Genomic DNA, 57,515 nt, shown 5'->3' on the forward strand with positions numbered 1-57,515 from the left:
CATCGTCAGGAGAACGTCGGGATTATCGTTCGCCTTGACGTCGTCGCGATGCAGGTGCACGCGGTCGCCTTCGACGGCACCAAGCATGCCACGGAACCGCTTCCGCCCCTCATGGGCGACCGCCATGTCGATCTTCACCAGATAGCCGGAATAGCGCTCGAAATCCGAGCGGCGCACCAGCGGACGGTCGATCCCCGGCGAGGAGATTTCCAGCCGATAAGCGCGGTCGATGGGGTCCGCGACGTCGAGCACGGGCGACAGCGCCCGCGAGATCGCTTCGCAATCCTCGAGCTGCATCGAGCCGTCCGGCCGCTCGGCCATGATCTGCACGGTGCAGCCGGCCTCGCCGGAGATGCGGATCCGCACCAGGCGGTAGCCCATGCCCTCGAGCACCGGACCTGCGACCGCAGACACACGTGCCGCCACGCCCGGCTCGACCACGAGCCTCGGCTCGGCCAGCAACTCGGCATCCGTGGAACCAGTGTTCGGTTCGGTCATATCAGGGGTCAAGGCGCTCGATGGTTAAGGCTTGGTTAAGGACTTGAACAGGTTAGGATCTGCAGAGCCTGTTTCGGAACTCTTTATCCCGGCAGCTCGCCGGGCCGCATATCTTCAACCAAGCCGCGTTCAGGTAATAAAAAAGAGCGGGTCCTTTCGGGCCCACTCTCACTACGCGGATCGTATGAGAAGATGAATTGGCGCTGATATAGCCCTTTCCGTCCTCCCGGACAAGGCCCATCGCGGGAAAGACGAGGCTTTTTGCGCCCGGCCTGTGGCCCCCCCCGCGCAACGCTTCCTTCATCTAGCAGGCCTAAATTCCCTGATTGTGGGGCGGCTTGGACCAAGGGCGCACCCGCGGCGTGCCCTGTACGAGTTGCGTTTTCATGACCGCTGCCACGTCGCTCATTCCCGGACTGGACGAGATCGTCAAACGCGGCGACCCCCGGCGTCGCGGTGAGATCGCGCGCGCCATCGCCCAACTGTTCTTCCAGGACGCCGAGAAGCTCCGTCCCGATCTCGTCGATCTCTTCGACAATCTGCTGATCGATCTCGTTCCGCATGCCGAGCTTGCCTCGCGCGTCGACCTCGCCGAGCGCTTCTCGCGCCTGAACAATGCGCCGCCGCATCTGGTGAGCCAGCTCGCGCGCGAAAACGAGATCATGGTGGCGGGCCCTGTGCTGCGCCGCTCGCCGGTGCTCGACGACGCCGCTCTCGTCGAGATCGCGCGGCTGAAGGGTCAGGGCCATCTGCTGGCGATGACCGAGCGCCCCGCACTGTCGGCCGCCATCACCGACGTGCTGGTCGAGCGCGGCGATCGCGACGTGGTGCGTCGCGCCGCGGGCAATGCCGGCGCGGAGTTCTCGCAAGGCAGCTATTCCGAGCTGATCAAGCGTGCGTCGCAGGACGGCGTGCTGACGCTCAAGATCGGCCAGCGCAACGATCTCTCGGGCGAGCACCTGAAACAGCTGCTCGACGGCACGCTCGACGTCATCCGCCGCCGCCTCTCGAGCGTGGTCAATCCCGTGCGCCAGGTCGAGATCAAGCGCGCCATGGCGGCGATCGAGGAGGCCGCGCTGCCGCCGGGGCCGCGCCGCGATTTCTCGGCGGCACAGCGCACGGTGCTGACCTTGCATCGCGAGGGTCATCTCGGCGAGAGCGCGCTGCTCGGCTTCGCCAAGGCGCTCAAATATGAGGAATCGATCGCCTCGCTCGCGGCGATGTCCGGTGTCCGCCTCTCGATCCTCGATCGCCTGGTCGCGGGCGACCGCTACGATCCGATTCTGATTCTGGGGCGCGTGCTCAATCTCGGCTGGCCCACGGTGCGCGCGCTGATCCTGATGTGGTACGGCCCGCATCGCACGCCGGCTGATGCCGATCTCGAGCAGGCGCGCGTGAACTTCACGCGCCTGATGCCGTCAACGGCCGAGCGCGTCGTGAAATTCTGGCGCAACCGCCAGACGATCTAATCAAAGTACGGATCTTCGTCGTCATGGCCGGGCTTGTCCCGGCCATCCACGTTCTTGCTGCCCACAGGAGGAAAGTACGTGGATGCCCGGGACAAGCCCGGGCATGACGATTATCGATGGATCGCGCGAAGAATCTATGCGCGCCTGAACCGCAGATATGTGGTCTTGCGCCCTTCGCGCGTGGCCTTCCGGCCGTAGCGCGTCATGGTGTAGCCGTCCCATGGCCGACGGAAATCGTCGGCGCATTGGGCGAGCCACTGAAAATCCGTCGACCGCGACAGATGCATCAGCGTCCACGCGCAGTAATCGTCGATATCGCAGACGAAACGGAATTCGCCGCCCGCCTTCAGCACGCGTGCCATCGCGGCGATGGTGCGGTCCTGGACGAAGCGCCGCTTCCAGTGCCGCCGCTTCGGCCAGGGATCGGGATGGATCAGGTCGATCCGCGACAGCGATGCCTGCGGCAGCCAGGCCAGGAGCTCGGCGGCATCGCCCGCGAACAGGCGGATGTTGCCGATGTTGGCGGCCTCGATCTGCGCGAGGATCTTTGCCATGCCGTTGACATAGGGCTCGCAGCCGATGAAGCCGGTCGTGGCGAAGTTCTGGGCCTCGGCCGCAAGATGCTCGCCGCCGCCGAAGCCGATCTCGAGCCGGACATCGTCGGCCGCGGGATCGAAGATCTCGTTGGCATTCGCCGGCTTCTCGCCCTCGATGTCGAGTGAAAGATGCGGCAGTAGATGATCGATCAGCTCGGCCTGGTGCTGCCTGAGCTTGTGGCCCTTGCGGCGCCCAAAGAAGGCGCGTTCGCTGTCATCGCGATCGGGATCTGATTTTCGTTCGCTCATCGCAGCGTCTGGTACAGGCGATGGAGCAGCCGCGCGCGGGGTTCGAGCGACGAGAGGTAGATCTGCTCATAATGGGTGTGTGCGCCCTTGCCGTCGACGCCGAGTCCATCGAGCGTTGCGGTGTGGGCGGCGGTGAAATTGCCATCCGAGCCGCCGCCGGTGTGGGTGTCGATCAGCTCGAAGCCGATCTCGGTGGCAAGCGACTTCGCATGCTCGTACAGCGAGGCGCCTGCATTGCTCTTCTCGTAGGGCGGACGGTTGAGTCCGCCCGTGACCTTGACCGTGACGCCATCCGTCTTCGACGTCAGCCCGAGGATCTTGCCGACGAACTCCTCCGCGTCGGCAAAGCTCGGCACGCGCAGGTCGACTTCGGCATAGGCCTCCTCCGGCGTGACGTTGGGACGCGTGCCGCCGCGTGCCACGCCGACATTCACCGTGACGCCGCGTGCCAGATCGTTCATCGCTTCCAGCGCCAGGATGACGTTGGCAAGCTCGCGGATCGCGCTGCGGCCATCCTGGGGCCGCGTGCCGGCATGTGCGGGCACACCCTTGATGAATACTTCGAATCGTCCGACGCCCTTGCGCCCGGTGACGATCTTGCCGCCGTCGCGCGCGGGCTCCGTCACCAGCACGTATTTGGCCTTGCGCCCTTCCGCCTCGATCAGCGCGCGCGAGGTCGGGCTGCCGATCTCCTCGTCGGAGGTGAACAAATGGGTGATGCCGAGCGGCGAGCGATCGCCGGCGGCGCAGAGCGCGCGAAAGGCGTGATGGGCGATATAGGCGCCGCCCTTCATGTCGTAGATGCCGGGACCGAACGCGCTGTCGCCCTCGACCTTGAACGGCAGGCGCTCGATGAATCCCATGGGATGAACGGTATCGAGGTGGCTCAGCACCAAAATGCCCGGCCGGTCCTGGCCCCAGGTCGAGCGTGCAGCGAGATGATCGCCGCAGCCATCGACGCCGGCGACGCGCTCGAGCGTAACCGGCAGATCGCGGTATTGCTCCGCGACCACGGAGATCAGCTTGTTGACCTGTTCAGGTGTGTCCGTCGGCGTCTCGATCTCCACCCAGCGGCGGATGCCATCGAGAATAGTTTGTGAATCGAACCAATTGGACTTGGTCATGAACGCATCTGTGCCTTTGAACCGCATCATCGAAGAGGGCGCGCACCAAAAACGCGCCCGCAAATGACGACATAGGCCAGATTTGACGCAGTCTCAAATCGGATTGAGCCGTCGCGTCAGCGTTTGTCGGGACCTTCGCGGGCGGCGATCTGCTCGACGAGATCGACGATCGAGCGGCGCATCTTCGAATCAGTGATTCGGGTGAACGCCTTGGTCAGAGCGAGACCTTCGGAGGTCGCGAGGAAGTCCGACACATACGACGGCGAGGCGCCTTCGGCGAAGCCGTCCGGGCCAGCTACGCCGCTCGGTCCGCCCTCGAACAGGAACGACACCGGCACCTGCAGAATCTCGGCGATCTGCTGGATGCGGCTTGCGCCGACGCGATTCGTGCCCTTCTCGTACTTCTGGATCTGCTGGAAAGTCAGGCCCAAAGCTTCACCGAGCTTTTCCTGGCTCATGCCCAACATGATGCGGCGCATACGCACGCGGCTGCCGACATATTTGTCAACAGGGTTGGGCGCTTTCGACATTTCCTCAGCCTCCAAACATCACCTTCGGCGCAATCACAAGAATGCCTCCGGTGCCAGCAGCGTCAAAATCAAACCCTGTTATTGGGAAACATTGCGGAGAAATTTAGCAACGCCCACTGTCTTTTGCAGCCGGTGCAGAATGAGGAGGGCGCGTGCAGTCTGTCAACCGTGGGACTACGGTTGTCAAAGGATTCCGGTCGCGGCGGCCGCGAGGCGTGATCAGGGGTGCCGTTTGGCAACACGTCGGCGGACCGCCAGAAACACGGCCAGCGCAACGAGCATGGCTGCGGGCACGTCGCCCACCCGCGCATAGACGGTCGGCGGAATTGCGGCGGGCAGGTTTGCATCCAAAATGCCTTCGACGCCGAGGCCGAGGCTGGCAACGGTTCGTCCCACCGGATCGATCACCGCTGACACGCCGGTATTGGCGGACCGGACCAGCGGCAATCCGAGCTCGATCGCACGCATCCGGGCCTGCTCGAGATGCTGATAGGGACCGGTCGATATGCCGAACCAGCCGTCATTGGTGAGGTTCACGATCCAGCCCGGACGCTCATTGCGGCCGGCGACCTCGCCTGGAAAAATTGCTTCGTAACAGATCAGCGGCAGCGCGGGCGGCGCGCCGGGCACCGATAGCGCATGTCGCACGCTGCCCGGAATGAATCCGCCGCGCACGCGCGTGAGTTGCTCAAAGCCGAGCTTCTCCATCAAGTCCTGGTAGGGCAGGAATTCGCCGAACGGCACGAGGTGCAGCTTGTCATAGACCGAAAGCACGCTGCCGTCGTGATCGATCACGTAGATCGAGTTGTAGGCGCGCGTGATCGGCGTGCCCCGCGGCAGGTCGGGGGCGCGAACCGAGCCCGTGATCAGCACCGTACCCTTCGGCAGCAGCTCGGCGATCTGCGCCATCGCGTCGGCTTCGCGGGTCAGGAAGAACGGAAAGGCGGATTCCGGCCAGATCAGGATGGTGGCATCGCGCACGCCGGTCGATTGCGGCCCCGAGGCGCGGTCCGACAGCGCCAGGTATTTCTTCATCACCTCCGCCTTGGCGGCGTAGTTGAATTTCGCGTCCTGCTGGAGGTCCGGCTGCATCAGGCGCAGCTTCGCGCCCGCGACCATCGTGGTCGGATGCAGCGACAGGCGGATCGCGCCGAAGATGCTCATGACAATCAGAAGGGCAATCGCAGCAGCCGGCGCGCGCCATGCCGGGCGGCGATCGGGCGTACGGTCGATCAGCGCCGCCGGGCTTGCGAAGATCGCAACGCTAAGGAACGTCATGCCCCACAGGCCGATCAGCGACGCTGTCTGCGCCAGCGGCAGCGGCTCTGACAGGGCATAGCCGAACGCGTTCCAGGGGAAACCGGTCAATGCGTGACCACGCAGCCATTCGGCGATGGTGAGACTTGCGGCGAGCGCGAGGATGCGCGTGGCATCCTTGGTCCAGAGCAGGCGGGCCAGCGCGAATCCGATCGCGGTGAAGATGGAGAGATAGGCCGGCAGGCCAAGCACGGCGAACGGCGTCAGCCACGCGAACACGTCGGCGTCGACGAAGAAGGCGTAGCCGATCCAGTAGAGGCCGGGGACGAAATAGCCGAGCCCGAACCAATAGCCCGTCAGTGCCGCGGCAGGGACGCCGCGATATCGTCCGGCGCCCGCGCCGTCGATCAGCCAGACCAGCACCGGGAAGGTGATGAACAGCACCGGAAAGACATTGAATGGCGCCAGCGCCAGCACCGACAGCGCACCGCATCCCATCGCGATGAGCGCACGCTTCCATCCCCAGGTGAGGATGATGGCAAGCGCAATCTGCCGAAACCGCTGGAACGGGCTCACTGCGAACCGGTCCCGTCGCTTGGCGGCGGGACGGGCGTGTCGCTGGAAGGCGGTTGACCGCTCTCCGGCGTGGCTTCGCGGCGGCGGCTCTCGCGCTGGGTACGCGGCGCAGGGCGCTCCTTCCGTGTCGAGATGCGCAGCCGCTTGACGCGGCGCGGATCGGCATCGAGCACCTCGATCTCGTAATGGCCGGGGCCGGAGATCACCTCGCCGCGCACCGGCAGGCGCCCGACGAAGCTGACGAGATAGCCGCCGAGCGTCTCGACTTCCTCACCCGCCTCGCCGGTGACGAAATCCTCTCCGATCACCGTGCGGACGTCGTCGAGGCTGGCGCGGGCGTCTGCAATGAAGGCGTTGTCGGGCAGCCGCACGATCGAGGGCGGCTCGTCGCTGTCATGCTCGTCGTCGATCTCGCCGACGATCTGCTCGACGATGTCCTCGAGCGAAACCAGTCCGTCGCTGCCGCCATATTCGTCGACCACCAGCGCCAGATGAATGCGCGTCGCCTGCATCTGCGCCAGCAGGTCGATCGCCCGCATCGACGGCGGCACGTAGAGCAGCTTGCGGATGATGCGCGCATCCTGCAGCGGTAGCGCCAGGTCGACCGTACGCAGGTCGAGGCCGGCCGGCAGCGGTTTCTTGCGCTTGGTTTTCGTGGCCTCGGACACCCGTGCGCGCGCGGTCATGAAAGCGAGCAGATCGCGGATGTGGACGATGCCGACGGGGTCGTCCAGCGTCTCGTTGTAGACGACGAGACGCGAATGGCCGGCGCTCTCGAAGCGGTCCATCAATTCGCCGAGCGGGATGTCGCGCTTCACCGCGATGATGTCGGCACGATGCACCATGACGTCGGCGATGCGGCGCTCGTGCAGACCGAGGATGTTGCGCAACATGGTGCGCTCGACGGTCGAGAAGCCGGTGTCGTCAGGCGTCGTGGCATCGAGCACGACCTGGAGATCGTCGCGCACCGATCCCGCCTTCCAGCCGAACAGGGTGCGAATGGCACGCAGCAGCCAGCCTTCCGCGGTCGGCCGCATCACCTCGCCTGATGTCACCACGACCGGCAAATTGGCGGTATTGCGCGGATTGTCGTGAATAGGGTCGGAATCGGGCATCTCAATGCGTCCCCGGGCGGTCTGCATAGGGATCGGGTATGCCGAGATGAGACAGGATCTCTCGTTCGAGCGCTTCCATCTCCTCCGCGTCGCCATCGTTCTCGTGATCGTAGCCGACCAGGTGCAGGAAACCATGCACGGCGAGATGGCTCAAATGATGATCGAACGGCTTCTGTTCCTCGTCCGCCTCGCGCCGCATGGTCTCGTAGGCGATCGCGATGTCGCCGAGCATGCGCGGCGCATCGCCTTCCTTCCACTCGCCCTCCGGCTGGAGCGCGGGAAACGACAGCACGTTGGTCGGCTTGTCGATGCCGCGCCAGTTGCTGTTGAGCGTACGGATACCGGCATCATCGGTCAGCATCACGGCCACTTCGGCGTCGGCAACGTCCTCGTCGACACTCTCGGCGGCGGCCGCCACCGCACGCTGGATCACCGCTTCGGAATCGGGTTCGCGCTGCCAGCAATCGGCAACGACGAGGACCTCGGTCATGGGAAGGTTTGGATGTGACATCTTGTCTGTTCGGAACCAAAGGACGCCCTGTCCGCGCCCGTATGGTCCGGTTGTTGTCTCGTCAGGATTTACCGGCGGCCGGCCGCTGCGGCTGCCCCTCATAGGCAGAGACGATTCGTGCCACGAGCTCGTGGCGGATCACGTCCTCGGCTTTGAAATGAACTTGTGCAATACCTTCGACGCCGCCCAGCAGGCGCGTCGCTTCCGCAAGGCCCGAAGTCTGGCCGTTCGGCAGGTCGATCTGCGAGGGATCGCCGGTCACGATCATGCGGCTGTTCTCGCCGAGACGGGTCAAGAACATCTTCATCTGCATAGACGTGGTGTTCTGCGCCTCGTCCAGGATGATCGCGGCGTTGGTCAGCGTGCGGCCGCGCATGAAGGCGAGCGGCGCGATCTCGATCTCGCCGGTCTGGAGCGCCCGCTCGACGATGCGCGCGTCCATGAGATCGTAAAGCGCGTCGTAGATCGGACGGAGATACGGATCGACCTTCTCGCGGAGATCGCCGGGCAAAAAGCCGAGCCGCTCGCCGGCCTCGACCGCCGGACGCGACAGGATGATCTTGTCGACTTCCTTGCGCTCGAACAGCTGCGCGGCATGCGCGACCGCGAGCCAGGTCTTGCCGGTGCCGGCGGGGCCGATGCCGAACACCAGCTCGTGGCGCTTCAGCGCGCGGATGTAGGAATCCTGCGCGGCAGTGCGTGCGCGCACCGGGCGCTTGCGCAAATTGATGCTGTCGAAGGTGGATTTGGCCGATTTGGCGTCGAATTCGAACAGCGAGCCCTGTGCGATCACGGCGCGGATCGCGCCTTCGACTTCGCCCTGGTCGAGATCCTGCCCCTTCACGGCCTGCGCGTAGAGTGTCTCCAGCACGCGGCGCGCGGCGTCGCAGCCGTCGCGCGTGCCGCCGATGGTGATGTGGTTGCCCTTGGAGTCGACCACGACGCCGAGCCGCCGCTCGATCTGGGCGAGATGCTGGCCGTAGGGGCCGACCAACGCGGATGCGGCGCGGTTGTCGTCGAAGTCGATGACGACCTGGGTCTCGGGCGGAACTTGCATGTCGCGGTCAAATTTGCGGCTGGGAGCGAACGAAGACGAATCCGATGCGCTTTTTGGCAAGGGTTCAGGCTCCAATGGCTTGCGATAAAGCGGGCTCGCGCGCGTTACGCGGCGTCACGAGCTCACCGAGGAAACTATAGCGTTCGAGGCTGTCGATCCGGACCGGCAGGATTTGTCCGATGATGTCGGGCGAGGCCATCACATGCGCAGGCTGGAGGAAGGCAGTGCGGCCGACGATCTGGCCCTCCTTGCGGGCCGGACGCTCGAACAGCACATCGACCGTTGAGCCAATCGCGGCCTTGTTGAAGGCCGATTGCTGGCTGTCGATCAGTTCCTGGAGCCGCTCCAATCGCTGGTCCATCTCGGCGGGGGACACCGTCTCCTGCATATCCGCGGCCGGCGTTCCCGGCCGGGCGGAGTATTTGAACGAATATGCGGCAGCGTAGCCGATTTGCGTGACAAGCGCGAGGGTGGCGAGAAAATCTTGCTCGCTTTCACCGGGGAAGCCCACGATAAAATCTGATGAAAAAGCAATGTCTTGGCGCGCGGACCGGAAACGGTCGATGACACGCCGATAATCATCGGCGGTATGTTTCCGGTTCATGGCGGCAAGAATCCGGTCCGAACCCGACTGCACCGGCAGGTGCACGAACGGCATCAGCTCGCCGAGATCGCGATGGGCTGCAATCAAACTGTCATCGACATCGCGGGGATGGCTGGTCGAATAGCGCAGCCGCGCGATGCCGGGAATCTTCGCCAGATGTTCGAGCAATCGGCCGAGCGGCCAGCTTGTCCCGTCCGGTCCCTCGCCATGATAGGCGTTGACGTTCTGCCCGATCAGCGTGAGCTCCCGGACGCCGTTGTCAGTCAGCCGCTTCACGTCATCGACGATCTTCGCCACGGGACGCGAGACTTCGGCGCCGCGCGTATAGGGCACCACGCAGAAGGTGCAGAATTTGTCGCAGCCCTCCTGCACCGTGACGAAAGCGGAAATGCCGCGCGCGCGGATTGCATCGGGTTTTGGCTGGGCCAGGAAGCCGAACTTGTCAGCCGCGGGAAATTCGGTCTCGATCGCGCGGCCTTCGTCGCGCGCTCGCTTCAACAACTCCGGAAGGTGATGATAGCTCTGCGGGCCGACCACGACGTCCACCACCGGCGCGCGGCGCGTGATCTCAGCACCCTCGGCCTGCGCCACGCAGCCCGCCACCGCGATCTGCATCGCCCGGCCCCCGCGCGCGGCCTCGTCCTTGGCAACCCGCAGCCGGCCAAGCTCGGAATAGACCTTTTCGGAGGCCTTCTCGCGGATATGGCAGGTGTTGAGGATGACGAGGTCGGCATCCTCCGCGTTGGCCGTCTCCACGAATCCTTCCGGAGCCAGCGTGTCCACCATGCGCTGGGCATCGTAGACGTTCATCTGGCAGCCATATGATTTGATGTGCAGCTTGCGCGGCGGCGTCATGGAACCCGGAATTGAGGTGGAGGACGCCCCTCAGATATAGGCTGGAGGGGCGAAAATCCAGCGAATGGAGCCCTCAACGGGATTCCGGGCGCTCCCAAAGGGGAGACAGGTCCCAAAACCCCTCGAATCGGGCCCGCCTGGCGTGGATCCAGCACTACACGCGAGGGGCGGCGAGCCATTCCGGAAAAAACTCTTCCTGCGCGTCGACCGAGGCCGGGGTCACATCAGGCCCGGTGTCGAAGATTTCGACGAGGTCGGCCATGCGCGCATGGACACCTTTCTTCATCCGGTATGCCTTCAGCCCGGCTCCCATGTCCCTCGCCATTGCGGACGGATACACATTGAGGCTGGCGCCGTAGCAGAATGGGATAAGCCCTTCACGCTCGAGCTGACGGCGGATCAAGCACAGGGCCTCGAAGAAATCGGGGGCTTCAGCTTCGATCATCTTTCCGCGATAGGTGCAGGTCAGCTTGCAGACGACAGGATCAATTTCGTACTCGGTGATTACTGCCCTTTCGTCGTTACTGCCGCCGATCAGAGCGATGTTGTGTTGCTCGTCCATGGTCCCGACACGCTCTTTACGACCGAAGCTCGGCCATACCGACGTTTCGCTGGACCAACTCCGGCAACTGATGCATGTCGGCAAAGGTCAGGTCGGCCCCGGCCTTGCGCAGGGTCTCGGCATGGCCGTCCCCGCAATGGCTGCCCCCATGGAAGCCGAACACGGTCATGCCGGCCGCTCGCGCCCCGGCGATGCCGGCCAGGCTGTCCTCGATCACGACGCAGCGCTCGGGCGCCACGCCCATTTCCTTGGCCGCGAACAGGAACAGGTCCGGTGCCGGCTTGCCGTTCTTGACCTGCGAGGCCGAGAAGATGTTCGGCGCGAGGCGCTCATAGAGGCCCGTGCTTCCCAGGCTCACCTGCATGCGCTGATGCGAGCCGCTCGAGGCGACGCAGACGGCCTGCGTGACGACATCGAGCACATCGTGGATGCCGCGGATCGCTTCGAGGTCGGCTTCGAACGAGCGGAACAGCTCGTCCTGCAGATCGCTGTGATAGGCCTCGGGCAATTTGCGACCGAGCTCGGTCTCGATCTCCAGATTGGCCTGCCGCGTCGAGCGACCGAGGAAGCGCGCGAATACCTGCTCCGAGGTGATGGAATAGCCGTGCCGCGTGAGTACATCGGCATGGGCGCGACAGGAGATCACCTCGCTGTCCACGAGCACGCCGTCGCAATCGAAGATGATGAGATCTATAGGCACGAGGGCATGATCCGGAAAAGTGTGAAGCGGTTTTCCGACAAGATCATGCCACTTAAGACGTCGGCTTGTCGTCGTCGAGCGGGACGCAATAGAGCTCGAGCCGATGGTCGACCAGCTTGTAGCCGAGCTTGCGGGCGATCTCCGCCTGCAGCTTCTCGATCTCCTCGGAGGTGAACTCGATCACCTTGCCGTCGCGCAGATTGATGAGGTGGTCGTGATGGCTGTCGCGCATCGTCTCGTAGCGCGCGCGGCCCTCGCGGAAATCATGGCGCTCGATGATGCCGGCATCCTCGAACAGCTTGACGGTGCGATACACGGTCGAGATCGAGATCTTGTCGTCGACGGCGACGCAGCGCCGGTACAGTTCCTCGACGTCGGGGTGGTCGACCGATTCCGCCAGCACGCGGGCGATGACACGGCGCTGCTCGGTCATGCGCATGCCGGTGGCGGCGCAGCGAGCCTCGATGCCGGTCGCCTTGGAGGCGGAGGAAGGTTTAAGTCCAGTCATAGTGTGTCTGCCTGACGGGGGCGCTTTCTGCCATCAATGTTACGACAAGTCACGTCGCATCAGAAGTGCGTTCAATTGTTCCCCGTTGGGCTGCTTATAGTAGCGTTCGCGGCGCCCGACCACCATGAATCCGGCCCGATCGTAGAGCCGCCGCGCCGGCTGGTTATTTTCCTCGACTTCGAGAAATATTGTGCGCACGCCGCGCCCTGCGAGGTGGCCGAGATGCGTCATCAGCAGCGTGCCGGACAGCCCGCGGCCGCGGTGAGCCTGGTCGACCGCGATGGAGAGGATTTCCGCTTCGTCCGCGCCGATCCGCGACACCGCGAATCCGATGGTCTTGCGGCCGAGCCGCAACCGGTGCACGAGCGTGTTGCGCTCGCCGATCATGCCTTCGAACTCGCCTTCGCCCCAGCCGCGGGCAAAGGATTGTCCGTGCAGCTGCGCCAGCCGCGCGGCGTCGCGCGTGGAGGCCGGCTCGACGGCGGCCGTGCCGCCGCGCCACCATTCCGAAAGCCATCTCATCATGAGGTTGCGGCTTGTGCTGCGAACGGTGGCTGTGCGGCCGGCTTTGCGTCGGGTGCCTTCAGATAGAACGGCCGCGCCGGCGTGGTTTCGGGATTGGCCGCGGCGCCGAGCCAGGCGACCCAGCCGATGTCGGGCGCGGGCTGGGCGTCGACCGCAACGGGTTGCGGACCGTCCTTCGGCCAGCGATCGGCGAGGATCTTTGCGGCATTGCCGACCAGATGCGGCGCACCGAATTGCGAGGCCGCGATCGCCGCGTCAATTGGCACGACGCTCGGCCGCACCAGCGGGCTACCGTCGCCGGCTACGATCTGGAAGTAGACGTGATCGTGCCGCGCATCGATCGCCGAGATCACCGGCGCCGTTCCGCTCTGGCCGACGACGGTGGCGGCATAGGCCGAAAGCGTCGTCAGCCCGACCGCGGGCCGCTTCGCCGCAAGCGCAAGGCCGCGCGCCGCCGAAATGCCGACCCTCAGGCCCGTGAAGCTTCCGGGACCGACGGTGACGGCGATGCGGTCGAGCGAGGTGAAGGCAAGATCGGCCGATTGCATCACACGCGCGATCATCGGCATCAGCGCTTCGGCGTGGCCGCGCTTCATCAGAAGCGATTCCTCCGCAAGCAGCTGGACGGCGTCGGTGTCGAGAACGGCAGCCGCGCACGCTTCCAGCGCGGTATCGATGGCAAGGATCAGCATCGAATCAGCTTAGTCGGTCGAGCCGCGGTCGAACCAGTCCAAGTTTGATTTCTCGACAGGCGCACGATCGGCCCCGTAATTCTACGTGGACGCGAAGGCGACAAAATTTTCGCTCCCCATTTTCGATGCGGATGCATCAATTTGCAACCTTAGAGATAGCTAAGTGATTGAAATGTTGGCATTTTAAGTAATCATTAGCAAACCAATGACACCGTCAACGGGCGGGAGAGTGAGTCAACGACGACTCAGACGGGGCGCTTTGGCAGATCAAGCCGCGCCTGTTCGGTCATTTGGAAGGGTTCATTTATGTCTTTTTGGCGAAGCGGTTCTTCGGCTAGGGAGGCTTTGGCTCAGGTCATTGCACTCGGCAAGTCGCAGGCGGTCATCGAATTTAATCTCGACGGCACCATTATCACGGCCAACCAGAATTTCCTGGACGCGATGGGCTACCGGCTCGACGAGATCGCCGGCAAGCACCACAGCATGTTCGTGATGCCGGAGGAGCGGGGCAGCGCGGCCTATCGCGAGTTTTGGGCGCAGCTCGGCCGCGGCGCATATCAATCAGCCGAATACAAGCGGCTCGGCAAGGGCGGCCGCGAGATCTGGATCCAGGCGTCCTACAATCCGATCATCGACGAGGCCGGCAAGCCGGTGAAGGTCGTCAAGTTCGCGACCGACATCACCGCGCGCAAGATCCGCAGCCTCGAAGATGCCGGCAAGATTTCCGCGATCGGCCGCGCCCAGGCGGTGATCGAGTTTAATCTCGACGGCACCATCATCACCGCCAACGAGAATTTCCTGAGCACGGTGGGGTATCGGCTCGACGAGATCCAGGGGCAGCATCACAGCATATTCGTGGGGGCAGGTGAGCGCGATAGCGCAGCCTATCGCGAATTCTGGGCCAAGCTCGGCCGCGGCGAATTCCAGTCCGGCGAATACAAGCGCTTCGGCAAGGGCGGCAAGGAGGTCTGGATTCTCGCTTCCTACAATCCGATCCTCGATGAGACCGGCAAGCCGTTCAAGGTGGTGAAGTTCGCGACCGACGTCAGTGCGCAGAAGCTGTCGAATGCGAATTTTGCCGGGCAGATCGAGGCGATCGGCAAGTCGCAGGCCGTGATCGAGTTCAGCATGGACGGTAAGGTTTTGACAGCCAACGAAAACTTCCTCGGCGCGCTCGGCTATACGCTGTCCGAGATCGTCGGCAAGCATCACAGCATGTTCGTGGGCACTGACGAGCGCGACAGCGAAGCCTATCGGGCCTTCTGGGCCAGGCTGAACGCCGGTGAATTCCAGTCCGGCGAATATCAGCGCGTCGGCAAGGGTGGCCGGCAGGTCTGGATCCAGGCCTCCTACAACCCGATCCGCGACCTCAACGGCAATCCGTTCAAGGTCGTGAAATACGCCTCCGACACCACCGCCCAGGTGATCGCGCGCAAGCGCAGCGAGAAGGTGCGCGATATGATGGAATCGGTCGCCGCTGGCGCCGAGGAGCTCAACGCCTCGGTGCGCGAGATTGCCGAGGCAATGACGCGCTCGCGCGAGACCGCATCGACCGCGGTCGATCGGGTCGAGGCGGCGGACCATCAGGCGCAGCGGCTGACGCAGGCGGCGGAGTCGATGAGCATGATCGTGCAGCTGATCGGCAGCATCACCGGTCAGATCAATCTGCTGGCGCTGAACGCCACCATCGAATCCGCGCGCGCCGGCGAGGCCGGTCGCGGCTTTGCCGTGGTGGCATCTGAAGTGAAGAACCTCGCCAATCAGGCCAAGCAGGCCGCCGACCGGATCGAGCAGGAGATCGGCAATCTGAACGGCATCTCGGTCGACGTGGTCGCCGCGCTGGGGGCGATCCGGGGCGCGATCGAGGGCGTCAGCGAATATGTGTCGTCAACGGCCGCCGCCGTCGAGGAGCAGAGCACCGTCACCAGCGAAATGTCGGCGAGCATGCGCAAGGCCGCGGAAGAGGCGGCGAGCATCGGCCAAGCGGCGTAGGAGAGATCTCGTAGGGTGGGCAAAGCGAAGCGTGCCCACCTCTTCTTTTCGCGATGATTGCATGGTGGGCACGGCGCAAGCGCGCCTTTGCCCACCCTACGGCACTTCGCCTACATCGGCCGAACTTCGACCACGTCGGGCACGAAATGCTTCAGCAAATTCTGAATGCCGTGCTGGAGCGTCGCGGTCGACGACGGGCAGCCGGCGCATGAGCCCTTCATGTTGAGATAGACGATCCCGTCCTTGAAGCCGCGGAAGGTGATGTCGCCGCCGTCATTGGCGACCGCGGGCCGCACGCGGGTCTCGATCAGATCCTTGATCATGTCGACCGTCTCGGCATCGGACTCGTCGAAGAACTCATCCTCGTCGTCGAGATCGGCATCGCTTGGAGCCGCGCCATCGGCGAGCAACGGCGCGCCGGACATGTAGTGCTCCATGATGGCGCCGAGGATCGCGGGCTTGAGCTGCTGCCATTCACCGTTCGCCTTGGTCACGGTGATGAAATCCGATCCATAGAACACGCCGGTGACGCCGGGCACGTCGAACAGCTTTTCGGCCAGCGGCGAGCGCGTGGCCGATTCGCGGCTCGAAAATTCCATCGGGCCGCCGTCGACGACGACGCGGCCGGGAATGAACTTCAGCGTGGCGGGATTGGGGGTGGCTTCGGTTTGAATGAACATGGTTTTCTCCAGACGTCGCCGGTTCAAGGCCGGCGCGCAAGCTATCCAGTAGCAGATGGCGACGGGGAACGCACGGTCAAGGGGTGGGTAGGACGTTTCGTTGCGATATCAGCGGGTTAGGACACTTTAATATTCCCGCGCCGTCATGGCCGGGCTTGACCCGGCCATCCACGCCTTGCTTCGTGGCGCCAAGAACGTGGATGCCCGGGCCTTCGCCGCGCCGAAGCGGCTTCGGCCGCGCAGGCGGGACAAGCCCGGGCATGACGGATATCTGGTTGGCCGCAGTCCAGATAGGGACGCCTACGACAGCGAATCCACGCTTCCATCGCTCAGCGCGCCCGAGATGATCGTCACCGGCACCGGGAACGTGCCCAGTTCATGCGCCAGCAGCGAGACCAGCGGTCCCGGACCCTCCGCGCCGGGATTGGCGGCGAGCACCAGCATGGCGATGTCAGGGTCCTCGTCGATCACGGCGAGCAGTTGTTCCATTGCATCGCCTTCGCGGATCACCCGCTCCGGCGTGATCGCGGCGATGCCGTTGGCGCGGCCGGCGGCGCGGTCGAGCGCGGCTTCCGCCGCCTCCTGCGCCTCGGCGCGCATGATCTCGGCCACCCCGAGCCATTCCTGACTCTGCTGCTCGGGCTCGATGATGCGCAGCATGACCACACCGCCGCCGGCGCGGATCGCCCAGCGGCTGGCATAGTAGACCGCGCGATCCCATTCGGCGGTGTCATCGACGATCACGAGGCATTTGGGCTTGTGACCCGGCTCGAAGCAAAGTCGCTTGCTGGTCATGCATGTCCCGGAATGTGCACGGCCGGCATGCTGCCACACTCCCTCACGCTTGGGGAGAGGAGAAGCTGCCGGCGCAGTGGGCGCCGGCCGGGTCTCGCAAATGCGGGAAATCAGCGCCGGCGGATGAAGCCGACGATGTCCTTCGAGAGCTTCATGGTCTCGTCGGCGATCGCGCGGGCCCGGTCGGCGCCATCGTTCAGGATCGCGTCGATATGGCCGGGGTCGGCGACGAGGCGCTTCATCTCGCCGGCGATCGGCGAGAGTTTCGTGACGCACAGATCCACCAGCGCATTCTTGAAGCTGGAGAACTGGCCGCCGCCGAATTCGCGCAGCACGTCAGCCTTGGAGCGGCCGGAGAGCGCGGCGAAGATGCCGACGAGATTGTCGGCCTCGGGGCGCGCTTCCAAGCCCTTTTCCTCTGACGGCAGCGGCTCCGGATCGGTCTTCGCCTTGCGCACCTTCTGCGCGATGGTGTCGGCGTCGTCGGTCAGATTGATGCGCGAATTGTCGGACGCGTCCGACTTCGACATCTTCTTGGTGCCGTCGCGCAGGCTCATCACGCGCGTCGCGGGGCCCGTGATCAGCGGCTCCGGCAGCGGGAAGAACAGGCCGTCATTGGCGCCGAGGTTGCGGATCGAGTCGCCAAAGTCGTTGTTGAACTTCTGCGCGATGTCGCGAGAGAGCTCGAGATGCTGCTTCTGGTCCTCGCCGACCGGAACGTGGGTGGCGCGGTACAGCAGAATGTCGGCGGCCATCAGCACGGGATAGTCGAACAGACCCACGGAAGCGTTCTCGCGGTCCTTGCCGGCCTTCTCCTTGAACTGGGTCATGCGGCCCAGCCAACCCATGCGCGCGACGCAGTTGAAGATCCAGGCGAGCTCGGCGTGGCCGGAGACCTGGCTCTGGTTGAACACGATGTGCTTCTTCGGATCGATGCCGCTCGCGATGAACGCCGCGGTCACCTCGCGGGTGTTGCGCGCGAGCTCGACCGGTCCGCCCCAGACGTCCACGCCTTGCGTGATTGCGTGCATGTCGACGACGCAATAGATGCAGTTGTGGGTTTCCTGCATCTTCGCGAAGTTGACGATCGCGCCGAGGTAATTGCCGAGATGCAGATTGCCCGTCGGCTGGACGCCCGAAAAGACCCGTTCAACGAATGCCATGGTAAGTCTTCCTGGAAGGTATTCGGCCGTCGTTTCCAACAGCGGCGCTGCCCCGTCAAGGGTAATTCGATGGCGTCAAGCCTCGGACTCGGTCCGGGCCGGGCGCTTCAGCGCGTTAGCCGCCTCGCGCCACGAGGCCGCGCCGAGGACCTGCAGGAGCACGCCATAGACGGCGATTCCGGCTGCGATCTGCACGCCCAGGACGATGAAGCGGATCAGCCCATGCGCCTCGGCGGGCGTCAGACCGGTCGTGAGCCAAAGCAGGGCGCCCATGGCAGCCGCGGCGAGCATGATCCGCGGCAGCCGGTTGCGGGCGGCCGCATCGACCGAGAAGCCGAACTCGCTGGTGCCTTTCCGCAGCAGCGAGATCGCGCTGCTCCAGGCGCCGGCCGCGATGCTGGCAGCGATTCCGCTCGCGCCAAGGACGTGTCCGAGCACGACAGCGAGGGCGATCGCGACCACAAAGCCCTTGGCGGTCGCCAGCAGCGGCGTCATCGTGTCGCTGCGGGCAAAGTAGGCCGGCGACAGCGCCTTGATCAGCACATGCGCCGGCAGGCCCAGCGCCAGCCACATCAGCGCATGTGCGGTGGCCGTGCTGTCGTCCGCGCCGAATGCGCCATGCTCGAACAACAGTCGCACGATCGGTTCGGCCAGAACGATCAGGCCGAGCGTCGCGGGCAGCGCCAGCCCGGTCGCCAGTTCCAGCGCGCGCGATTCCGCATGCGCCACGGCGTCACGGTCGCCGCTACGCACCGCGCGCGTCAGCTCCGGCACCAGCACCGTGCCCATCGCGACGCCGACGATACCGAGCGGCAGCTCGATCAGGCGGTTGGCGAAATAGAGCCAGGACACGGCGGAGGGCGTTGCAGAGGCGATGATCGCGCCCGCGACCATCAGCCATTGCGGGCCCGAGCTTGCGATCATGCCGGGGATTGCCTTGGCGAAAAAGCCGCGCATCTCCTGGTCGAAGCTGATCCGCAGCGGCGTCGCCAGTCGCGCGCTTCGCTGCGACAGCAGCATCAGCAATTGCAGCAGTCCGGCCACGCCGACGGTCGCCGCCAGCATCCATGCTGCGAAGCCGGCGTCGGCATGCCAGACGAGCAGCATCGCAATGGCCGCAATCAGCGCGATGTTGAACAGCAGCGGCGAGAATGCTGTGAGTGCAAAGCGCCCCTGCGCATTGAGCAGCCCCATCAGCACGGTGACAGGTCCGGCGAAGGCGAGATAGGGCAGCATCAGCCGCGCGTTCGCGACGGCAAGATCGAGCGTGCCGCTGCCGAGAAAACCCGGCGCGATGATCGTGATGATCAATGGCATCAACAGCGCAATCACGATCGAGATCGCGATCAGCGCCGCGCTGACCGTGCCGAGCACGCGTCCGGCGAAGGCGGAAGCGGCCGCTTCGCCGTCGCGGTCACGGACGCGTAGCCAGGCCGGGATCAGGGCAGCGTTCAGCGCCCCCTCGCTGAGCAGTCGCCGAACCACATTGACGAGCTGAAACGCGGCCAGAAACGCATCGGCCACCGCGCCCGTGCCCAACAGTGCAGCAATCATCGAATCGCGTGCAAAACCAAGCAGCCGCGAGGCCAGTGTTCCCGTTGAAACTGTCAGGAAAGAGCGGATCATTGCGCCGACATAATACCGTTGCTTGCCCGCTTGGGGCCGGTCGTGATAGGCCGCGAGCCAGATTTCAGACCGACAGGAAGCGGATTTCCGCGGGTATCGCAATCCGCCAAACAGGATCAAGGTGAATGGCTGACGTGAAATATGACGTTCTCGGCATCGGCAACGCGCTGTTCGACGTGCTGGTCCGGACTGACGAGGCTTTTCTGGCCAAACACGCCATGACCAAGGGCAGCATGTCCCTGATCGACGAGGCGCGGGCCGCCGCCATCTACAAGGACATGGGCCCGGCGACCGAAGTCTCGGGCGGCTCGGCCGCCAACACCATCGTCGGCATCGGCAGCCTCGGGGCACGCGCGGCCTATGTCGGCAAGGTCAAGGACGACCAGATCGGCAAGCTCTATGTCCACGACATCCGCGCCGCCGGCGTCGCCTTCAACACGCCCGCCGCGAAAGACGGCCCTGCGACCGGCTGTTCCTACATCCTGGTCACTGATGACGGCGAGCGCACCATGAACACCTATCTCGGTGCCGCACAGGACCTGTCGCCCGCCGACATCGATCCGGCCGAGATCGCGTCGGCCGGCATCGTCTATCTCGAAGGCTATCTCTGGGATCCGAAGAACGCCAAGGACGCCTTCGTCAAGGCGGCCCAGATCGCGCATGATGCCAAGCGCAAGGTGGCGCTGACGCTGTCGGATTCGTTCTGCGTCGACCGCTATCGCGACGAATTCCTCGGGCTGATGCGCAACGGTACCGTCGACATCGTGTTCGCCAACGAATCCGAGCTGCATTCGCTCTACACGACCTCGGACTTCGACACCGCGCTGAAGCAGCTGCGCAACGACGTCAAGCTCGGCGTGGTCACCCGCAGCGAGAAGGGCTGCGTGGTGGTGACGCCGACCGAGGCCGTCGCCGCGCCGGCCTCGCCGATCGCGAAGCTGGTGGACACCACCGGCGCCGGTGATCTCTTCGCCGCCGGCTTCCTGTACGGTCTCGCGCGTAACCTGGCGCACAAGCAGTGCGGCGAGCTCGGCGCGCTCGCGGCTGCCGAAGTGATCCAGCACATCGGCGCGCGGCCGCAGGTGTCGCTGAAGGAGCTGGCGCAGCAGCGCGGGTTGACCGTTTAAGGAAGTCGCGCCCCAACCGCGCTGTCGTCGCCCGGCTTGACCGGGCGATCCAGTATTCCAGAGGCGGTTGTGATTTAATCGAGACGCCGCGGCGTACTGGATTCCCCGTTTTCGCGGGGAATGACAGTTGCGGCTCGCGGCCTAAGCCGTCTTCGCCGCCTTCAATCCCAGCCGCTGCTCCACCGCATCGCGCATCACGAATTTCTGGATCTTGCCGGTCACGGTCATCGGAAACTCGTCGACGAACTCCACATAGCGCGGGATCTTGTTGTGCGCGATCTGGCCGTCGCAGAACGCGCGAACCTCTTCGGCCGTCAGCGTCTCGCCCGGCCTGACGCGGATCCAGGCGCAGAGCTCCTCGCCATAGCGGGTGTCGGCCACGCCAAAAATCTGCACGTCCTGAATCTTGGGGTGGCGATACAGGAATTCCTCGATCTCGCGCGGATAGAGGTTCTCGCCGCCGCGGATCACCAGATCCTTGATGCGGCCGACGATGTTGCAATAGCCCTCGTCGTCGATGGTGGCGAGATCGCCGGTGTGCATCCAGCCATTGGCATCAAGCACGTCCGCCGTCTTTTCCTTCTCCTCCCAATAGCCCAGCATGATGCTGTAGCCGCGGGTGCAGAGCTCGCCGCGTTCGCCGCGCTTGACGATCCTGCCCTCGAGATCGACGACCTTGACCTCGACATGCGGATGAATCCGCCCGACGGTAGAGACACGCCGTTCGAGCGGGTCGTCCGTCGCGCTCTGGAAGCTGACCGGACTGGTCTCGGTCATGCCGTAGGCGATGGTGACCTCGCGCATGTTCATCTCGGTGTTGACGCGCTTCATCACCTCGATCGGGCAGGGCGAGCCCGCCATGATGCCGGTGCGCAGCGATGTCAGGTCAAACTTTGGGAATTCGGGGTGATCGAGCTCCGCGATGAACATCGTCGGCACGCCGTACAGCGCCGTGCACTTTTCCTGCTCGACCGCGCGCAGCGTCGCGAGCGGATCGAAGCCCTCGCCGGGATATACCATCGTCGTGCCGAGCGTGACGGAGGCGAGGTTGCCCATCACCATGCCGAAGCAGTGATAGAGCGGCACCGGAATGCAGATGCGATCCTGCTCGGTCAGGTGCATCGCACGTCCCGTGAAATAGCCATTGTTGAGGATATTGTGGTGCGTCAGCGTCACGCCCTTGGGCGATCCCGTGGTGCCGCTGGTGAACTGGATGTTGACGGGATCGTCGAATTGCAAGGCAGCGCCGAGTGCAGTGAGCTGCTCGCGATGCTGCGCTCCGCCCATGCGCGCGACCTCTTCGAACGGGATCGTACCTGATGCCGCGGGGCCACCGATCTGGATCACCATCCGCAAGTCCGGCAGTCGCGCTGCGTTGAGTTGTCCGGGCTTGGCGCCGGCCAGTTCCGGCAGCAGCGTGTTGAGCATCTCAATGTAATGACTGGTCTTGAACACGGTCGCCGTGACGATCGCCTTGCAGCCGACCTTGCGCAGCGCGAACTCCAGCTCGCTCAAGCGGTAGGCGGGATTGATCGTCACCAGGATCAGGCCGGCCTTGGCGGCGGCGAACTGGGTCAGCGTCCATTCCGGCCGGTTCAGCGACCAGATGCCGATCCGCTGCCCTCGCTCGAGGCCGAGCGCGAGAAAGCCGGCGGCGAGCGCGTCGACCCGTTCGGCGAATTCGGTCCAGGTCCATCGCACGCCGTGGCTAGGCGAGACCAGCGCCTCGCGATGGCCCCAGCGCCGCACGGCGCGGTCAAGGCTGCGGCCGATGGTTTCGCCGAGCAGCGGCGTGTCCGAGATGCCGCAAACATAGCTGTCGGCTTTATCAGACAATTCGAAATCCTCTCGTCAAAGATAGTCAGTGCGATCTTTTTCGGTCGTCATGCCCGGGCTTGTCCCGCCTGCGCGGCCGAAGCCGCTTCGGCGCAGCGAAGGCCCGGGCATCCACGTTCTTCGTGCAGCAAGGTCAGGCGTGGATGGCCGGGACAAGCCCGGCCATGACGTGTGGGGAGAGCTCGGCTCTCCCTTAGGCCGCCTTCTTCCCGCTGCCCGCATCGAGCCCGGCATACACGCCACGCTCGAATCCCGTGAAGGCCTCGATGCACTTGGCGTCGACGAACGGCAACACCTGCATCAGGATCACGCCGGAAACATCGCGCGCCGGGTCGATCCAGAAATAGGTGTTGGCGAGACCGGCCCAGGCGAGGCTGCCGGCGCTGCGGCCCTCCGGCGTCTTGGCAGTATTGATCAGGAAGGACAGCCCCCACTTCTTCACGATGTCGGGGAAGAGATCGACATCGTTGGTGTACATGGGCGCAACCGTCGTCATCTTGCCAATGGTGAGATCGCCGATGTGGTTCTGGCCCATCAGCGCGACCGTCTCGGGCTTCAGCACCTGGTTGCCGTTGCCGCGGCCCTTGTTGAGGATCATCTGGGTGAACTTGATGTAGTCGCCGGCAGTGCCGTAAAGGCCGCCGCCGCCCATGCAAAATTCCGGATTCTGCTCGATCTCGAACGGGATCGGCGCCAGCGATCCATCCTCGCCGCGAGCATGGGTGGCGACCAGCCGCTGGCGCATGTTGTCGGTGATCTTGAAGCCGGTGTCGCTCATACCGAGCGGAGTGAAGAGATTGTCGCGCAGATAGGCATCGAGCCGCTTGCCGCTCACGGCTTCCACTGCCTTGCCGACGAAGTCGATGTTGATGCCGTATTCCCAGCGCGTACCGGGATCAGACATGATCGGCGTCTTCAGCGCGACGTCCTGGCAGGAGAAGATGTTCGGGGTTCCGGTCTTCTCCAGATAGACCGCGAGATCGCCGTTCCACACATTGTAAGCAAAACCAGCGGTGTGGGTCATGAGCTGGCGCAGCGTGATCGCGCCCTTCGCCGGCCGCAGTTTCGGTTCGCCCTTGGCATCAAAACCTTCGAGCACCTGCGGCTTGGCGAGGTCGGGCAGCACCGAACCGATCGGCGCATCCAGCGACAGCTTGCCCTGCTCGACCAGCTGCATCGCGCCTGCTGAAGTCACCGCCTTGGTCATCGAGGCGATCCAGAACACGCTGTCGTCAGTCATCGCATCGGGCTTGGACAGGTCGCGCTTGCCGAACGCGCTTTGATAGATCACGTCGTTGCCGCTGGCGGCGATCGCGACGACGCCGGGAATCTCCTTGGCGTCGCTCTTCTGGCGCAGGATCTCGTCGATCTGGGCTTTGCTTTGCATACGCGTTTCCTCCGGTTTGATTATTGTTGGAAGCGAATGATTGTCCTCCTGCACGGTCCGCGCGGCAAGCGCGTCCAGATGCCCGCGCCGGTCGCGATGTCGTGACTTGACGGTGCGTGGCGTGCGCAGGACGAGAGAGGGCTGAACTGCAACACTCCGTCACAATCTGCGGTGGATGGCCGCAACTCACCGTGACCGTGGATAGGCTCTGGCGATATGTTTCACGTGTTTGAAGCACTTGAAACATTTTGTGCGTTGCGGCGTTTCCGCACGCGGCCAATCGACGGCCAACGTTAAGACTTGATGCAAATATTGGCGGTCGTTCATGACCGCGAGGGGGACCTCAGATGATTTCGACTTGGAGCGAATGGAAGCGCTATCCCCGTCCCGGACGGGGCGACAATCTCGAGGCGCCGATTTCGCCCGGCATTTACGAGGTCCGGATCGCCGGCACCGGCGCGCTCTATTCGTTCGGCGCTGTCGATAATCTGGCGCAGGCGCTGGCGCTGCTGCCGGTGGGCTCGAAATCCTGGTTCGGGCGCCGTGACACCTCGGACGTTCCCGATCTCGAATACCGTACGTGCGCGACGTCCTCGAAGGCCGACGCCAAGGCGGCCGCCGAGCGCATGATCGGTCGGCGCGAGACGTATATGAGTGGCGCGGCATAACCGCGCCGTTGCCACTTTAACTCCCAGCAGATGTGCGTTGCGGGACGGTGCATTGCGCGCCGTCTGTCCCTATATTCGGGGCCGATCCGATCGCGCCCCGAGGAACAATGCCATGACCCCGACTGCCGCCGCACGCGCCCCGCAAGCCACGTCCAATCTGCGCGACCGGTTGAAGGATCCGTCGTTGCTGAAGGAGGCCTGCTACATCGACGGCGCCTGGGTCGGCTCGCCGGTCTTCGCGGTGAACAATCCTGCGACCGGCATCGAGCTCGCGAAGGTTCCGCAGCTTGGTGCGGACGATACGACCAAGGCGGTCGAAGCCGCCGAGCGCGCCTTTCCGGCCTGGGCCAAGCACACCGCCAAGCAGCGCTCCAACATCCTGCGTAAATGGTTCGAGCTGATCATCGCCAACCGCGAGGATCTCGCGCTGATCCTCACCTCCGAGCAGGGCAAGCCGCTCTCCGAGGCGCTCGGCGAGGTCGATATCGGTGCCGCCTATATCGAATTCTTCGCCGAGGAAGCCCGTCGCGTCTATGGCGAGACCATCCCGACGCAGCGGCCCGATGCGCGCCTGCTCGCGATCAAGCAGCCGATCGGCGTCTGCGGCGCGATCACGCCGTGGAATTTCCCGAACTCGATGATTACCCGCAAGGTTTCGCCGGCGCTGGCGGCCGGCTGCACCGTGGTGCTGAAGCCCGCCAACGAGACGCCGCTCTCGGCGCTGGCGCTGGCCGTGCTCGCCGAGAAGGCCGGCGTGCCCAAGGGCGTGCTCAACATCATCACCGGTGACGCGCCGCCGATCGGCAAGGTGCTGTGCGAGCACCCGGCGGTGCGCTTCGTCGGCTTCACCGGCTCGACCGCGGTCGGCAAGATCCTCTACCAGCAGGCCGCCGTCGGCGTGAAGCGGCTCGGCCTCGAGCTCGGCGGCAATGCGCCGTTCGTGGTGTTCGACGATGCCGATATCGATGCCGCGGTCGAAGGCGCGATCGTCTCGAAATACCGCAATATGGGTCAGACCTGCGTCTGCGCCAACCGCATCTACGCCCAGGACAAGATCTACGACGAGTTCGTGCAGAAGCTCTCGAAGAAGGTCGCGGCGATGAAGATCGGCGATGGCACCGAGAGCGGCGTCACGCAGGGCCCGCTGATCAATTTGAAAGCGGTCGACAAGGTCGAGCGCCACATCGCGGACGCCGTCAAGCGCGGCGCCAAGGTCGTCACCGGCGGCAAGCGCAGCGAGCTCGGCCGCTCCTTCTTCGAGCCGACGGTGCTTGCCGACGTCAAGTCGGACTCGCTGGTGGCGCAGGAAGAAACGTTTGGCCCGCTCGCGCCGGTGATCCGCTTCAAGGACGAAGCCGATGTGATCGCGATGTGCAACGCCTCGCCGTTTGGCTTGGCTTCGTACTTCTACTCCCGCGATCTCGGCCGCGTCTGGCGCGTCGCCGAAGCGCTGGAATCCGGCATGGTCGGCGTCAACACCGGCCTGATCACGACCGAAGTCGCGCCCTTCGGCGGCGTCAAGGAAAGCGGCCTGGGCCGCGAAGGCTCGCGTCACGGCATGGAAGAATATGTCGAGATCAAATACGTGATGATGGCGGGGGTTTAAGACCGTCGCCGATCAGTCCTTGCTTCGACGCAGTTCGCTCGGACTGCGTCCGAGCTCGCGTCGCATCCATTTGGCCAGATGAGACTGATGGGCAAAGCCCGCTTCGAGGGCAACATCGCTTAGCTTGCGATCGCCTTGAAGGAGGAGCTGGCGCGCGTGCTCCACTCTCCTTCTCAGGATGTAGCGATGAATCGTGACATCCATGGCCGCCTTGAACCATGTACGCAGATGTGAGCTGCTGACGCCGGCCTCGCGGCTGAGAATGTCGATTGTGAGCGGCTGGTCGAGATTTGCATCGATATAGGCGAGGACTCTCTGGAGCTGCGCGTTCGAGAGGCGGATGGCCTCTCCCGGCGGATCATTCGCCAGGTTGATCAATTCGACCGCCAGGGCCATTCCCACGTTTTCGGCAAACAACGGGCCGCTCGGCGAGCCCGCTTTCACGTCGCTTTCGAGAGCCTGTCCAAGCAGAACGATGCGGTCATTCCGCAGCATATGATGATGCGTGAGCCGGGCGGCTGCCAATTGTCGACTCCTTGATGCTGCATGGTCCAGCATGCCTGGTGCGAGCCGGATCTGAAGCGACTGGTAGGGCGTCTCAGCCACGAAGCCGCCGATGGCGCCGGACGGAACCACATCGATATCGCCGGCCTGACGTAGAAACTGCTCCCCGGTCTCGAGACAGAATGAGCGCGTCGCCCGGCTGAGGTGGATGATGATGCGGTGATCGCCGATCGGCTCCAGCGCAACGGCGTCAGGCTCGGTTCGCCTGGCCGCAGCGGTGGCGCCGGCCGATGTTGACGCCGAACTCGGTCTCGCACGCATGGGCCAGGCTCCAGATCTTGGCGGAACGTGTTCGATATTTGGCGGATCGTGCGCGATTTTCAACGGCGCGGGCGTCAAAGAACTCATCTGTCGTTTCCCGACAAATGAGGATGCCAAGTGAGTCACTACGTGATTGTGGGAGCCGGCCCGGTCGGGCGCGAAACCGCGCGCCTTCTGGCGGAAGAAGGACACAGTGTCATCCTGACCAGCAGGAATGCCGGATCGCTCAATGCCGGCGATGTGCGTACGGTTTCGTCAGATGCCACCGATGCTGCACAGCTGGCGGTACTCAGCAAGGGCGCGGATGCGATCTTCATGTGCGCGATGGCGGCCTATCATCGTTGGCCGACCGACTTCTTTCCGATCATGGACGGAACGGTCAAGGCGGCCGAGCAGGTTGGTGCCAGGCTGCTCGTGGTCGGGAATGTCTATGGCTATGGCGCGGGATCTGCGAGCCCTCTCACGCCGGACCTGGAGCCGGACCCGACCACCCGAAAGGGCACGACCCGGCACATCATGTGGCAGCGTGCGTTGCGATCGAGCGTTCCCGCCCTTGAAGTGCGGGCGAGCGATTATCTCGGCGAGGGCGCAGTCGCCTATTTTTCCCTGCTGGCGTTGCCGTCGCTGCTTAGGAACGAGCCGGTTGCCTTCCTCGGCGATCCGGATGCCGCGCATGCCTGGTCTTTCACCAAGGACACGGCGACGACGCTGGTTGCAGCGTCGCGCTTCACTGGAGAATGGGGCCGCGCCTTTCACGTGCCGTCGCAGTCGGCGTCGGTGCGCGAACTGGTACGGAGATTCGCAGCCGCGCTGAAGATCGACGCTCCTGGCCTGTCGCGACTCGCCCCGGCTGAGCTGGAAGGCATCGGCTTCAGCGAAGGGATCGAGATGGCCTATTTGTTCGAAAAGCCGCTTTTGCTCGATGCCGGCGATACAGAGAAACTGCTGGGCGTCACCGCGAGCAGTCTGGACACCATGGTTCGCGACACACTTTCGCAAGTAGCAGACATGGTTGCGACAGGGAAGGAAGCAAAATGAGTGAACAGGTGACCAATCTCGTCCAGAACTACATCGCGGTCTGGAACGAGAGAGATGCCGGGAAGCGCCGGTTGCTGATCGACAGAGTCTTCAGCGACGCGTGCGTCTATATCGATCCGAATGACTCGGTGGCTGGAAAGGATGCGATCGAGCGCCTGGTGCAAGCCTTGCAGGCGAGACTTCCGGATCTCCGCTTCACGCTCGCCGGTCACGTGAATGCGCATCACGATCAGATCCTGTTCGGCTGGACGCTGGCTGCGCCCGGAGCCGCAACACCTGCCGCCACAGGCGTCGACATGGCGGTGTTGGACGGTGACCGCATTCGGCAGCTTCATGGATTTGTAAATCCGCGGGACCAATAGCGTGTAGCCCGGATTGCGCTCCGCTCGATCCGGGCTACAGGTCCGTCACCGCCGCAACACCGCAATCGTCCGGTTCGCGAACGTCAGCCGCTCGGCCATGACCGACACGAAATAGGTCAGCAGCTTGTGGCTGAGCGTGGGGTCCTCGTCCCTGATCGCGTCGAACTGGAGCGTGTTGAGCACGTAGAGCACGCTGGCGACCTCGGCCTGGATCGTCGCGCTGCGCGGCGTGTTCGACACCAGTCCCATCTCGCCGATCGTGGTGTAGCGCCCCAGGCTGCGCACGCGCGTGGTGCGGTCGTCGTCGGCGGGGACCATGATGCCGACGCGGCCGTCGAGGATGAAATGCATGGAATCGGCGGGGTCGCCGGCCTGCACGATGATGTCGCCGGCCTCGACCTCGAGGCGCTGGCAGCGGTGGATCAGCGCGTCGGCGTCGGCCTCGCTGTCGAGTATCCCCGTGAACCAGTCGCGCAGGCTGGCTTCTTCCTGCTCCCGCCCCTGATGCTGCGAGATGATCTCGTTCTCGCACCATTCCAGCGCATGATCGAGCTCGCCGATGATGGTGACGCCCTCACCGACGAAGTCGCTGGAGCGCAGCACCTTCTCGGCCGCCGCCGACAGATGCACCAGGATCAGCTCGACGCCGAGGTCATGCGCGCTGCGCTTGATCTGGGCGAAGCTGTAGGCGGCCGAGGAGTCGACGCCGGTGACGAGCTTGAAGTCGAACAGCAGATAACGGCACTCCGGGCGCTCCTGGAGCAGCTGTTTGACGTGCTGGTAGAGCCGGTTGGCGGAGCCGAAGAACAGATAGCTCTGCAGGTTGAGGCCCTGGATGTTGCCGCCATGGGCCAGCAGCACGTCCTGGTCGTCGCGCGAGCGGTCGAGCGAGGAACGATATTCCGAGCCGTCGAAACTGTACTTGATCGACTCCACCCGTGCGGCGCTGAACGCAAACGTCGCGCAGCCGATGATCACGCCGATCAGGATGCCCGGCACGAAGCCCCAGGCGACGATGATCGCGATGATGGCGATCAGCGAGAGATATTCGAGCTTCGAGAGCCGCTTGCGCGACTCGATGATCCATTTGTGGAGCTGGTCGGCGCCGAGATAGAGCAGAAGGCCACCGATGACGAATTTCGGGATGAAGCCGAGCAGATCGGGCGCGACGGCAAGCATCAAAAGGGACAACGCCGCGACCGTAAGGCCGGACAAGCGTCCGCGGCCGCCGCTGGAGAAATTGAGGATCGTGCGGCTGATCGAGCTGCAGCCGGCATAGCCACCCAGCATGCCGGTCAGGATATTGGCGGCGCCGGTGACGTTCAGCTCGCGCTCCAGATTGGCCTCGCGATGCACGGCAACCTCGATGCCGGTGGTGTTGAACAGCGTGCTGGAGGCCGTGACGAAGATGACGGCAACCACGTTGCCGAGCAGGTCCGGCACGGCAAACCAGGGATAGCGGGCGAGATCGTCGGTGTGCCAGGGCAGCATGAAGACCGCCTGCGGCGGCGGCTGAAACGTCCAGCCCAGGGCGCGAGCGTGATCGAATGAAACGCCGGTGATCCAGAACGCCAGATGCGCCGTGAGCACGCCACCGACCAGGATGATCGGCAGTCCGAACGGGCTGCGCGAGCGATGCCAGGTCAGGTACAGCACCAGCGCCATCGCGCAGGCGGCGCCCAGCTCCAGCAATGTGGTGCCGTTGGCGAAGTGCGTCAGCGTCGTGAACTGGAGCGGGTGGTTGGTGATCACCCGCACCGCGCCCAGGGCGATGAGAAGCCCGGTGGCGCCGAGGAAGCCGCCGACGACGGGATAGGGCACGTAGCGGATGGCGCGGCCAAGCCGCGTCAGGCCCAATCCGCACAGCACCAATCCCGTCAGCACCGTCGACAGGCCGAGCGTGATCAGAACCGGCGAGAGCAGCGGCGTCGACAGGTTCGCCGTCTCGAGGCGTTCGACCACCGAGGCCGCCAGAATTCCTGTCACCGCCGCGGTCGAGCTGTCGGGGGCACCAATTGCGAAGGGCAGGGAGCTGCCGAGCCCGATGACGACCGCAAGCACCGCGGAACTGACGAACGTCGCCGTGATTCCGTAGGACAGGTAAGGCGAGAGCGGCCCGGCGAAGATCAGCAGCGAATAGGACAGCCCGAAGGTGACGGTCAGGACGCTGGCCGCCGTTCCGCCCAATATATCATTCAACGCACGCTTGAGGGCCGGATTGAATCGCGAAGCCGGGCTGAAAATAATTGCTGGATCGGTCACGCCGTTGCGCTCGCCCCTGAAAAGTCCCGTCCCGAGACGTAGACGAGTACGGGCTTAGCGCAACTGGATTCTTGTAACTGTGAAACATCCGACAGTTTTGCGGCGGTTTGGCGTGTGAACGGCCAATCACACGCGGCGGGCCATCCACGTCATTGCGAGCGCAGCGAAGCAATCCAGTCTGTGTGTTCCTCATCCTGAGGAGCGCGGAACGCGCGTCTCGAAGGATGAAGGCCCCGCTGGTGGCCTCGCCCTTCGAGACGCGCGTAAAGGGCGCGCTCCTCAGGGTGAGGAGCAGCAGCTCTGGATTGCTTCGCTTCGCTCGCAATGACGGAGCGAGACGAAACAGCCGGGCTTAGATCTTCAGCTCTTTCCCCGTCACGCGCCTGTAAGCTTCGAGATAGCGCTTGCTGGTTGCATCCACGACGCTGGCGGGCAGCGGGGGCGGCGGCGCGTCGCCGTTCCAACGGCCGGCGTGGCGCTCGACGTCGAGATAGTCGCGCAAAGGCTGCTTGTCGAAGCTCGCCTGCGGCTGGCCGGGCTTGTAGGCATCGACCGCCCAGAAGCGTGAGCTGTCTGGCGTCATGACTTCGTCGATCAGGATGATGCGGCCGTCCTTGTCGCGGCCGAACTCGAACTTGGTGTCGGCGATGATGATGCCCTGCTCGCGGGCGAGCTCCTCGCCGAGCGTATACACCGCGCGCGTCATGCTCTCGAGCGTGTAGGCGACCTCGTCGCCGACGACTTCTCGCATCTTGGCGATGGTGATGTTCTCGTCATGGCCAGTCTCGGCCTTGGTCGCCGGGCTGAAGATCGAAGGCTCCAGCTTCTCGCTCTCGACGAGGCCCTCCTTCAGCTTCTCGCCGGCCAGCGTGCCGCTGGCGGCATATTCCTTCCAGGCCGATCCCGAGAGATAGCCGCGGATCACGCATTCGATCGGGAAGACGGTGGTGCGGCGCGACAGCATGGCGCGGCCGAGGATCTCGGCGCGATGCGGCTTCAAGGCCGGCACGGCGGCAATGATCTCGTCGGCGTCGGCGCTGATCATGTGATGCGGCACCACGCCTTCGAGCTCGTTGAACCAGAATGCGCTGATCTGGGTCAGCACCGCGCCCTTCATCGGGATGGTCTCGCCCATCACGACGTCGAAGGCGCTGATGCGGTCGGTGGTGACGAGCAGCAGGCGGTCGTCGTCGACGGCGTAGATATCGCGCACCTTGCCGCGTCCGATCTTGGGTAGGGGCAGGTCACTGGAGAGCATGGCGGTCATCGGCAGGGCCTTCGCAGACAAGTCCTTCGGACAGGGGATTCAGGCCGCACTGGATGGTACGGCCTAAATCGGGATAGCCTATTCCGGCAGCGGAATGAACTCATGTTCCTGCGGAACCCCGGCGAAGCGGCCGGTTTTCCAGTCCTCCTTGGCCTGCTCGATCCGCTCCTTGCTGGAGGAGACGAAATTCCACCAGGTGTGGCGCGGGCCTTCCAATGCATCGCCACCGAGAAACATCATGCGCGTTGCCTTCAGCGCCTTCACGGTGATGCGGTCGCCGGGCCGGAAGATCAGGAGCCGCGGCCCCTCGTACCGCTCGTTCGCGATCTCGACCTCGCCGTCGACGACGTAGATGGCGCGCTCCTCGTGGTCGGGGTCGAGCGGCACGCTGGCGCCCGCGACCGCCGTGACCTCGGTGTAGAACCAGGGCGACACCATCGTAACCGGCGAGGTGATGCCGAACGCGGAGCCCGCGATCACCCGCGCGGTGAAATCGCGCTCGGAAATCATCGGCAGATCGCCCGCGCCGTAATGCTGGAACGACGGCGCGATCTCTTCGGATCCGGCCGGTAGCGCGATCCAGCTTTGCAGGCCCAGCATCTGCTGCCCCGAGGCGCGCTGTGCGTCCGGGGTGCGCTCGGAATGGGCGATGCCGCGGCCGGCGGTCATCAGATTCATTGCGCCGGGCGCGATCTCCTGGACGTTGCCCTCGCTGTCGCGATGCATGATCGAGCCGTCGAACAGATAGGTGACGGTGGCAAGCCCGATATGCGGATGCGGCCGCACGTCCATGCCCTTGCCGGAGACGAACTGCACCGGGCCGAAATGATCGAAGAAGATGAACGGCCCGACCATCTGCCGCTTGCCATGCGGCAGCGCGCGCCGCACCACGAATCCGTCGCCGAGGTCGCGGGTGCGTGGCACGATGACGAGATCGAGTGCGTCGCAGGACATGGGATCGCCGAGCACGGGATCGTTCGAGGGTTGCCAGCTCATGGTGGTCTCCTGTTTCTTGCTGGTATGATCGTAACAGAACAATGTCGGGAACGGGAGAAGACCGATGATCCCACCGCTCAAGCCAGGCGCCAGGCTGCTCGAGGTCACAGGCCCCCGAATCGAGACGGAACATTTGATCCTGCGGCCATGGCGCGCCAGCGACATTGCGCCGAATGCCGCGATGTTGTCCGACCCCGGCACCGCCCGCTTCATCGCCGCCGACGGCAAGCCGGTCACGACCGAGATTGCCGGCTGGCGTAACGCGGCCGTGATCTCCGGACACTGGGCGCTCCACGGCTTCGGCATGTTTGCGGTCGAGGAGAAATCGAGCGGCAGCTACATCGGGCGGGTTGGTCCGTGGTGCCCGCCGGGCTGGCCCGGCTTCGAGGTCGGTTGGGGCATCGCCAGGGATTTCCGCGGCAAAGGTTATGCGGTGGAAGCGGCCAGCGCATCGATCGACTGGGTGTTTGACAGCTTTGAGATCGACGAGATCATGCACTGTATCGAGAGCACGAATACGCCGTCGCAGGGCGTGGCGCGCAGCCTGGGCGTCCGGAAGGAGCGCGAAATCGATCTGTTCGGCAAGCCGGCCGACGCCTGGATCACGTCGCGCGCCGCGTGGACCCGGCGAAATTGAATCGGTCTTTGATTTGAACTAGGTTCGCGTCACGCGCGTGCGTGCGCGATCGGGTCGACCGGATGCTGCTTGCCAATCTCGAACTTGCCTTTCGCGCCGGCGCCGTGGCGCTGCTGTTGGTGTTGGCGGCATCGTTGTTCTCGGACTTCCGCAACGTGCTGGCGGCTCGCCTCGGCGCCGCCTTCGCGCTCGGCTCGGCCGCGCACGCGGTGAGCTATTCGGTCGGCGTGACGTCGCTAGTGCCGGCCTGGCATGCGCCGCTGATCGCACTGTCGACCGGCAATATCGTGGTGTTCTGGCTGTTCACGCGCGCGCTGTTCGACGACGATTTTCGCCTGCGCTGGTGGCATGGGCTGGTCTGGGGACTGGTGACGGCCTTCAGCTTCGCCGGGTGCGTCTGGATCGCGCCGGGCGGCCATGTGCGGTTCTCCGTCACCGTGGTGAACCTGATCGTGCTCGGCTTCATCGCGCTCGCGGTAGGGCAGACGATCGCGTCGTGGCCGGCGGATCTGGTCGAGCGCCGGCGGCGTGCCCGCGTCTTCATCGTCTGCGCCGCCGCGCTCTATGGCGGACTGAACGCGCTGCTCCAGATTGCCGTTGCCGGCAGTGACGTCGGCGATGTCGCCAACACCATCAATGCCGGCGTGCTGGCCTGCGTCGTTGCGGCCATCGCCTACGCGATGATGCGCGTCGATGGTGCGGACCTGTTTCCGGCGAACGCGGGCGTCACGCCAGCGGTCATTCTGAGCCATCCCACAGCCACCGATGAAGCCGCCGACCAGAAGCTGATCGACGCCCTGATGCGCCTGATGGCGGATGAGCGGGTCTATCGCCAGGAGAACATCACCATCGGCGTGCTGGCGGGCCGGCTGAAAATTCCCGAATACAGGCTGCGCCGGCTGATCAACCAGCGGCTCGGCTACCGCAATTTCAATGTGTTCCTGAACAACCACCGGATCGAGGAAGCCAAGGCGGCGCTCGCCGATCCCGCCCAGGCCGAGGTCCCCGTCATCACCATCGCGATGGACGCCGGCTTCCAATCGCTCGGTCCCTTCAACCGCGCCTTCAAGGCGGTGACGGGCGTGACGCCGACGGAATACCGGCGGCTCAAGGTGAGTGCGGCGTAAGTTCTAACCCTTTCCAATCACGCCGAAATTCCAGAATCGACCAGCCCGGTTCAGTTTCAGCCAGTCTATTTTCCAAATCCGGCGAGCACTCCTCCGCCCACTCCGGCTTCCTCCCGGCACACGCCCCAGCCGGAGAAAGCCCGTGACCCGCCGCCGCAAGATCATCCTCCTGACCACCGCCGTCGCCTGTATTGGCCTCGCATTCGGCGCCGCTCGCGCGCGCAACGCGCCGCAGGTCGCCACCGGCTTCCTCGCCGACATCCTCTGCGCCGAGACATTTATCTCCGGCCTCGATCCGCAGCGCACCTTCACCGAGACCACCGACGCGATGCCGGGCTCGGGCCTGATCACCTGGGCGATGGACTACCGGATCGACCGGGTGCGCAAGGACGTCACCGTGACGCTGTTCGGCCTCGGCCGTAGCCATGCCGTCTATCGCGAGGGGCTGGGCTGTACGCTCGAGCACGGCGCTGATATCGCCGACGTCGCGCCGCCGGCCGACGACAAGCAGCCCGCATTGCTCCCCGAGATCGCGGGACCCTCGATCGTGCCGCCACAAAGCCCGGAGCTGTCGGCCGCACTCGATCGCGCCTTCACCGAACCCGCGCAACCGCCCGCCCGCCGCACCCGCGCCATCGTCGTCATGAAGTCAGGCCGCGTCATCGCCGAGCGTTATGCGGATGGTGTCGGGCCCGAGACGCCGCTGCTCGGCTTCTCCATGACGAAGTCGGTGATCTCGGCGCTAACAGGCATTCTCGTGCGCCAGGGCAAGCTGAAGCTCGACGGGCCCGCGCCGGTCGCGGCGTGGACAAATCCGGATGATCCGCGCCACGCCATCACCGTCGACCAGCTGCTGCGGCACACCGCGGGCCTCGCGCTCGGCAGCTCGCTGCAGGCTTCGCTCGGCTCCGCCTTCGAGCCGGTCAATCGCATGAAATTCATCGAGGACGACATGGCCGCCTATGCCGCGAGCATGCCGCTTGCCACCGCGCCGGGCGCGGTGTGGAATTATCACGACGGCAACACCATCATGCTCGCGCATCTGATCCGCAATGCTTCCGGCGGCAGCCCCGCGGACGCGCTGCGCTTCGCGCGCCGTGAATTGTTCGCGCCGCTCGGCATGCGCCACGTCACGCTCCAGCTCGACGGCGCCGGCACGATCGAGGGATCGAGCGAGATGCTGGCCTCCGCGCGCGACTGGGCGCGCTTCGGTCAGCTCTATCTCAATGACGGCGTCGCCGGCGGCAAGCGTATCCTCCCCGAGGGCTGGGTGAATTACGCGGCGTCAGCCACGCCGAATGCCTTGGTCGGCATCGGCGCCGGCTTCTGGACCAACCGGGGCGACAGCTTTGGCGCGAATTTCCGCGTGGAGCACGGCTGGCCGCGCGATGCGTTTTTCGCCAAGGGCACGATCGGGCAGTACACGATCATCATTCCCTCGGAGCGTCTGGTGATCGTGCGGCTGGGCCGCTCGTCCAACTGGCCGCCGGAAGCGGATGGCGTGTTCGATCTGGTGCGGGATGTGGTGGCGGTGACGCGCGAGAAGGGGAAAATGGCGGGGGTGGATTGATGACAGCAGCAGAGCGCTGTCTCTTACCCTCCCCTGGAGGGGGAGGGTCGGCTCATATAGAGCGCAGCGAAATATGAGACGGGGTGGGGTGACGGTCCCTCCGCATTCAACAGTGCCCGTGCGGAGGGTTCACCCCACCCCGCTCGCGCTGCGCTCTATATGAGCCGACCCTCCCCCTCCAGGGGAGGGTAAGCAGCTCCTACCTCCCCAGCTCCGTGGCTTTCGCCACGCGGTCGAACCGCTCCAGTGTCATGATCGCGTCCGCAAACTTCTCCGCGCGCGCGTTCAGCACCGGGCGCGCCAGCGTCAGAAACTTCTGCTGCATCGCCTGCGCGTCGGGGAACGAATTCGGCTCGCCCGAGGGATCGGCATAGAGCCGCTCATGCACGCCATCGTCTGTCGTGATGCTGACGCGCGCGCCGAACGGGTGGGTGCGGCCGACCTCGAGCCGATCGTCCTGCACCACGTCGAACTTGTCGGCGAGCGCGTCGATGGCGGCGTCACCAAGGCGGTTGTAATCGTCCCAGCCGAACGAGCCCTGGTCGAGCGCGAGCGCACCGGTGAAGAACATCGAGAACTGGCCGCCGACGATCGAGGTGGGATGCCGCTTGGTCGCGACATCGCCGGTCAAGGTGATGCCGTTCCGATGCAGGCCGATCTCGACGCGCTTGACCTGGTCGGGCGTCAGATTGTGCTCGCGCCGCATCGCGATCAGCGCGTCGATCGCCGCATGGGTGTAGCGGCAGCTCGGATACGGCTTCACGCCGATCTTCATCGTCTCATAGGTCTTGCCGAGCCCGGCGACCGCCTTGTCCGGATGCGCGTTGTCGGTGTAGCCGGCGAGCAGGCCGTGCTTGCCCTCGACCGATTCGCTCGCGCCGACGAAATCGTTGCGCGCCAGCGTCGCGGCGATCACGCCATTCATCGCGGCGGCGCCGACCTGGTAGCGCTTGTTCCAGGCGCCGTTGACCAGGAATTGCAGCGAGCCCGCGGCCTGGCTGCCGGAGACGCCGAAGGCGGCGATGATCTGTTGCTCGGACAGGCCGAACAGTTTGCCCGCGGCGGCCGCCGCGCCATAGGTGCCGGCGGTCGCGGTCGGGTGGAAGCCGCGCGCGTAATGCGAGGTCGGGTCGAGCGCGTTGCCGAGCCGGCAGCAGACCTCATAGCCCGCGACGATCGCGGTCAGCACGTCGCGGCCCGACGCGCCGACCATCTCGCCGACGGCGAAGGCGGCCGGAACCACCGGCGCGCTCGGATGCAGCGAGGAATCCGCGTGCGTATCGTCGAAATCGAGGGAATGGCCGAGCGCGCCGTTGAGCAGTGCCGCGACCGCCGGCGTCCAGGTCTTGCTGTCGCCGAACACGGTGGACTCGCCCTTGGTGTCGAGCGCGAGCGCTTCCAGCATCTTCAGGATCGAGGGGGTGGATTCCGCCTCGCTGCGGGCCCGGATGGCGCTGCCGAGGAAGTCCAGCGTCAGCACCTTGGCGCGATTCAGCACTTCCGCCGGAATATCCTGGTATTTCAGATTGACGACATAAGCGGCGAGCGTTGCGGTTTCGTGAGCCATCGTGTTTCCTCGTTTTGGCGCGCAAGTTAGGCGGGCTGATTTGGCCTTTCAAGCGGCCTTGGGGCCGCGGGCATCAGCCATGCTTTTGGCAGGCTCCAAGAGGATCGGACCGGGACATTCGACGATGGCATTCGCAAGACAAATGTTCGACCGGATCCGATCACGGCGCACGCAGTTGGGGCTGGCGATCCGGGTCACGGTGGCCGCAGTGGCGGCCTATGCGATCGCCACCGCGCTGCATCTGCTATTGCCGCTCTGGGCCGTGCTGACCTCGCTGATCGTGACCCAGATGAGCGTCGGCCGCTCGCTGAAGGCGACGCGCGACTACGTGCTCGGCACGATCGGCGGCGCCATCTATGGCGGCGCCATCGCGATCCTGATCCCTTATTCCACCGAGGCGGGCCTGTTGGGGCTGCTGGTGCTGGCGGTCGCGCCGCTCGCCTTCGTGGCCGCGATCAACCCAAGCCTCAACGCCGCCACGGTGACCGCGATCATCGTGCTGCTGGTTCCGACCATGCATCATTCAGATCCCCTGGCGTCGGCGATCGACCGCGTCAGCGAGGTCGGGGTGGGCGCCATCACTGGCCTGCTGGTCTCATTCCTAGTGCTGCCGTCCCGCGCCGTGCGGCAGATCCGCGCCAGCGCGGCCACGCTGCTCGAACTGATCGCGGATGCCTTCACCGAACTGCTCGCGGGGCTCACGCGCGGCCGCGACAACGACGCGCTGCACCGGATCCAGGACGGCATCGGCACGGCAATGGTGGGCATGAACGCGATCGGCGCCGAAGCCGAGCGTGAACGCTCCGTGCGACTGTCGAGCGGCCCCGACACCGGCCCGCTGCTGCGCACCGTGCTGCGGCTGCGCCATGACGTCGTGATGATCGGCCGTGCCACGGTGGTGCCGCTGCCGGCCGAGGTGCAGATGCGGCTTGCAGCCCCGCTGACGGAAGTCTCGACCGTGATCGCGCGATTCCTTCGCTCCGCCGCCGCGGCGCTGCGCGAGGGCGCCGGCGCGCCGGCGATCCATCCGGTCCACGTCGCGCTCCAGCATTATGCCGAGGCCGTCGCCGCCGTCCGTCATGACGGCCTGATCCGCGGCCAGCCCGGCGACACCGCCGAGCGCTTCTTTGCCATCGGCTTCTCGCTGGAGCAGATGCACCAGAATCTCTGCGATCTCGATCGCGTCGTCGGCGAATGGTCAGAGGCTTCGACCGACAAGTCCGCGCGCGTGGCGGAGTGATTCTTTAGAGGTCGAAGAAAGCGAGCGCTGCCGCGTCGCGCTGCTCGATGCCGTCGGTCAGCGCCTTCAGCGCGACATCGAAGCCGGGCTGCTTCTGCTCCAACTCCCATGCGCCGTCATGGTCCCACTGAAAGCACTGGCCATGTCGCTCGCCCGGCTCGACATGGAGCAGCAGGCAGCGACTGAGCTGTGATGGCTCGGCGATGGGCACCAGGTGTTTCAGCGACACGCCATACTCCTTGCGGAAATAGGCGCAGGCCTCTTCGAGCTCGTCCTCGGAATGAGCAATGAAGTCGAGGACGTTGCGCAGCTGCGTGGCCAGCTCGTCCGGTGCGTAGAAGCGTAGCTCGGAGGACGATTCAGGCAGCCGTACCAGCAGCTCGGTCTCGCCGCGGCTCAGCAGGAAATTGCGATAATCGTCGGGCAGTTTGACATCGATGGCCTGCTCTGCCGCGCTGACATCCGCTTCGCTGGCCGGCGTGCCGGGCTTCCAGCGCCAGCCCTTTGCGGTCGTGCCTGCCTTGCGCCGGGCTTCATATTCGGCGTAGCCGGGAAACAGCGTGATGACATCGTAGCCGCCGAACCGTGACCATTGATAGGCATCGTCAAAGGCTTCCTCCCGTCGCTCCGGAAAGAAGCCGCAAAGAATCTCGGCACGCTGGAGAATGCGATCATGGTTCGGAGCGATCTTGCAGAGATGCTCGATCGTCGCGAGCGCCGCGACCGGATTTTCCGCGAGAAGATAGACGTCGCTGAGCAATTCGAGGATGCGACCTTCAAGGTCGCCTTCGTACATGGACCAGGCGTAATGCGACTGTCCCGCAGCCCGCCGTGCGCGGAGCGCGTCACGCGCCTGTTCGGCAAAGCGCAGGGTCTGCGTAAAATCTTCGCCTGCGGCCTTGCCGTGATGAGCGGCGAGCCAGAGATACAACGGCTCATGTTCGGCCGGAGTGCCCTTGAGCGCGTCGAGCTGCGCGGCCTGCTCGGCCATCGGCGCGCTGAGCGCCAGGATCATCAGCTCATCGAGCCCCTTCTGCCAGTCCGGCTTGGCTCGCGGATTGGGACCGAGGTCGCGCAGCGTGTAGTTGGTATGATCCGTCTCGACATAGCCGGCTGCGACCAGCTTGGCGACATGGCGGCGGAAAGCCGCTGCGGCGCCGGCGATATCAGGAAATTCCTCGCGCAGGAATTCGTTCGCGTCGGGCTCGCCCTTCCAGTTCATATGAATGCCGATCACCATGGGATCGCTGCCCGGGACCAGCATCAGCTCGCGATCGTCATCGCCGGGTGCGCGGTGGAAGAACTTTGCCAGATACATGCGACCCTCCGAACGCGCCGCCGGGATCGGGGCGCCACGTCTCAGTCGCAGTTTCAGGGAAACCGGTTCATGCCGGCCGGCAAGAGCGTTTTCGAGCGAAGCGGATAGCGGTTCGCGTGAAGAAAACGCGTCCTAAACAACGGTCAGCGCTTTTTCAGGCCCTTAGCCACCATGCGCCAGAGCAGCAGGTCGATGCGGTCCTGGCCGAAGAACGGCTCGTTCTCGAACACGAAGGTCGGCACGCCCCAATGGCCGGAGGCGGCATGGTCCTTTTCGTTCTCGGCGATCACCCGCTCGTAGCGATCGGGGTCGGCACTGATCGCTTCATCCATCGCGGCGAGATCGAAGCCGGCCGCTTCAGTGGCGCGCGCGAGGTGATCGCCTTCGTTCCAGCCCGCCACCGAGCCGTCCCACAGCACGCGCGCGATCGCATCGGTGAATGCGAGCGAGCGGCCTTCGAGCTGCGCCATCGCACCCAGCCGGGTCAGGCGGTGGATGTAGGGCTGCTCGGCCGCAACATCGAACGTCGTCTTGTCCTGCACGATCGGATCGGGCCTCGGAAAGCGGAACGGGATGCCCTCGTGCTGCGCCACGCGCGTGCTGTCGAGCACCACATAGCGAATGAAGTTCGGACTGGCCTTCTTGAAGAAGCCGGGCACGCGGACGGCGAGCGGATAGACCGGCCGCAAATTCACCGCGAGATCGTACTCTTCGACGAGCTTGAGCGTCTTCGGCAGCGCCAGATAGCTGAAGGGACTGCGGTAGGAGTAGAAGAGATCGACGGACAGGGTCATTGCACCGGCTCCATGATCCCGATCATCCCGCCAGTCTGCGCGTCAGCATGCGGAAGCGCAAGATCAGGAGGCCAGCATAGACGAACGTGCCGGTCGAGAACCCGATCCAGACGCCGACCGCGCCGAGCCCGGCATTGAAGGCCAGCACCCAGGCGATGGGAAAGGCGACGCACCAATAGCCGATCGCCGCGAACAGCAACGTCATCCTGGTATCGTTGATGCCGCGCAGCGCGCCGGCCATGATGGTCTGGAGGCCGTCGGCGATGAAGAAGGTCGCTCCGACCAGCAGCAGGGTCGCCGTCAGCTCGACGGTGGCCGCGCTGGCCTCGCTGCTCCCGAAGAACAGCCGTCCGAGCGCGTAGCGGCCGAGGATGATGGCAACGGTCAGGGCCGAGACCAGCGCTACGCCAAGCACCGCCGCGACGAGGCCCGCTCGCCTCACCGCGGCCGGGTCGTCGCGGCCGAAAGCATGGCCGACGCGGACCGTCGCCGCCATGCCGATGCCAAGCGGGACCATGAACAGCACGGCGGTGACCTGGAGCGCGATCTGGTGCGCGGCAAGCGCCGTGGTCGAGATCAATCCCATCAGCAGCGCGGCGGACGAGAACAGACCATATTCCAGCAGCAGGGAAAACGAGATCGGCGCACCGACCGCGATGAGCTGGCGCATCAGGGGCCAGTCGATCCGCCACAGATGGGCGAGCGGGCGGTAGTCCGCGAATGGCTTTCGCCATGCGGCGATGGCGAGCACGGCGAGGAAGGTGCCGAGATTGACGAGCGTGGTCGCGAGCCCCGCGCCGAACAGGCCGAGCTCCGGCAGGCCGAACAGGCCGTGGATCAGGCAATAGACCAGCGCCGCGTTGGCGGGGATCGCTGCAACGGTGATCCACAGCGGCGGCTGCGGCCGGTTCACCGCGCTCATCATGCTGCGCAACGCGATGAAGCCGAGCGCCGGCGCGATGCCCCAGGCCAGCCCGTTCAGATAGCGCTGCGCGAGCGCGGCCGATTGCGGCGCCTGTCCGAGCGCCAGCAGGATGCGCTCGCCATAGAGCGGCGAGGCCATCATCGGCAGCGAGATCAGGAGTGCGATCCACAGGCCGGCGCGCAGGGAGCGGCGGATGCGCTTGACGTCGCCGGCGCCGAACGCCTGCGCGGCCAGCGGCGACACCGCGGCCATCAATCCGAGCCCGAAGGTGAAACTGACGAAATAGACGGTGTGCGCCAGCGCGGCGGCCGCGACCGCATCCTCGCCGAGCCGCCCGATCAGCGCGAGATCGGTCGTGATCATCGCGATCTGCCCGAGCTGCGTCAGCATCATCGGCACGGCCAGCCGCAGCGTCTCGACGAACTCTTCGGCGAGATGGTTTTGCGGCACGCCGGCTTGCGGCTGCGGACGAGGCTGGACGGTGTCGAGCATGGCGGTTGCAATAGCACAGCCGCACGTCGAAAACATGGCCCAGCTCTCGTGTCCCGGACGCGCGAAGCGCGAGCCGGGACCCGGGAGCCAAGGGCGCGGCTCTCAGGAACCGTAGGGTGGGCAAAGGCGCGCTTGCGCCGTGCCCACCATCAGTCCAACGCGGCAACAGAAGCGGTGGGCACGCTACGCTTTGCCCACCCTACGATACTGTGGCGCGGAGAGAACTTCTCAGCCCTTCCTTTCAGGCACGCGCCTGATCTTGGCGCCGAGCGCGTTCAGGCGTTCGTCGATGCGCTCGTAGCCGCGCTCGATCTGGTCGGCGTTGTTGATCGTGGAGGTGCCCTCGGCGCAGACCGCGGCGAGCAGCATCGCCATGCCGGCGCGGATGTCGGGCGAGATCATCGATGCGCCACGCAGGCGGCTGGGGCCGGCGATGATGGCGCGATGCGGATCACAGAGAACAATTCGCGCGCCCATGGCGATCAGCTTGTCGACGAAGAACATCCGCGATTCGAACATCTTCTCGAACATCAGGATCACGCCGTCGCATTGCGTGGCAGTGACGATCGCGATCGACATCAGATCGGCCGGGAAGGCCGGCCAGGGCTGATCTTCCAGCTTCGGCACGTGGCCGCCGAAATCGTCCTGGATCTTCAGCGTCTGGTTCGAGGGCACGATGAGATCATCACCCTCGATGCGGCAGACGATGCCGAGCCGCTCGAACCCCATGCGGATCGAGCGCAGATGCTCGACGCCGGCGCGCACGATGCGAAGCGGGGAGCGCGTGACGGCCGCAAGCCCGATCAGCGAGCCGACTTCGATATGGTCGGGCTGGATCCGGTAGGTCGTGGCGCCCAGCGTCGCCGGTCCATGCACGATCATGGTGTTGGTGCCGATGCCCTCGATTCGCGCGCCGAGCGCGACCAGGAAATTGGCGAGGTCCTGCACATGCGGCTCGGAGGCCGCGTTGCGCAAATGGGTGACGCCGTCGGCGGCGACCGCCGCGACCAGCGCGTTTTCGGTTGCGGTGACGCTCGGCTCGTCCAGAAACACGTCAGCACCGGCAAGCTTTGCCGCGCGGAATTCGAGCCGGTCGGTGGCGGTGACCTTGGCGCCCAGTTGTTCGAGCGCGAGCACATGGGTGTCCAGGCGGCGGCGGCCGATGACGTCGCCGCCGGGCGGCGGCAGCATCACTTCGCCGCAGCGGGCGAGCAGGGGGCCTGCGAGCAGGATCGAGGCGCGGATACGGACGCAGAGCTCGGGGTCGAGGTCGGCGGCGCGGATGCTCTTGGCGTGGATGTGCAGCGTATTGCGGGCGGTCCATTCCGCCGCCGCGCCGACCGAGCGGATCAGCTCGACCAGCGTCTCGGTGTCGCGGATCCGCGGCACGTTCTCCAGCGTCACCGGATGCTCGGTGAGCAGGGCGGCGGCGATGATCGGCAGCGCCGAATTCTTGTTGCCGGACGGCTCGATCGAGCCCGAGAGCCGGTGACCGCCCTCGACAATGTACTGGATGGGCGCCACGGGGTTCTCGCTGTCCTGTTGGGTGGGGTGTTTCGGGCGGAAACTACAGAGAATTGAGCGCGGGAGCAATTGTGCTCGCTGCGGTTAGAGCCAGCCTGTTAGCCCCGAAGAGGCTGCTAGCCCCTCATGGTGAGGAGCGCGGAACGCGCGTCTCGAACCATGAAGGCCCGGACATCTCGCTTGCGACCATCCTTCGAGACGCCCGCTTCGCGGGCTCCTCTGTCCCGTGCTGAGGAGCGGGCTTCAATGCCCCAGGATGAGCCGGTCTCCCGTCCGCCACCGCGCGAGCCATTCTATCCCGCCCGGCGACCTTGAAGTTACAAGGATGAGGATCGGAGCTTGCGGCAAGCGGCCCTAGAACAGGCCGATGTTGTTCGCCACCACATAAAGGACGACGATCAGCATCAGGACGCCCATGGCGAGGAACGATATCTCGATGGCGATGGCGCCGCTGCCGAGCGCGGCCGCGACGCCCGCCAGAAGCCTCTCCTCGCGAAACACGAGCGCGAGCACGGAGAACAGGATGGCGAGCAGGCCGAGCGAGATCGCGCCGATCGAGGATGCCTCCCTCAGCTGGCTTCCCGTCGACTTCTCGCGTGGCGGCGCCTGATACTCGACGCCCTTGACCCGCGCGATCATGCGATCCTTCAGGCGGTGGCCGGTGTCGACAATCACTTTGTCGGCCGGCGGCGGCGGGTAGATCGCGGGTATGACCCAATGCGGCAACACGGCCGCGATCAGCGCCAGCACACCGACGATGCTACCGATCACGCCGAGACGGCGAGAGGGGAGGACAGGGCTGGCAGTTGCGGAACTGGTCATGGCCGCGACGTTTCCCGGCCAGAACGGGCCGATGGGTTCACGCCATTTCGTCGTGATGGCCGCTGGTCGGGTTCATCGGCGGTGTTTCCACAGCGTCATGGCCGAGCATAGCCGTCCAAAGGACGGCGTCGCTTCCGCTCGCCTGTCCCGGCCATCCACGCCTTTGCCCCGATGCACGAAGAACGTGCCCTGGGACAATCCCGGGCATGACGCCCCTTCGTGAATGTGTCTCCACACAAATAACTTTGACACAGTCGCCCGAAATTTCGCAATAGAATCAAGGGTCACTCGACGTGCCGTAAAATAATTCTCTGACTCAAATAACTCAACAGCCTGACTCTAGGAACGCGCTCCAACGCCTAACTCTGACTCTACCGCGTCGGGCGCCGCTTCTGGTTGTATCGACGCCTTTGCAAGGCGGCGCACTGGAACGTCCCGCACTCGGCGGACGCGGGAGGGTATACTTAGGTGGCCATCGAAGGCGTCATTGGCCAAGAAGTTAACGGTCTATCGAGAGTTTGAAGGCCTGCAGGTGCGGACGCCATCAGGTGTTGACCGATGATTAAACGTCATGAGCTCGCTCGATCTAAGCGAACCACGTCGAGCTTCATCAGAATGGCAATTGCGTCATGATTTATCGCGAGCGAATACGACATCGAACCTCTGTTTGGCGACCACCTGATCAAAGACGCCGTTCAGCCGGTCGTTGGCCGCGTCATAATTGAGCGTGTAGGTCGAGCCGTTGTAACCGGCGGCGCGCAACTCGAAGAGCAATTTGAGCGCGTTACCGTCCCTGCTCGCGACCGCGACATGAAAAGGCAATGGTCTCGGATTTGCGTAGCTCGCGTCGAGTTTGCCGTCCGCGTCAACAGCTCGGATGGTGATCACGTAACCTCCCTGGAGACGTACCCAGCGGCCGAGTAGCCTGTCAAATGCCGGTTCAGCTGACGACTGCCTTGCGGCCGTCGTTGCGGATGGCTGCTGAGAAGGCTGCTGCGCCAATGCCGGATTCACGATCAGGGAGAGGCAGAGCATCACAAATGGAATGGGATTCATATTGGTTCGATCCGCTTGGTTGCTTCTTCGTCGATCCCGCCCCATGAACCTTGCTTCCTGCCATGAAGCGCTCAGGCCGCTTTATTTGTAAAGCCCCGGCAGTGGCTCAGATCAGTCGCGCTCCGCTACTAAATCGGGTGACATATTGTAAGGTAAACTTATTATTGCTGCAGAGCATTTTCTACAGTCATTGCGATCCATGCAGAACTCGATAGACCCTGCTTGCGTGCGGTGGCATTGAGCGCGTCGACGACATCCGGCGCAAGTGGAACGTTGACAATGACGTCCAGCCCGCTTTCCAAGCTGTAGACCAACTGCGTGATTTGCCCAGCGAAGCGCCGAACCTTTGCAGCTTTTTCTGCATCAGTCTGCGAGCTTTCTTGAGCGACGATCAGGCAGTAAGCGCCGACAAGATGACTTACAATCTGACTCTTTGCCATACCGTCCCGACGTAGAGTATCGATAGTCGAGTTGAGCCGGCCGAGACTTCCCATCGCGTCAGCGTCGGGAAGAAGGGCCTTCATTCTTTCAAGCTTTGAGGGATCGCTGCTGGTAAAATTGAAAGGACAGTTGAGTTTTTCGATAGCGGCGGAGGGCTCTGGCGAGAGCATGATTCCCAATAGCATGAGGCTTCGCGGCAGTGACATCTTAGTCATGGGATGCTCCGTCATTTGTGAGCCAGACGGAGAGACTGCTACGCTGATCAAGTTAGAGCAATATGCCTGAACCGCGGGACACTCTAACGAAAATTGTCAGGGAGACTGACGCTTGGTGTAGGTGATCACGTGCCACGTCGTTCCTCGAGGACGACCACGGCGGACCTGTAGCGGGTGATGGCGCGTCGCAGCGTTGCAGCCCACTGAAACCGCCTTCGCGAGATTTTCGGGTCGTTCGATTTTCAGCTTTGCAATAAGGTCGCCAAATGAGCCGAGCGCCAAATCGCTCGGCTTGCGAATCAATGACGGATAACTGTCGACGGAGATGTTGGAAAAGTTATTGACACTCTGTGACATCGCACCAAGCTAGCCGTCGTTCTCGACCCGAATGCCAAAGCGATGTTTTCGATCCGACATTCAGCCCGTTTACCGATTTCGCACTGCCAGAGGCTAGGACGCGCGTCAGAATAATCACGCACCCGGCGATTGAGCAAATGCCCCTAGAATTTGTGAGTCGATCGCGTGACAGACCTTCACCAAATTCTGCAAGCGATTGTAACCATTTTGGCCGTTATCAATCCCGTAGTGTGCGGTTCGCTCTTTCTGAGCCTGACGCCGAATCTGACCGCGCCGGAACGACGACGCGAGGCGGCCAAGGTCGCCCTCAACATTCTGATCATATTGATGGGCTCTGCGTTGGTCGGACTCAAGGTTTTAAGCATCTTCGGGATTTCGCTTGACGTGTTCAGGGTCGTCGGCGGAATGATCATCGCGTATATGGGATTCGATATGCTGCGTGGCAGCCATACGGTTGCTCAGGCGCCGCCCGACAATAGCGACGCGGACGTTCAGGGCTCACTTGTACCACTTTTAATGTTTGCAGCCGGTCCCGGAACTATTACGGCCGTGGTCACGTTGGCAGCTGTTCATACGCCCGATGGTTTGCCGGTGACGGCAATCATCGCCGCTGTCGCTGGAGCAGGCGTAACATTTGTGGCGTTGACCCTCGCTGTTCGGCTTGGGCCTCGTCTAGGCCGAGGCACGCAAGCGACAGTCACACGCTTCATGGGGCTCATCGTAGCGTCCATGGGAATGCAATTCGTGCTGGTCGGCCTAAAGGCGTTTCTTGAGACTTAGGGTCACAATCATCGCGTAGCGAACAATCGGCCAATGAGGTGGCGCTCGAGGGCATCCTTCCCGCGGAAAGCTTTCGCTTGTTCGAGCCGTTTTACACCACAAAGGAAAATGGTCTCGGTCTCGGGATGTCAATCTGTTCGACGATAATTGAGGCGCATGGAACGTCATGCCCAGGACAAGCCCGGGCATGACGATCACCCAAAGCCACGAGCCTCAGATATCGATCGTCGCGCTCAGCGAATGTTCCTGGATGAAGTCGCGGCGCGGCTCGACCACGTCGCCCATCAGCTTGGTGAAGATGTCGTCGGCCTCGTCGACTTCCTTGACCTTCACCTGCAGCAGCGAGCGCGCATCGATGTCCAGCGTCGTTTCCCAGAGCTGCTCCGGGTTCATCTCGCCCAGACCTTTGTAACGCTGCAGCGTGATGCCCTTGCGGCCGGCGTCGGTGACCGCTTCGAACAGGTCGACCGGGCCGTAGACCATGTGCTCGATGTCCTTGCGCCGCAGCTTGCCAGGGCGGGCATAAACGTCCTGGAGCTTCACGGTGTATTCGTCGAGCTTGCGGGCTTCGACCGAGCCCAGGAAGGCGGCGTCGATGACGGCGGCTTCCTTGACGCCGCGCACGGTGCGTTCGAACTGGAAGCCCTGGCCTTCCACGTACTGGCCGACCCAGCCGCGCTCGACCTCCTCGGCCTGGTTGTCCAGCCGTCCCGCGATGTATTGTGCCGCTGCGGCGGCTTTCTCGGGATCGCCGTAGATCGCCTTGTTGAGCACGCCGGTGATGGCGGCCTGCTCGATCACCTTGCGATTGTAGCGGCTGTGCAGATTGCGCAGGACGCTGCGGACGGTGCGGGCGTCGTCGACCAGCGAGCGCAAATCGCGGCCGGTGCGATCACCGCCGACGCCGGGAATGAAGACGCAGTCGTCGAGGCCTGTGTCGATCAGATAATCCTCGAGCGCCCGCTCGTCCTTCAGATACTGCTCGGACTTGCCGCGGCTGACCTTATAGAGCGGCGGCTGGGCGATATAGAGGTAACCGCCGTCGATGATGTCGCGCATCTGACGGTAGAAGAAGGTCAGCAGCAGCGTGCGGATGTGGGCGCCGTCGACGTCGGCGTCCGTCATCACGATGATCTTGTGATAGCGCAGCTTCTCGATCGAGAATTCGTCGCTGATGCCGGTGCCGAGCGCGGTGATCAGCGTGCCGATCTGCTCGCTTCCCAGCATCTTGTCGGGGCGGACGCGCTCGACGTTGAGGATCTTGCCGCGCAGCGGCAGCACCGCCTGGAATTCGCGGTTGCGGCCCTGCTTGGCGCTGCCGCCTGCCGAGTCGCCCTCGACGATGAAGAGTTCGGACTTGGCCGGATCCTTTTCCTGGCAGTCGGCGAGCTTGCCGGGCAGCGAGGAGACCGAGAGCGGGCTCTTGCGCGTCAGCTCACGCGCTTTTCGCGCGGCTTCACGCGCGGCGGCGGCCTGGATCACCTTGCCGACGATCATCTTGGCTTCGCTAGGGTGCTCCTCGAACCAGGCCTGGAGCGCCTCGTTGAGGACGTTCTCGACCACGGGACGCACTTCCGAGGACACCAGCTTGTCCTTGGTCTGCGACGAGAATTTCGGATCGGGCACCTTCACCGAGAGAACGGCGGTGAGACCTTCACGGCAGTCGTCGCCGGTCAGCGCGATCTTTTCCTTCTTCGCATTGGCCTCGGCATAGCCGTTGACCTGGCGTGTCAGCGCGCCGCGGAAACCGGCCAGATGGGTGCCGCCGTCACGCTGCGGGATGTTGTTGGTGAAGCACAGCACGTTCTCATGGTAGCTGTCGTTCCACCACAGTGCCGCCTCGACGCCGATGCCGTTGGCCTCCGCGCGCACCATGATCGGCGCCGGCACGATCGCCTTCTTGTTGCGGTCGAGATATTTGACGAACTCCTCGACGCCGCCGGAATAGTGCATCTCCTCGCGCTTCTCGACCGCATGGCGCATGTCTGAGAGCGCGATGTTGACGCCGGAATTGAGGAAGGCGAGCTCGCGCAGGCGGTGCTCCAGCGTCGCGAAATCATATTCGATGTTCTTGAAGGTTTCCGTCGAGGCCTGGAACGTCACCTCGGTGCCGCGCTTGCCCGGCGCGTCGCCGACCACCACCAGCGGTGCGACCGCATCGCCATGGGCGAACTCGATGTAGTGCTCCTTGTTGTCGCGCCAGATGCGCAAGCCGAGCTTGCTCGACAGCGCGTTGACGACGGAGACGCCGACGCCGTGCAGGCCGCCGGAGACCTTGTAGGAATTCTGGTCGAACTTTCCACCGGCATGGAGCTGGGTCATGATGACCTCGGCCGCGGAGATGCCTTCGCCCTTGTGGATGTCGACGGGAATGCCGCGGCCGTCGTCGCGCACCGTGACGGAATTGTCGGCATTGAGCACGACGTCGACGCGCGTAGCGTGGCCCGCGAGCGCCTCGTCGATCGCGTTGTCGACGACCTCGTAGACCATGTGGTGCAGGCCCGAGCCGTCGTCGGTGTCGCCGATATACATGCCCGGGCGCTTGCGGACGGCGTCGAGACCCTTGAGCACGCGGATCGATTCCGCCCCGTAATCGCTTGGATTTGAGGGCTCGTTTTCGGCAGGCGTCTGCCGAGCAGGTTCTGTCATGAGAGGCCTTCGAGATGTCGCCCGAATCAGCGGCGCAAAAGGCGCTGATTTGCAGGCTATTTGTGCCATGAAAGACCGCTTGCGCCTAGCGCAAAGTATCTTCCGGCAACCCTTTGACGAAATAGGGATTTTTTGCCGGTTTTCAAGGCTCCTGGAGGCCGATTCTGGGGCTTGCGAAAAGGGCGATTCGAGGCCCTGTTTTTAGCTCTTGAAGGCGTGGATTTTGCGGGGCGGAGAAGCGCGTTCCCAGGCGCCGTGGCGCCCCGGAACAGGCCACCAGGTTCAGTAGATCTGATCCGGCCTCTTGTCGTCGTCGCCCAAGCTGAGGGACCAGGCCTCGCCTGAGGCCACGGTGATGGTATCGGTGCGCACCGGATAGCCCGACACGACCAGCTTGTAGGAATATTTGCCGGGCGGCAGATCCAGCGTTTGTGGGTGATTGACGCCGCCCGCGATCTTGATGGTCTGATCGTTGATCGTGAGCGAAGCCGTGTCCGGCGCGAGATAGCCGAATATCAGCCGCGCTTGTCCTGCTATCGGCAGGAAATTGGCCTTCGCCGCGGCCTCCGTATTCCGCTGCACCAGGCTGACAATGGTCTCGTCCTGCGCGCGGCCAAGCTTCAGGGTGGCCGGCCCCTTGGGTGAGGCGAAGGCGAGCTGCACATGATCGGCGGCAACCACAGTGCTTTCAGGCCTTTCCTCCCAGCCACGCTTTGCGAGCTCCCTGCGGTAGAAGGCGAGCACATCGCTGAGCTGGGCCTGCACATGGGCTTCGAGTCCGACCCGCAGCGGGATTTCGATGCCGGTCATATGGGTGGTGTTGGAGCTGGAGAAGTTGTGTTGCTTCGGCACCGGCATCTCGGCGTTTGGATCCGCCGGTGTGAGTGCGGCCGAAGTTTGCGGTGACGGGTGCGGCAGCCATCCGCCGGCGCCTGCGGCGACCAGGCCGCCCGCGAGAAGAGCGAGGCCGCACGCGAACAGCCGCCATCGTGCCGGGACCTTCGTTCTGCGCCTCACCGTCGTCATGCCACTCTCCAGGGATGTCGCGCGTTGTAGTCTTCGCGCGATGCAGCGGCTGCGACACAGTCGCCGCCGCCTCCGGACGACTAGTCGCCCCACCAACTGGACAGGTTCAACCTGGCCGTTACAGGCACAGGCGGCGGGATCAATACATCTGAAGCGGCAGCACGTCGTCGCTTGGCCCCACCAGGAGGCCCCAGGCGTCGCCGGCGGCAACGGTCAGGGTTTCGTTGCGAGCGGGCTGCCCGGGCAGGCGCAGCGCGTACTGATACTTGCCGGGCGGTAGATCCAACATCGGGCCTTTCGGCGATTGCGGGCCGCCGGCGCCGGCAACGCATCCAGCGCGCCAAATGAAGAATCCACTGCCGGCACTCCCTTCTATACGCGATGATATTTCGCGCGGGCTTTCGAAGCGGATCCCGCCGAACGATTTCTTAGCGAAGAAGGATGAGTCGTGGCGTTGGGGCCGACATGAATCGCCACGACTTGTCGCGCTCAGTCCCTCGCTCTTTCGAGCGCGTGTCGAATGACCTTTTGCTCATCCTCCGTCATCTGCGTCGCGCCAAGCTTGAAGGTCAGCTTGTCGATCTTGCCGGTGAAACGGAAGGGCAGCTTATAGCTGTCGTCCACCGTCGTGCGGGTGTCGCTGCCGATGTCAAACGTTTCGTCGATGGCCATAAGAAACGGAATCGTGTGCGGGATCGTCTTTGCGGCCACCAGCTTGCCATCGGCCGTCAGTACACCGGTGCCACCCTTACCCGGGCCGGGTCCGTTGTACTTGAAGTCGAATACAATGGTGTGCTTGCCCGGCTTGAGCGCATCGGTAAACAAGTCGCGACCGCCAATGCCGCCTTCCCAGCGGTACCGTTCTAGATCGAGCAGGTTATAGACGAAGACAGGCTTGCCTTTGAGCAGGTAGAGGGCGTATCCGCCAAAGCGACCGCCTAGAGTTGCGATCATTCCTTCCGCGCCGCCCTTAGGAACGGTAACCTCGGCCGTGATCGTGTAATCCTTATTGAGAAGGCTCGGAGCGTTAGCGTCAGGGATGCCAGCGTTCTCACCAGAATATGTGAAAACGGTTCGTCCGGCGGTCGCGCTTGGGCGCGGTGTCACAATGCGGGGCAGGACCGAGTTGTCCAGCGGAAAGACCTGGTATTTCGCCGCCTCCGACAGGAACAACGCTTGCAACTCCTTGAGCTTGTCGGGATTCCTGGCTGCGAGGTCATTGGCCTGCGAGTAATCCTCGGCGATGTTGTAAAGCTCCCACTTGTATTCATTGATCCCCGGCAGCTTGGCGGTGCCCAGAAGCCAGGGAGGCGCAGGCGGCGTCGTACATGCATACCAACCATCGTGATAGATGCCGCGGTTCGCGAACATCTCGAAATACTGCGTGTCGCGCTTTGACGGCGCGTTGGCGTTAGCCTGGTCGAACGTATAGGCCATGCTGACGCCCTCGATGGGCCTTTGCTTGATGCCATTGACGGTGTCGGGAGCCTGAATGCCTGTGGCTTCCAGAATCGTCGGCACGATGTCGATCATGTGATGGAATTGGCTGCGGATGCCGCCGACGTCCTTGATGTGGCCGGGCCATGAGATGGCCATGCCTTGCCGGGTGCCGCCGAAGTGCGATGCCACCTGCTTGGTCCACTTGAACGGGGTGTCGAAGGCCCACGACCACGCCACCGACATATGCGGGTAGGTCTTGTCGGAGCCCCAATCCTCGTAGTGCAGCATCAGCTCGGTTTCGGGCAGTTTCAGAATGCCGTTGTAGGCGGTCATCTGGTTCGGCGTGCCCTCGAGGGTTCCTTCGGCGCTGGTGCCATTGTCGCCGCTGATGTAGATGATCAGGGTGTTGTCGAGTTTGCCCATGTCCTCGACCGCCTGGATGACGCGGCCGATTTCGTAGTCGGTATACGCCGCATAGCCGGCAAACACCTCGGCTTCGCGCGCGTACAATTTCTTCTGGATGAACGAGAGCGAGTCCCACTTCGGCAGCGTATCCGGCCAGGCGGTGAGCTGGGTGTTCGCCGGGATCACCCCGAGTTTCTTCTGGTTGGCGAAGATCTGCTCGCGCAGCTTCTCCCAACCCATGTCGAACTTGCCCTTGAACTTCTCGCTCCATTCCTTCTTCGGCTGATGCGGCGAATGGGTGCCGCCGGGCACGTAGTAGACGAAGAACGGCTTCTCGGGCGCCGCCGCGTTCAGTCCGTTCATGTAGTTGATGGCGTCATCCGCCATGTCGGTGATGAGGTTGTAGCCGGTCTTGCCGACCCATGGAAAAACCTGGCTCGTGTTGCGGAAAAGGTAAGGCGTCCACTGGTCGGTCTCGCCGCCCATGAACCCATAAAAATACTGAAATCCCATGCCGATTGGCCATTGGTCGAACGGCCCGGCTGAGCTGTACAGATAGGTCGGGGTGTTGTGGTTCTTGCCGAACCATGAGGTGGCAAATCCGTTATCCCGCAGAATGGTCCCGATCGTCGCACTTTCCTGGCCAATGACGGAATCGTAGCCCGGATAGCCGGTGGACATTTCACCGATCACGCCAAACCCGACCGAGTGGTGGTTGCGGCCGGTGATCAGCGCTGCCCGCGTCGGCGAGCAGAGCGCTGTCGAGTGAAACTGCGTGTAACGCAGGCCCGCCTTGGCGATGCGATCCATGTTCGGGGTCGGGATCACCCCACCGAAGGTGCCGGTCACGCCATAACCCTGGTCGTCGGTCATGATCAGCAGCACGTTCGGCGCGCCTTTGGGCGGCACAACGGACGGTGGCCAGTATGGCTTGGAGTCCGTGGCATCTTCCTTGATCACGCCTTCGAACTTCGGAGGCTCAGGCGGAAGCTGCTTGCCATCGATGGTTGTCGTGGCGCTCGGCGAACCCGGCGTGCCGGTGGTTTGCTGCGCGAGGCTGGTCGTCTCCAGCGCGCACAGCATAAAAGCGACGGTCAGTGCAGTGCCGCAAAGCAGCAAGTTGCGGTGGTTTAGTAAGCGGCTTTCTGGCTTTGAGCTATCGTCAACGTGACGGGTACGCGTCATTGCAAGCTCCCTCTTGGAGACGTCAGAACCTTGTTGACGCCTATTCGGGAGGCAACGCCGCAACGCTCTGTTGATTTAGATCAACTTTCCGCCCACGGGTCCGAAACGCCGGCTGCGCGTGGGCGCACCTGCTTCGTCGCACCTCAATACATCTGCAGCGGAAGCACGTCGCCGCTTGGCCCCACCAAGAGGCCCCAGGCGTCGCCGGCGGCTACGGTCAGGGTCTCGTTGCGAGTGGGCTGCCCGGGCAGGCGCAGCGCGTACTGGTACTTGCCGGGCGGCAGATCGAGCATCGGGCCTTTCGGCGATTGCGGGCCGCCGGCGCCGGCCGCGATCTTGATGGTCTGCTTGTTGATCGTCAGCGACGCCTCCTTCGGCCCGATATTGCCGAGCATCAGCCTCGCCTGTCCCGCCTTGGGCATGATGTCGGCCTTGGCCGCTGCCTGCGGATTCCGCTGCACCAGGCTGACCGTTGTCTCCTCCCTGGCGCGGCCGAGCTTCAGCATGGCCGGCCCCTCCGGCGAGGTGAACGCCAGCTCCGCCCGCTCGGCGGTAACAGTCGCGCCGTCAGTCTTTTCCTGCCAGCCGCGCTTGGTGAGCTCTGCGCGATAGAAGGCGAGGACATCTGAGAGCTCAGCCGGAATGCTGGCTTCAAGCTCCTTGCGGAACGACTGGTCGCTGCCGGGGAATTTCGTCGAGCTGATCCCGCTCGAGCTGCGCTGCGTCGGCACCGGCAGGGCGGAATCGGGATCGGGCTTCAGCGGCTCGGTCGATTTGGCCTGCATGGCCTTGGATTCTGTCGGTTTGGATTGTGCCGATTTGGTCTCGACCGGCTTCGCCGCGGCCACGACCAGGCCGGAGCCGGTGGCGCTGACATTCACTTTCGGGCCCATCTGCATCACGGTCATCGAGATCGACTTGCCGCCCTTGGAGAACTCCATCACCGCCATGTTGGGCTGGTTGATGACGGAGGGCTGCTCCTTCCAGCCCGCGTTCTTCAGCGATGCGCGGTAGAAGGTGCCGAGCGCCTTCACGCTCGAATTGGAGGAGAATTCGAGCCGACCGTCGCCGCCTTCGAATATCACGCCCTCGGCGGTCTCGGGCAGCGGCACCGGTGTCTTGCTGTCGGCGAGCGCATTGAGCGGCGCATCGGAGAGTCCGGCGGCCTGCACCTTGCGCCGCGCCTCGTCGGCGGCGATCATCTTCTGTGCGGCTGCTGCGGCATCGCTGAAGAACTTGTCGTCGGCCTCCTTCTTCGCCTTGGCGCGGGCGGCAAGCGCGGAGTCCTTCACCTGCACGTTCAGGCTGATCATGGTGAAATCATATTTGCGGCCAAGCCGCAGCACGCCGGTCTCCTCGGCGTTGGAGACTTTGATTGCGACTTCGTCGCCGGGCGCGAGCGGCGCGCTGCCATCTTCCTGCCAGCCGCGCGCGGCGAGCTCGCGGTGATAGAAGGCGAGCACGGCGGGCAGCTCGGCCATCGCGGCGGCCGACATCTCGCGCTTGTTGGAGCTTGCGCTGCCGAGGCCCCTGGCCGTCTTGGTCGGGGTTGGCCGCGGCAGGCCGGCCAGATCGCCATCGGCCTTGAGCTCGCTGGGCAGCGCGAAGGGCGCGACGCGGATATCGATATTGGTGCGGCCGTCGTCGCGGCGTGTCAGCGTCAGCATCACCGGCTTCTGCTGGTAGAAGCCGGTGTCCTTGCTGTCAGGGTGCGCGTAGAAGGCGCGCAGGCCGTTGGGAACGGTTTCATCCAGGCTGGTCGTCCAGCGCGCGGCGGTTTCCGGCGTGAGTTTCTGCCAGCCGATCGCGGCCATCTGGCTGGCGTAGAAATCCGACGTCGCATCGAGCGCGCTGGGCGCGATGCAGCCGAGATAGGGCCGGGTCCCATCGAACATGATGTCGCTCGCGCCGTCCGGAAACGGCACGTTCCCGTAGATCCGGTCGGTCGTGTAGTAGACCACGGATTGATCGGGCCGGCCGAGGGCCTGCGTGAAGTGAACCGAAAGGCCCTGCCGTCCCTTCTTGAAGTTCAGATTGGTGCTCTTCTCCTCCAGCGGCCTCACATAGAGCACCCAGCCGTCGGCGCTGAGGAGTTTCTTCACCGCCGGCGATGTCACGGCTTCCGGCGTCGGCATGCGGTATTCGACGCGGTAGGGATCGGGGCGCGAGGTGTCTTCCACCGCGCCCTCGAGCTGCGGCAGCGCATGGACGTCGACGATGCCTCCGTCGGCGGCGGCCGCGGTCGAGCAGCTCGCCATCAGGACAAGGCCGCAGGCAAGCAGCTGCCATCGTGCCGGGACTGGCGTCCCGCGCGGGATCATCGACATCGTCACGTCTCCAGGATATCGCGCACGGCTCAGGCGTGCGCATTTGCAGGCTGCGACACCGTCGGCGCGGCCTCAGACGAGAAGTCGCGGCAGAAACCCGGGAGGTTCAATACAGCAGGAGCGGCGACCATGCCTCTCCGTCGCGCCCGACCGTAAGCTCCCAGGTATCGCCGGCAGCGAAGTTGAGGATGTTCGTCGTGGCTGGATGGCCCGGCACGCTCACCTCGTAGGAATATCTGCCGGGCTGCAGATCCAGCGAAACCGCGTAGGCGCCGGCGGCGTGCTTGATGGTCCGGTCGTTGATCGTGAGCGAGGCTTCCGTTTCGCTGATATTGGAGAACACCAGCTTCGCCTGGCCGGGCTCGGGCATCACGTTCGCATTGGCCGCGACAGATGCGTTCTTCTGCACGAGATTGACGGCGGTGCTGGCGTCTTTGCGGTCGAGCGCCAGCATGCCAGGTCCGAGCGGGGAGGCGAAGGCGAGCTTGACGTGATCGGCGGAGACCACCGCGCCATCGCGCTGCTCCTGCCAGCCGAGCTTGCTGAGTTCGGTGCGGTAG

49 protein-coding genes and 1 pseudogene (2 of these 50 only partly in view) are annotated in these 57,515 nt (G+C 64.2%); 12 read left to right on the forward strand and 38 right to left on the reverse strand.

Going from position 1 to position 57,515, the window contains the following annotated elements:
* On the reverse strand, positions 1-498 hold the 5' portion of the coding sequence (gene rimP, locus AC0L3X_RS11880) for a ribosome maturation factor RimP (RefSeq protein WP_063980137.1). The gene continues 261 nt to the left of window position 1, outside the view; only the first 498 of its 759 coding nucleotides appear in the window; it begins with the start codon at positions 496-498; its stop codon lies off the left edge, out of view.
* A gap of 386 nt (positions 499-884) precedes the next feature.
* On the opposite strand from rimP, the gene AC0L3X_RS11885 reads away from it, so the two are divergent.
* Complete coding sequence (locus AC0L3X_RS11885) at positions 885-1,967, forward strand: DUF2336 domain-containing protein (RefSeq protein ID WP_063980136.1); 1,083 nt, start codon at positions 885-887, stop codon at positions 1,965-1,967.
* 134 nt (positions 1,968-2,101) lie between these two features.
* On the opposite strand, the gene trmB is transcribed toward AC0L3X_RS11885, so the two are convergent.
* The 13 genes from trmB to tsaB form a co-directional block, all read right to left on the reverse strand.
* Positions 2,102-2,812, reverse strand: a complete 711-nt coding sequence (gene trmB / locus AC0L3X_RS11890) for a tRNA (guanosine(46)-N7)-methyltransferase TrmB (RefSeq protein WP_063980135.1) — start codon at positions 2,810-2,812, stop codon at positions 2,102-2,104.
* Positions 2,809-3,966, reverse strand: coding sequence for a M20 family metallopeptidase (locus AC0L3X_RS11895; protein WP_063980134.1), 1,158 nt, complete (start codon positions 3,964-3,966; stop codon positions 2,809-2,811). The genes trmB and AC0L3X_RS11895 overlap by 4 nt, the downstream gene beginning before the upstream one ends.
* 86 nt (positions 3,967-4,052) lie before the next feature.
* A complete protein-coding gene (locus AC0L3X_RS11900) occupies positions 4,053-4,466 on the reverse strand; it encodes a helix-turn-helix domain-containing protein (protein WP_008131807.1) in 414 nt (137 codons plus the stop codon).
* 219 nt (positions 4,467-4,685) lie between these two features.
* Positions 4,686-6,299, reverse strand: coding sequence for an apolipoprotein N-acyltransferase (gene lnt, locus AC0L3X_RS11905; protein ID WP_063980133.1), 1,614 nt, complete (start codon positions 6,297-6,299; stop codon positions 4,686-4,688).
* Positions 6,296-7,414 (reverse strand): hemolysin family protein, encoded by a 1,119-nt coding sequence (locus AC0L3X_RS11910; protein ID WP_063980132.1) that lies wholly within the window; start codon positions 7,412-7,414, stop codon positions 6,296-6,298. The genes lnt and AC0L3X_RS11910 overlap by 4 nt, the downstream gene beginning before the upstream one ends.
* A 1-nt stretch (position 7,415) precedes the next feature.
* Positions 7,416-7,904 (reverse strand): rRNA maturation RNase YbeY, encoded by a 489-nt coding sequence (ybeY, locus tag AC0L3X_RS11915; protein ID WP_223153827.1) that lies wholly within the window; start codon positions 7,902-7,904, stop codon positions 7,416-7,418.
* Between the two features lie 82 nt (positions 7,905-7,986).
* Positions 7,987-8,982 (reverse strand): PhoH family protein, encoded by a 996-nt coding sequence (locus AC0L3X_RS11920; protein ID WP_063980131.1) that lies wholly within the window; start codon positions 8,980-8,982, stop codon positions 7,987-7,989.
* Positions 8,983-9,046: 64 nt separating this feature from the next.
* Entirely contained in the window at positions 9,047-10,441 is a 1,395-nt protein-coding gene (miaB, locus tag AC0L3X_RS11925; protein WP_063980130.1) for a tRNA (N6-isopentenyl adenosine(37)-C2)-methylthiotransferase MiaB, read from the reverse strand.
* A 154-nt stretch (positions 10,442-10,595) separates the two neighbouring features.
* Positions 10,596-11,003, reverse strand: coding sequence for a hypothetical protein (locus tag AC0L3X_RS11930; protein ID WP_063980129.1), 408 nt, complete (start codon positions 11,001-11,003; stop codon positions 10,596-10,598).
* Positions 11,004-11,019: 16 nt separating this feature from the next.
* Positions 11,020-11,703 (reverse strand): HAD family hydrolase, encoded by a 684-nt coding sequence (locus tag AC0L3X_RS11935; RefSeq protein WP_063980128.1) that lies wholly within the window; start codon positions 11,701-11,703, stop codon positions 11,020-11,022.
* A gap of 52 nt (positions 11,704-11,755) precedes the next feature.
* A complete protein-coding gene (locus AC0L3X_RS11940; protein ID WP_028150589.1) occupies positions 11,756-12,211 on the reverse strand; it encodes a Fur family transcriptional regulator in 456 nt (151 codons plus the stop codon).
* Positions 12,212-12,250: 39 nt separating this feature from the next.
* On the reverse strand, positions 12,251-12,736 hold the full coding sequence (gene rimI, locus AC0L3X_RS11945; protein WP_063980127.1) for a ribosomal protein S18-alanine N-acetyltransferase: 486 nt from the start codon (positions 12,734-12,736) through the stop codon (positions 12,251-12,253).
* A complete protein-coding gene (gene tsaB / locus AC0L3X_RS11950) occupies positions 12,733-13,428 on the reverse strand; it encodes a tRNA (adenosine(37)-N6)-threonylcarbamoyltransferase complex dimerization subunit type 1 TsaB (RefSeq protein ID WP_063980126.1) in 696 nt (231 codons plus the stop codon). Before tsaB ends, rimI begins: the two co-directional genes overlap by 4 nt.
* Positions 13,429-13,734: 306 nt before the next feature.
* Between tsaB and AC0L3X_RS11955 the strand changes: the two genes are divergently transcribed.
* Entirely contained in the window at positions 13,735-15,420 is a 1,686-nt protein-coding gene (locus AC0L3X_RS11955) for a methyl-accepting chemotaxis protein (protein WP_063980125.1), read from the forward strand.
* Between the two features lie 110 nt (positions 15,421-15,530).
* On the opposite strand, the gene AC0L3X_RS11960 is transcribed toward AC0L3X_RS11955, so the two are convergent.
* The 4 genes from AC0L3X_RS11960 to murJ all read right to left on the reverse strand — a co-directional run bounded on the left by AC0L3X_RS11960 (position 15,531) and on the right by murJ (position 19,684).
* A complete protein-coding gene (locus AC0L3X_RS11960) occupies positions 15,531-16,100 on the reverse strand; it encodes a NifU family protein (protein WP_063985958.1) in 570 nt (189 codons plus the stop codon).
* Positions 16,101-16,400: 300 nt separating this feature from the next.
* The gene (locus tag AC0L3X_RS11965) at positions 16,401-16,895 is read right to left on the reverse strand and encodes a universal stress protein (protein WP_063980124.1); all 495 of its coding nucleotides are present in this window, start codon (positions 16,893-16,895) and stop codon (positions 16,401-16,403) included.
* A gap of 110 nt (positions 16,896-17,005) precedes the next feature.
* On the reverse strand, positions 17,006-18,058 hold the full coding sequence (gene trpS, locus AC0L3X_RS11970; RefSeq protein WP_473316414.1) for a tryptophan--tRNA ligase: 1,053 nt from the start codon (positions 18,056-18,058) through the stop codon (positions 17,006-17,008).
* A gap of 75 nt (positions 18,059-18,133) precedes the next feature.
* Positions 18,134-19,684: a murein biosynthesis integral membrane protein MurJ gene (gene murJ / locus AC0L3X_RS11975; RefSeq protein WP_063980122.1), complete on the reverse strand. Its 1,551-nt coding sequence runs from the start codon at positions 19,682-19,684 to the stop codon at positions 18,134-18,136.
* A 125-nt stretch (positions 19,685-19,809) separates the two neighbouring features.
* On the opposite strand from murJ, the gene AC0L3X_RS11980 reads away from it, so the two are divergent.
* Entirely contained in the window at positions 19,810-20,811 is a 1,002-nt protein-coding gene (locus AC0L3X_RS11980; protein ID WP_063980121.1) for an adenosine kinase, read from the forward strand.
* Between the two features lie 141 nt (positions 20,812-20,952).
* On the opposite strand, the gene AC0L3X_RS11985 is transcribed toward AC0L3X_RS11980, so the two are convergent.
* Together AC0L3X_RS11985 and AC0L3X_RS11990 are read right to left on the reverse strand one after the other, a co-directional pair.
* Positions 20,953-22,647: an AMP-binding protein gene (locus tag AC0L3X_RS11985; protein ID WP_473316415.1), complete on the reverse strand. Its 1,695-nt coding sequence runs from the start codon at positions 22,645-22,647 to the stop codon at positions 20,953-20,955.
* A 193-nt stretch (positions 22,648-22,840) separates the two neighbouring features.
* Positions 22,841-24,034, reverse strand: a complete 1,194-nt coding sequence (locus tag AC0L3X_RS11990) for a serine hydrolase domain-containing protein (RefSeq protein ID WP_231143725.1) — start codon at positions 24,032-24,034, stop codon at positions 22,841-22,843.
* Positions 24,035-24,381: 347 nt separating this feature from the next.
* Here AC0L3X_RS11990 and AC0L3X_RS11995 point away from each other — a divergent pair, with 347 nt between their 5' ends.
* Both AC0L3X_RS11995 and AC0L3X_RS12000 read left to right on the forward strand, forming a co-directional pair.
* On the forward strand, positions 24,382-24,702 hold the full coding sequence (locus tag AC0L3X_RS11995; protein WP_028150598.1) for a hypothetical protein: 321 nt from the start codon (positions 24,382-24,384) through the stop codon (positions 24,700-24,702).
* 112 nt (positions 24,703-24,814) lie between these two features.
* Positions 24,815-26,308, forward strand: a complete 1,494-nt coding sequence (locus AC0L3X_RS12000) for an NAD-dependent succinate-semialdehyde dehydrogenase (protein WP_063980118.1) — start codon at positions 24,815-24,817, stop codon at positions 26,306-26,308.
* 12 nt (positions 26,309-26,320) lie between these two features.
* Here the strand turns inward: AC0L3X_RS12000 and AC0L3X_RS12005 are convergent, their stop codons facing one another.
* A complete protein-coding gene (locus AC0L3X_RS12005; protein WP_187387847.1) occupies positions 26,321-27,220 on the reverse strand; it encodes a helix-turn-helix transcriptional regulator in 900 nt (299 codons plus the stop codon).
* 30 nt (positions 27,221-27,250) lie between these two features.
* On the opposite strand from AC0L3X_RS12005, the gene AC0L3X_RS12010 reads away from it, so the two are divergent.
* Both AC0L3X_RS12010 and AC0L3X_RS12015 read left to right on the forward strand, forming a co-directional pair.
* Positions 27,251-28,171, forward strand: coding sequence for an NAD(P)H-binding protein (locus AC0L3X_RS12010; RefSeq protein ID WP_063980116.1), 921 nt, complete (start codon positions 27,251-27,253; stop codon positions 28,169-28,171).
* 8 nt (positions 28,172-28,179) lie between these two features.
* The gene (locus tag AC0L3X_RS12015; protein ID WP_231143724.1) at positions 28,180-28,533 is read left to right on the forward strand and encodes a nuclear transport factor 2 family protein; all 354 of its coding nucleotides are present in this window, start codon (positions 28,180-28,182) and stop codon (positions 28,531-28,533) included.
* Between the two features lie 45 nt (positions 28,534-28,578).
* Here AC0L3X_RS12015 and AC0L3X_RS12020 read toward each other — a convergent pair whose 3' ends face one another.
* The 3 genes from AC0L3X_RS12020 to AC0L3X_RS12030 all read right to left on the reverse strand — a co-directional run bounded on the left by AC0L3X_RS12020 (position 28,579) and on the right by AC0L3X_RS12030 (position 33,058).
* Positions 28,579-30,795: a SulP family inorganic anion transporter gene (locus AC0L3X_RS12020; protein ID WP_063980114.1), complete on the reverse strand. Its 2,217-nt coding sequence runs from the start codon at positions 30,793-30,795 to the stop codon at positions 28,579-28,581.
* Positions 30,796-31,147: 352 nt separating this feature from the next.
* On the reverse strand, positions 31,148-32,062 hold the full coding sequence (locus AC0L3X_RS12025; RefSeq protein WP_063985957.1) for a phosphoribosylaminoimidazolesuccinocarboxamide synthase: 915 nt from the start codon (positions 32,060-32,062) through the stop codon (positions 31,148-31,150).
* A 78-nt stretch (positions 32,063-32,140) separates the two neighbouring features.
* The gene (locus AC0L3X_RS12030) at positions 32,141-33,058 is read right to left on the reverse strand and encodes a pirin family protein (RefSeq protein ID WP_354131703.1); all 918 of its coding nucleotides are present in this window, start codon (positions 33,056-33,058) and stop codon (positions 32,141-32,143) included.
* A gap of 64 nt (positions 33,059-33,122) precedes the next feature.
* Here AC0L3X_RS12030 and AC0L3X_RS12035 point away from each other — a divergent pair, with 64 nt between their 5' ends.
* The 3 genes from AC0L3X_RS12035 (at position 33,123) to AC0L3X_RS12045 (ending at position 36,392) form a co-directional block, all read left to right on the forward strand.
* Positions 33,123-33,695 (forward strand): GNAT family N-acetyltransferase, encoded by a 573-nt coding sequence (locus tag AC0L3X_RS12035; protein ID WP_473316416.1) that lies wholly within the window; start codon positions 33,123-33,125, stop codon positions 33,693-33,695.
* 62 nt (positions 33,696-33,757) lie between these two features.
* Positions 33,758-34,822: a helix-turn-helix domain-containing protein gene (locus AC0L3X_RS12040; protein ID WP_063985955.1), complete on the forward strand. Its 1,065-nt coding sequence runs from the start codon at positions 33,758-33,760 to the stop codon at positions 34,820-34,822.
* A gap of 142 nt (positions 34,823-34,964) precedes the next feature.
* The gene (locus AC0L3X_RS12045) at positions 34,965-36,392 is read left to right on the forward strand and encodes a serine hydrolase domain-containing protein (protein ID WP_063980112.1); all 1,428 of its coding nucleotides are present in this window, start codon (positions 34,965-34,967) and stop codon (positions 36,390-36,392) included.
* A 199-nt stretch (positions 36,393-36,591) separates the two neighbouring features.
* Here AC0L3X_RS12045 and AC0L3X_RS12050 read toward each other — a convergent pair whose 3' ends face one another.
* The gene (locus tag AC0L3X_RS12050) at positions 36,592-37,959 is read right to left on the reverse strand and encodes an MmgE/PrpD family protein (RefSeq protein WP_063980111.1); all 1,368 of its coding nucleotides are present in this window, start codon (positions 37,957-37,959) and stop codon (positions 36,592-36,594) included.
* A 124-nt stretch (positions 37,960-38,083) separates the two neighbouring features.
* Here AC0L3X_RS12050 and AC0L3X_RS12055 point away from each other — a divergent pair, with 124 nt between their 5' ends.
* Positions 38,084-39,199, forward strand: coding sequence for an FUSC family protein (locus AC0L3X_RS12055; protein WP_063980110.1), 1,116 nt, complete (start codon positions 38,084-38,086; stop codon positions 39,197-39,199).
* 4 nt (positions 39,200-39,203) lie between these two features.
* On the opposite strand, the gene AC0L3X_RS12060 is transcribed toward AC0L3X_RS12055, so the two are convergent.
* The 7 genes from AC0L3X_RS12060 to AC0L3X_RS12090 form a co-directional block, all read right to left on the reverse strand.
* On the reverse strand, positions 39,204-40,517 hold the full coding sequence (locus AC0L3X_RS12060) for an SMI1/KNR4 family protein (RefSeq protein ID WP_283017884.1): 1,314 nt from the start codon (positions 40,515-40,517) through the stop codon (positions 39,204-39,206).
* A 143-nt stretch (positions 40,518-40,660) separates the two neighbouring features.
* On the reverse strand, positions 40,661-41,311 hold the full coding sequence (locus tag AC0L3X_RS12065) for a 2-hydroxychromene-2-carboxylate isomerase (protein ID WP_063980108.1): 651 nt from the start codon (positions 41,309-41,311) through the stop codon (positions 40,661-40,663).
* 22 nt (positions 41,312-41,333) lie between these two features.
* Positions 41,334-42,728, reverse strand: coding sequence for an MATE family efflux transporter (locus tag AC0L3X_RS12070; RefSeq protein ID WP_063980107.1), 1,395 nt, complete (start codon positions 42,726-42,728; stop codon positions 41,334-41,336).
* 228 nt (positions 42,729-42,956) lie between these two features.
* Entirely contained in the window at positions 42,957-44,252 is a 1,296-nt protein-coding gene (gene murA, locus AC0L3X_RS12075; protein ID WP_014491005.1) for a UDP-N-acetylglucosamine 1-carboxyvinyltransferase, read from the reverse strand.
* A 354-nt stretch (positions 44,253-44,606) separates the two neighbouring features.
* Entirely contained in the window at positions 44,607-45,074 is a 468-nt protein-coding gene (locus AC0L3X_RS12080; RefSeq protein WP_063980106.1) for a hypothetical protein, read from the reverse strand.
* A gap of 627 nt (positions 45,075-45,701) precedes the next feature.
* Entirely contained in the window at positions 45,702-46,130 is a 429-nt protein-coding gene (locus tag AC0L3X_RS12085; RefSeq protein ID WP_199877118.1) for a hypothetical protein, read from the reverse strand.
* Between the two features lie 161 nt (positions 46,131-46,291).
* Positions 46,292-46,786, reverse strand: a complete 495-nt coding sequence (locus tag AC0L3X_RS12090; protein WP_187387846.1) for a hypothetical protein — start codon at positions 46,784-46,786, stop codon at positions 46,292-46,294.
* A gap of 522 nt (positions 46,787-47,308) precedes the next feature.
* Here AC0L3X_RS12090 and AC0L3X_RS12095 point away from each other — a divergent pair.
* Entirely contained in the window at positions 47,309-47,923 is a 615-nt protein-coding gene (locus AC0L3X_RS12095; RefSeq protein WP_063980104.1) for a MarC family protein, read from the forward strand.
* Between the two features lie 213 nt (positions 47,924-48,136).
* Here the strand turns inward: AC0L3X_RS12095 and gyrB are convergent, their stop codons facing one another.
* The 6 genes and pseudogenes from gyrB to AC0L3X_RS12125 form a co-directional block, all read right to left on the reverse strand.
* A complete protein-coding gene (gene gyrB / locus AC0L3X_RS12100) occupies positions 48,137-50,572 on the reverse strand; it encodes a DNA topoisomerase (ATP-hydrolyzing) subunit B (RefSeq protein ID WP_063980103.1) in 2,436 nt (811 codons plus the stop codon).
* 282 nt (positions 50,573-50,854) lie between these two features.
* On the reverse strand, positions 50,855-51,598 hold the full coding sequence (locus AC0L3X_RS12105) for a hypothetical protein (RefSeq protein WP_063980102.1): 744 nt from the start codon (positions 51,596-51,598) through the stop codon (positions 50,855-50,857).
* A 139-nt stretch (positions 51,599-51,737) separates the two neighbouring features.
* Positions 51,738-51,923: pseudogene (locus AC0L3X_RS12110) on the reverse strand (hypothetical protein); the annotation flags it as partial.
* A gap of 164 nt (positions 51,924-52,087) precedes the next feature.
* Positions 52,088-54,526 carry an arylsulfatase gene (locus AC0L3X_RS12115; protein WP_063980101.1) on the reverse strand — a complete coding sequence of 813 codons (2,439 nt, stop codon included), beginning with the start codon at positions 54,524-54,526 and terminating at the stop codon, positions 52,088-52,090.
* 245 nt (positions 54,527-54,771) lie between these two features.
* Positions 54,772-56,955 carry a hypothetical protein gene (locus AC0L3X_RS12120; RefSeq protein WP_063980100.1) on the reverse strand — a complete coding sequence of 728 codons (2,184 nt, stop codon included), beginning with the start codon at positions 56,953-56,955 and terminating at the stop codon, positions 54,772-54,774.
* Between the two features lie 106 nt (positions 56,956-57,061).
* Positions 57,062-57,515, reverse strand: partial view of a hypothetical protein gene (locus AC0L3X_RS12125; RefSeq protein ID WP_063985953.1) — the 3' portion only. Its footprint extends 290 nt past the window's final position; 454 of the gene's 744 nt are visible here — the last part of the coding sequence; its start codon lies off the right edge, out of view — the gene reads right to left on this strand; its stop codon occupies positions 57,062-57,064.

It is taken from the genome of Bradyrhizobium sp. MI1.7, from assembly GCF_055811795.1.

What these genes read in the sequence shown, in the direction of transcription:
- AC0L3X_RS11885 (WP_063980136.1), top strand. Translation starts at nt 885, where the DNA reads ATGACCGCTGCCACGTCGCTCATTCCCGGACTGGACGAGATCGTCAAA.
- trmB (WP_063980135.1), bottom strand. Translation starts at nt 2,812, where the DNA reads ATGAGCGAACGAAAATCAGATCCCGATCGCGATGACAGCGAACGCGCC.
- AC0L3X_RS11895 (WP_063980134.1), bottom strand. Translation starts at nt 3,966, where the DNA reads ATGATGCGGTTCAAAGGCACAGATGCGTTCATGACCAAGTCCAATTGG.
- AC0L3X_RS11900 (WP_008131807.1), bottom strand. Translation starts at nt 4,466, where the DNA reads ATGTCGAAAGCGCCCAACCCTGTTGACAAATATGTCGGCAGCCGCGTG.
- AC0L3X_RS11910 (WP_063980132.1), bottom strand. Translation starts at nt 7,414, where the DNA reads ATGCCCGATTCCGACCCTATTCACGACAATCCGCGCAATACCGCCAAT.
- ybeY (WP_223153827.1), bottom strand. Translation starts at nt 7,904, where the DNA reads ATGACCGAGGTCCTCGTCGTTGCCGATTGCTGGCAGCGCGAACCCGAT.
- AC0L3X_RS11920 (WP_063980131.1), bottom strand. Translation starts at nt 8,982, where the DNA reads ATGCAAGTTCCGCCCGAGACCCAGGTCGTCATCGACTTCGACGACAAC.
- miaB (WP_063980130.1), bottom strand. Translation starts at nt 10,441, where the DNA reads ATGACGCCGCCGCGCAAGCTGCACATCAAATCATATGGCTGCCAGATG.
- AC0L3X_RS11930 (WP_063980129.1), bottom strand. Translation starts at nt 11,003, where the DNA reads ATGGACGAGCAACACAACATCGCTCTGATCGGCGGCAGTAACGACGAA.
- AC0L3X_RS11940 (WP_028150589.1), bottom strand. Translation starts at nt 12,211, where the DNA reads ATGACTGGACTTAAACCTTCCTCCGCCTCCAAGGCGACCGGCATCGAG.
- rimI (WP_063980127.1), bottom strand. Translation starts at nt 12,736, where the DNA reads ATGATGAGATGGCTTTCGGAATGGTGGCGCGGCGGCACGGCCGCCGTC.
- tsaB (WP_063980126.1), bottom strand. Translation starts at nt 13,428, where the DNA reads ATGCTGATCCTTGCCATCGATACCGCGCTGGAAGCGTGCGCGGCTGCC.
- AC0L3X_RS11955 (WP_063980125.1), top strand. Translation starts at nt 13,735, where the DNA reads ATGTCTTTTTGGCGAAGCGGTTCTTCGGCTAGGGAGGCTTTGGCTCAG.
- AC0L3X_RS11960 (WP_063985958.1), bottom strand. Translation starts at nt 16,100, where the DNA reads ATGTTCATTCAAACCGAAGCCACCCCCAATCCCGCCACGCTGAAGTTC.
- AC0L3X_RS11965 (WP_063980124.1), bottom strand. Translation starts at nt 16,895, where the DNA reads ATGACCAGCAAGCGACTTTGCTTCGAGCCGGGTCACAAGCCCAAATGC.
- trpS (WP_473316414.1), bottom strand. Translation starts at nt 18,058, where the DNA reads ATGGCATTCGTTGAACGGGTCTTTTCGGGCGTCCAGCCGACGGGCAAT.
- murJ (WP_063980122.1), bottom strand. Translation starts at nt 19,684, where the DNA reads ATGATCCGCTCTTTCCTGACAGTTTCAACGGGAACACTGGCCTCGCGG.
- AC0L3X_RS11980 (WP_063980121.1), top strand. Translation starts at nt 19,810, where the DNA reads ATGGCTGACGTGAAATATGACGTTCTCGGCATCGGCAACGCGCTGTTC.
- AC0L3X_RS11990 (WP_231143725.1), bottom strand. Translation starts at nt 24,034, where the DNA reads ATGCAAAGCAAAGCCCAGATCGACGAGATCCTGCGCCAGAAGAGCGAC.
- AC0L3X_RS11995 (WP_028150598.1), top strand. Translation starts at nt 24,382, where the DNA reads ATGATTTCGACTTGGAGCGAATGGAAGCGCTATCCCCGTCCCGGACGG.
- AC0L3X_RS12000 (WP_063980118.1), top strand. Translation starts at nt 24,815, where the DNA reads ATGACCCCGACTGCCGCCGCACGCGCCCCGCAAGCCACGTCCAATCTG.
- AC0L3X_RS12005 (WP_187387847.1), bottom strand. Translation starts at nt 27,220, where the DNA reads ATGAGTTCTTTGACGCCCGCGCCGTTGAAAATCGCGCACGATCCGCCA.
- AC0L3X_RS12025 (WP_063985957.1), bottom strand. Translation starts at nt 32,062, where the DNA reads ATGACCGCCATGCTCTCCAGTGACCTGCCCCTACCCAAGATCGGACGC.
- AC0L3X_RS12030 (WP_354131703.1), bottom strand. Translation starts at nt 33,058, where the DNA reads ATGAGCTGGCAACCCTCGAACGATCCCGTGCTCGGCGATCCCATGTCC.
- AC0L3X_RS12035 (WP_473316416.1), top strand. Translation starts at nt 33,123, where the DNA reads ATGATCCCACCGCTCAAGCCAGGCGCCAGGCTGCTCGAGGTCACAGGC.
- AC0L3X_RS12040 (WP_063985955.1), top strand. Translation starts at nt 33,758, where the DNA reads ATGCTGCTTGCCAATCTCGAACTTGCCTTTCGCGCCGGCGCCGTGGCG.
- AC0L3X_RS12050 (WP_063980111.1), bottom strand. Translation starts at nt 37,959, where the DNA reads ATGGCTCACGAAACCGCAACGCTCGCCGCTTATGTCGTCAATCTGAAA.
- AC0L3X_RS12055 (WP_063980110.1), top strand. Translation starts at nt 38,084, where the DNA reads ATGGCATTCGCAAGACAAATGTTCGACCGGATCCGATCACGGCGCACG.
- AC0L3X_RS12060 (WP_283017884.1), bottom strand. Translation starts at nt 40,517, where the DNA reads ATGTATCTGGCAAAGTTCTTCCACCGCGCACCCGGCGATGACGATCGC.
- AC0L3X_RS12065 (WP_063980108.1), bottom strand. Translation starts at nt 41,311, where the DNA reads ATGACCCTGTCCGTCGATCTCTTCTACTCCTACCGCAGTCCCTTCAGC.
- AC0L3X_RS12070 (WP_063980107.1), bottom strand. Translation starts at nt 42,728, where the DNA reads ATGCTCGACACCGTCCAGCCTCGTCCGCAGCCGCAAGCCGGCGTGCCG.
- AC0L3X_RS12080 (WP_063980106.1), bottom strand. Translation starts at nt 45,074, where the DNA reads ATGACCAGTTCCGCAACTGCCAGCCCTGTCCTCCCCTCTCGCCGTCTC.
- AC0L3X_RS12085 (WP_199877118.1), bottom strand. Translation starts at nt 46,130, where the DNA reads ATGAATCCCATTCCATTTGTGATGCTCTGCCTCTCCCTGATCGTGAAT.
- AC0L3X_RS12090 (WP_187387846.1), bottom strand. Translation starts at nt 46,786, where the DNA reads ATGACTAAGATGTCACTGCCGCGAAGCCTCATGCTATTGGGAATCATG.
- gyrB (WP_063980103.1), bottom strand. Translation starts at nt 50,572, where the DNA reads ATGACAGAACCTGCTCGGCAGACGCCTGCCGAAAACGAGCCCTCAAAT.
- AC0L3X_RS12105 (WP_063980102.1), bottom strand. Translation starts at nt 51,598, where the DNA reads ATGACGACGGTGAGGCGCAGAACGAAGGTCCCGGCACGATGGCGGCTG.
- AC0L3X_RS12115 (WP_063980101.1), bottom strand. Translation starts at nt 54,526, where the DNA reads ATGCTGTGCGCGCTGGAGACGACCAGCCTCGCGCAGCAAACCACCGGC.
- AC0L3X_RS12120 (WP_063980100.1), bottom strand. Translation starts at nt 56,955, where the DNA reads ATGTCGATGATCCCGCGCGGGACGCCAGTCCCGGCACGATGGCAGCTG.